General features: G+C 58.5%; 46 protein-coding genes (1 of these 46 cut by a window edge). 27 read left to right on the forward strand and 19 right to left on the reverse strand.

Going from position 1 to position 46,316, the window contains the following annotated elements; all coding sequences use genetic code 11:
• Window positions 1-511 carry the final stretch of a multidrug transporter subunit MdtD gene (gene mdtD / locus ACYF6X_RS24160; RefSeq protein ID WP_063989193.1) on the forward strand. It extends 905 nt beyond the left edge of the window, so the window shows 511 of its 1,416 coding nt (coding positions 906-1,416); its start codon lies beyond the left edge, outside the window; it ends in the stop codon at window positions 509-511.
• Here the strand turns inward: mdtD and rbsR are convergent.
• From rbsR to kup, 7 genes are all read right to left on the reverse strand, one after another.
• Entirely contained in the window at window positions 508-1,509 is a 1,002-nt protein-coding gene (gene rbsR, locus ACYF6X_RS24165; protein ID WP_130018600.1) for a ribose operon transcriptional repressor RbsR, read from the reverse strand. The genes mdtD and rbsR overlap by 4 nt on opposite strands.
• 4 nt (window positions 1,510-1,513) lie before the next feature.
• Window positions 1,514-2,440, reverse strand: coding sequence for a ribokinase (gene rbsK / locus ACYF6X_RS24170; protein WP_130018601.1), 927 nt, complete (start codon window positions 2,438-2,440; stop codon window positions 1,514-1,516).
• A 61-nt stretch (window positions 2,441-2,501) separates the two neighbouring features.
• On the reverse strand, window positions 2,502-3,389 hold the full coding sequence (rbsB, locus tag ACYF6X_RS24175) for a ribose ABC transporter substrate-binding protein RbsB (RefSeq protein WP_025160300.1): 888 nt from the start codon (window positions 3,387-3,389) through the stop codon (window positions 2,502-2,504).
• Between the two features lie 24 nt (window positions 3,390-3,413).
• A complete protein-coding gene (gene rbsC, locus ACYF6X_RS24180) occupies window positions 3,414-4,382 on the reverse strand; it encodes a ribose ABC transporter permease (protein ID WP_019455467.1) in 969 nt (322 codons plus the stop codon).
• A gap of 6 nt (window positions 4,383-4,388) precedes the next feature.
• Window positions 4,389-5,894: a ribose ABC transporter ATP-binding protein RbsA gene (gene rbsA / locus ACYF6X_RS24185; RefSeq protein WP_063989190.1), complete on the reverse strand. Its 1,506-nt coding sequence runs from the start codon at window positions 5,892-5,894 to the stop codon at window positions 4,389-4,391.
• Between the two features lie 7 nt (window positions 5,895-5,901).
• Window positions 5,902-6,321, reverse strand: a complete 420-nt coding sequence (rbsD, locus tag ACYF6X_RS24190) for a D-ribose pyranase (RefSeq protein WP_063989189.1) — start codon at window positions 6,319-6,321, stop codon at window positions 5,902-5,904.
• Window positions 6,322-6,492: 171 nt separating this feature from the next.
• Window positions 6,493-8,361: a low affinity potassium transporter Kup gene (kup, locus tag ACYF6X_RS24195; protein WP_130018602.1), complete on the reverse strand. Its 1,869-nt coding sequence runs from the start codon at window positions 8,359-8,361 to the stop codon at window positions 6,493-6,495.
• 283 nt (window positions 8,362-8,644) lie between these two features.
• Here kup and ravA point away from each other — a divergent pair, with 283 nt between their 5' ends.
• Together ravA and viaA are read left to right on the forward strand one after the other, a co-directional pair.
• Window positions 8,645-10,153, forward strand: coding sequence for an ATPase RavA (ravA, locus tag ACYF6X_RS24200; protein ID WP_130018603.1), 1,509 nt, complete (start codon window positions 8,645-8,647; stop codon window positions 10,151-10,153).
• A gap of 2 nt (window positions 10,154-10,155) precedes the next feature.
• Entirely contained in the window at window positions 10,156-11,619 is a 1,464-nt protein-coding gene (viaA, locus tag ACYF6X_RS24205; RefSeq protein ID WP_063989186.1) for an ATPase RavA stimulator ViaA, read from the forward strand.
• A gap of 4 nt (window positions 11,620-11,623) precedes the next feature.
• Here the strand turns inward: viaA and asnA are convergent, their stop codons facing one another.
• Entirely contained in the window at window positions 11,624-12,616 is a 993-nt protein-coding gene (asnA, locus tag ACYF6X_RS24210) for an aspartate--ammonia ligase (RefSeq protein WP_041037361.1), read from the reverse strand.
• A 155-nt stretch (window positions 12,617-12,771) separates the two neighbouring features.
• Here asnA and asnC point away from each other — a divergent pair, with 155 nt between their 5' ends.
• From asnC to ACYF6X_RS24325, 23 genes are all read left to right on the forward strand, one after another.
• Window positions 12,772-13,233, forward strand: a complete 462-nt coding sequence (gene asnC / locus ACYF6X_RS24215; protein ID WP_004933786.1) for a transcriptional regulator AsnC — start codon at window positions 12,772-12,774, stop codon at window positions 13,231-13,233.
• Window positions 13,234-13,333: 100 nt separating this feature from the next.
• Window positions 13,334-13,774, forward strand: a complete 441-nt coding sequence (gene mioC / locus ACYF6X_RS24220) for an FMN-binding protein MioC (protein WP_107227542.1) — start codon at window positions 13,334-13,336, stop codon at window positions 13,772-13,774.
• 380 nt (window positions 13,775-14,154) lie between these two features.
• The gene (mnmG, locus tag ACYF6X_RS24225; protein WP_033631384.1) at window positions 14,155-16,044 is read left to right on the forward strand and encodes a tRNA uridine-5-carboxymethylaminomethyl(34) synthesis enzyme MnmG; all 1,890 of its coding nucleotides are present in this window, start codon (window positions 14,155-14,157) and stop codon (window positions 16,042-16,044) included.
• 138 nt (window positions 16,045-16,182) lie between these two features.
• Window positions 16,183-16,803 carry a 16S rRNA (guanine(527)-N(7))-methyltransferase RsmG gene (gene rsmG, locus ACYF6X_RS24230; RefSeq protein WP_015379471.1) on the forward strand — a complete coding sequence of 207 codons (621 nt, stop codon included), beginning with the start codon at window positions 16,183-16,185 and terminating at the stop codon, window positions 16,801-16,803.
• A gap of 639 nt (window positions 16,804-17,442) precedes the next feature.
• Window positions 17,443-17,826 carry a F0F1 ATP synthase subunit I gene (gene atpI, locus ACYF6X_RS24235; RefSeq protein WP_004933796.1) on the forward strand — a complete coding sequence of 128 codons (384 nt, stop codon included), beginning with the start codon at window positions 17,443-17,445 and terminating at the stop codon, window positions 17,824-17,826.
• A gap of 22 nt (window positions 17,827-17,848) precedes the next feature.
• The gene (gene atpB, locus ACYF6X_RS24240) at window positions 17,849-18,628 is read left to right on the forward strand and encodes a F0F1 ATP synthase subunit A (protein ID WP_025160299.1); all 780 of its coding nucleotides are present in this window, start codon (window positions 17,849-17,851) and stop codon (window positions 18,626-18,628) included.
• Window positions 18,629-18,677: 49 nt separating this feature from the next.
• Window positions 18,678-18,917: a F0F1 ATP synthase subunit C gene (atpE, locus tag ACYF6X_RS24245; protein WP_004093904.1), complete on the forward strand. Its 240-nt coding sequence runs from the start codon at window positions 18,678-18,680 to the stop codon at window positions 18,915-18,917.
• A 57-nt stretch (window positions 18,918-18,974) separates the two neighbouring features.
• Window positions 18,975-19,445 carry a F0F1 ATP synthase subunit B gene (atpF, locus tag ACYF6X_RS24250; RefSeq protein ID WP_004933804.1) on the forward strand — a complete coding sequence of 157 codons (471 nt, stop codon included), beginning with the start codon at window positions 18,975-18,977 and terminating at the stop codon, window positions 19,443-19,445.
• A gap of 14 nt (window positions 19,446-19,459) precedes the next feature.
• Complete coding sequence (gene atpH / locus ACYF6X_RS24255) at window positions 19,460-19,993, forward strand: F0F1 ATP synthase subunit delta (RefSeq protein WP_025304741.1); 534 nt, start codon at window positions 19,460-19,462, stop codon at window positions 19,991-19,993.
• Between the two features lie 12 nt (window positions 19,994-20,005).
• Window positions 20,006-21,547, forward strand: coding sequence for a F0F1 ATP synthase subunit alpha (gene atpA, locus ACYF6X_RS24260; protein WP_004933808.1), 1,542 nt, complete (start codon window positions 20,006-20,008; stop codon window positions 21,545-21,547).
• A gap of 59 nt (window positions 21,548-21,606) precedes the next feature.
• Window positions 21,607-22,470, forward strand: coding sequence for a F0F1 ATP synthase subunit gamma (gene atpG / locus ACYF6X_RS24265; protein WP_004933811.1), 864 nt, complete (start codon window positions 21,607-21,609; stop codon window positions 22,468-22,470).
• 32 nt (window positions 22,471-22,502) lie between these two features.
• Window positions 22,503-23,885 (forward strand): F0F1 ATP synthase subunit beta, encoded by a 1,383-nt coding sequence (atpD, locus tag ACYF6X_RS24270; RefSeq protein WP_004933813.1) that lies wholly within the window; start codon window positions 22,503-22,505, stop codon window positions 23,883-23,885.
• Window positions 23,886-23,905: 20 nt separating this feature from the next.
• The gene (locus tag ACYF6X_RS24275; RefSeq protein WP_004933814.1) at window positions 23,906-24,325 is read left to right on the forward strand and encodes a F0F1 ATP synthase subunit epsilon; all 420 of its coding nucleotides are present in this window, start codon (window positions 23,906-23,908) and stop codon (window positions 24,323-24,325) included.
• A gap of 290 nt (window positions 24,326-24,615) precedes the next feature.
• Window positions 24,616-25,989 carry a bifunctional UDP-N-acetylglucosamine diphosphorylase/glucosamine-1-phosphate N-acetyltransferase GlmU gene (gene glmU / locus ACYF6X_RS24280; RefSeq protein ID WP_063989183.1) on the forward strand — a complete coding sequence of 458 codons (1,374 nt, stop codon included), beginning with the start codon at window positions 24,616-24,618 and terminating at the stop codon, window positions 25,987-25,989.
• A 151-nt stretch (window positions 25,990-26,140) separates the two neighbouring features.
• Window positions 26,141-27,970 (forward strand): glutamine--fructose-6-phosphate transaminase (isomerizing), encoded by a 1,830-nt coding sequence (gene glmS, locus ACYF6X_RS24285; protein ID WP_049200563.1) that lies wholly within the window; start codon window positions 26,141-26,143, stop codon window positions 27,968-27,970.
• Between the two features lie 336 nt (window positions 27,971-28,306).
• Window positions 28,307-29,347 (forward strand): phosphate ABC transporter substrate-binding protein PstS, encoded by a 1,041-nt coding sequence (pstS, locus tag ACYF6X_RS24290; RefSeq protein ID WP_043140725.1) that lies wholly within the window; start codon window positions 28,307-28,309, stop codon window positions 29,345-29,347.
• A 91-nt stretch (window positions 29,348-29,438) separates the two neighbouring features.
• Complete coding sequence (pstC, locus tag ACYF6X_RS24295) at window positions 29,439-30,395, forward strand: phosphate ABC transporter permease PstC (RefSeq protein ID WP_004933822.1); 957 nt, start codon at window positions 29,439-29,441, stop codon at window positions 30,393-30,395.
• 1 nt (window position 30,396) lies between these two features.
• Window positions 30,397-31,287, forward strand: a complete 891-nt coding sequence (pstA, locus tag ACYF6X_RS24300) for a phosphate ABC transporter permease PstA (protein WP_025304746.1) — start codon at window positions 30,397-30,399, stop codon at window positions 31,285-31,287.
• Window positions 31,288-31,341: 54 nt separating this feature from the next.
• Window positions 31,342-32,112, forward strand: a complete 771-nt coding sequence (gene pstB, locus ACYF6X_RS24305) for a phosphate ABC transporter ATP-binding protein PstB (protein WP_016929614.1) — start codon at window positions 31,342-31,344, stop codon at window positions 32,110-32,112.
• Window positions 32,113-32,123: 11 nt separating this feature from the next.
• On the forward strand, window positions 32,124-32,858 hold the full coding sequence (phoU, locus tag ACYF6X_RS24310; protein ID WP_063989181.1) for a phosphate signaling complex protein PhoU: 735 nt from the start codon (window positions 32,124-32,126) through the stop codon (window positions 32,856-32,858).
• 168 nt (window positions 32,859-33,026) lie between these two features.
• Window positions 33,027-33,866, forward strand: a complete 840-nt coding sequence (locus tag ACYF6X_RS24315) for an ABC transporter substrate-binding protein (RefSeq protein WP_063989180.1) — start codon at window positions 33,027-33,029, stop codon at window positions 33,864-33,866.
• Between the two features lie 81 nt (window positions 33,867-33,947).
• Window positions 33,948-34,661, forward strand: coding sequence for an amino acid ABC transporter permease (locus ACYF6X_RS24320; protein WP_025304748.1), 714 nt, complete (start codon window positions 33,948-33,950; stop codon window positions 34,659-34,661).
• A gap of 1 nt (window position 34,662) precedes the next feature.
• On the forward strand, window positions 34,663-35,403 hold the full coding sequence (locus tag ACYF6X_RS24325; RefSeq protein ID WP_049200565.1) for an amino acid ABC transporter permease: 741 nt from the start codon (window positions 34,663-34,665) through the stop codon (window positions 35,401-35,403).
• On the opposite strand, the gene yieH is transcribed toward ACYF6X_RS24325, so the two are convergent.
• Both yieH and ACYF6X_RS24335 read right to left on the reverse strand, forming a co-directional pair.
• Complete coding sequence (gene yieH, locus ACYF6X_RS24330) at window positions 35,400-36,068, reverse strand: 6-phosphogluconate phosphatase (RefSeq protein ID WP_063989178.1); 669 nt, start codon at window positions 36,066-36,068, stop codon at window positions 35,400-35,402. The genes ACYF6X_RS24325 and yieH overlap by 4 nt on opposite strands.
• Window positions 36,069-36,114: 46 nt before the next feature.
• Window positions 36,115-36,519 carry an NUDIX hydrolase gene (locus ACYF6X_RS24335; protein WP_063989177.1) on the reverse strand — a complete coding sequence of 135 codons (405 nt, stop codon included), beginning with the start codon at window positions 36,517-36,519 and terminating at the stop codon, window positions 36,115-36,117.
• A gap of 235 nt (window positions 36,520-36,754) precedes the next feature.
• Between ACYF6X_RS24335 and ACYF6X_RS24340 the strand changes: the two genes are divergently transcribed.
• Window positions 36,755-38,092: an NCS2 family permease gene (locus tag ACYF6X_RS24340; RefSeq protein WP_063989176.1), complete on the forward strand. Its 1,338-nt coding sequence runs from the start codon at window positions 36,755-36,757 to the stop codon at window positions 38,090-38,092.
• 35 nt (window positions 38,093-38,127) lie between these two features.
• On the opposite strand, the gene ACYF6X_RS24345 is transcribed toward ACYF6X_RS24340, so the two are convergent.
• From ACYF6X_RS24345 to rpmH, 9 genes are all read right to left on the reverse strand, one after another.
• A complete protein-coding gene (locus ACYF6X_RS24345) occupies window positions 38,128-39,180 on the reverse strand; it encodes an alpha/beta hydrolase (RefSeq protein ID WP_063989175.1) in 1,053 nt (350 codons plus the stop codon).
• Window positions 39,181-39,257: 77 nt separating this feature from the next.
• A complete protein-coding gene (locus ACYF6X_RS24350) occupies window positions 39,258-39,824 on the reverse strand; it encodes an NADPH-dependent FMN reductase (protein ID WP_025304752.1) in 567 nt (188 codons plus the stop codon).
• 161 nt (window positions 39,825-39,985) lie between these two features.
• The gene (locus ACYF6X_RS24355) at window positions 39,986-40,711 is read right to left on the reverse strand and encodes a 4'-phosphopantetheinyl transferase family protein (RefSeq protein WP_130018604.1); all 726 of its coding nucleotides are present in this window, start codon (window positions 40,709-40,711) and stop codon (window positions 39,986-39,988) included.
• A 133-nt stretch (window positions 40,712-40,844) separates the two neighbouring features.
• Window positions 40,845-41,645, reverse strand: a complete 801-nt coding sequence (locus ACYF6X_RS24360; protein WP_130018605.1) for an MBL fold metallo-hydrolase — start codon at window positions 41,643-41,645, stop codon at window positions 40,845-40,847.
• A 149-nt stretch (window positions 41,646-41,794) separates the two neighbouring features.
• The gene (gene mnmE / locus ACYF6X_RS24365; RefSeq protein WP_004933873.1) at window positions 41,795-43,159 is read right to left on the reverse strand and encodes a tRNA uridine-5-carboxymethylaminomethyl(34) synthesis GTPase MnmE; all 1,365 of its coding nucleotides are present in this window, start codon (window positions 43,157-43,159) and stop codon (window positions 41,795-41,797) included.
• A 96-nt stretch (window positions 43,160-43,255) separates the two neighbouring features.
• Window positions 43,256-44,893 carry a membrane protein insertase YidC gene (yidC, locus tag ACYF6X_RS24370; RefSeq protein WP_063989172.1) on the reverse strand — a complete coding sequence of 546 codons (1,638 nt, stop codon included), beginning with the start codon at window positions 44,891-44,893 and terminating at the stop codon, window positions 43,256-43,258.
• 2 nt (window positions 44,894-44,895) lie between these two features.
• A complete protein-coding gene (gene yidD / locus ACYF6X_RS24375) occupies window positions 44,896-45,153 on the reverse strand; it encodes a membrane protein insertion efficiency factor YidD (protein ID WP_074181168.1) in 258 nt (85 codons plus the stop codon).
• Window positions 45,117-45,476: a ribonuclease P protein component gene (gene rnpA, locus ACYF6X_RS24380; protein ID WP_004933883.1), complete on the reverse strand. Its 360-nt coding sequence runs from the start codon at window positions 45,474-45,476 to the stop codon at window positions 45,117-45,119. Before rnpA ends, yidD begins: the two co-directional genes overlap by 37 nt.
• 17 nt (window positions 45,477-45,493) lie before the next feature.
• Window positions 45,494-45,634: a 50S ribosomal protein L34 gene (gene rpmH / locus ACYF6X_RS24385; RefSeq protein WP_000831330.1), complete on the reverse strand. Its 141-nt coding sequence runs from the start codon at window positions 45,632-45,634 to the stop codon at window positions 45,494-45,496.
• Window positions 45,635-46,316 lie beyond the last annotated feature (682 nt).

Genomic DNA, 46,316 nt, shown 5'->3' on the forward strand with positions numbered 1-46,316 from the left:
GATGGCGCCGACCGCCATCGGTTCGCTGATGGCGAAATCCACCGTCACTCAGGTGCTGCGCTGGTTCGGCTACCGTAAAACGCTGGTCGGCATCACCGTCATCATCGGGGTTCTGATCGCCCAATTCTCCCTGCAAAGCCCGGGCATGCCGCTGTGGCTGATGATCCTGCCGCTGTTCGTGCTGGGCATGGCGATGTCCACCCAGTTCACCGCCATGAACACCATCAGCCTGGCGGATTTGAACGACGCCAACGCCAGCGCCGGCAACAGCGTCCTGGCGGTCACCCAGCAGCTGTCCATCAGCTTCGGCGTGGCAATCAGCGCGGCGGTGCTGCGTTTTTACGAATCCCTGTCGTTAGGCACCATGATCGACCACTTCCATTACACCTTTATCACCATGGGGATCGTCACCGTGGCATCGGCGCTGGTGTTTACGTTGCTGAGAAGGAAGGATGGCCGCAATTTGATCAGCGGCCAGGAAAGCAAGAAAGAAGCTAAGGCGGCGAGTTAACGGCGGCCCACCGAGGCGCGTTCCACCAGCTCGGGCGTCAGCACCAGCACCTGGGGCGCGCGCTCCGGGTTTTGCAGGCGGTTGATCAGCGCATCGATCGCCAGTTCGCCCAGCGAATCCTTCGGCTGATGAATGGTGCTCAGCGGCGGCGCCAGATAACGCGCCAGCTCAATGTCATCGTAGCCCATCACCGCCATATCCTGCGGCACGGAAAGCCCGGCCTGATACAGCGCCTGATAAACGCCCACCGCCACCGCGTCGTTACCGGCGAACACCGCATGCGGCGGCTCATCCAGCGCCAGCAGTTGGTGCATGGCGTTCACGCCGCCCTCAAACTCAAAATCGCAATGCACTTCATACCCAGGCGGAACCGGCAATCCGGCGCGACGCATCGCGTTGCGATAGCCTTCCAGTCGGTGACGAGCGGTGGTTTTATCCTGCGGGCCGGCGATGCAGGCGATCTTGCGGTAGCCGCGGGCGATCAGATGATCGGTCGCCATCTCGCCGCCCAGCAGCGAGTTATCCTGAATAATGTCGTTGGCACCCTCGAACGGCGCCCAGTCCATCATGACGATCGGCAGTGACGGGTAGCGGCTCAGGGCATCTTGCGATGGCCGGTGGTTTTCGGTGCACATCAACAGCAAACCGTCGACGCGCTTTTGCAGCAGCGTCTCCATGCTGCGGTTCATGCGCGCGGCGTCTTCTTCGGTATTGCACAGGATTAAACTGTAGCCGCGTTCATAGCAGCTGCGCTCCACGCCGCGCACCACTTCGGCATAAAACGGGTTGTTGCTGGCGGTCACCAGCATGCCGATGGTACGCGTCTGGTTGAGCTTCAGGCTGCGCGCCAGCGCGGAAGGCGCATAGTTCAGCTGTTCTACGGCCGCCATGACCTTGTCGCGCACGCTGTCGCTGACAAAGCGATTGTTGTTGACCACATGCGAAACGGTAGAGGTTGAAACGCCCGCCAGACGGGCGACATCTTTCATGGTGGCCAAAGGATCACCCCTGCTGCTGCAAGAAGGCGTCAATCTCTTCACGCCACGGCACCGAAGGCTGCGCCCCAGGGCGGGTCACGGCGATCGCCGCCGCCGCATGGGCGAAACGCACCGCGTCGGCCATGATCTTGCCTTCCAACAGGGCAGTGACCAGCGCACCGTTAAAGGTATCGCCGGCAGCGATAGTATCCACCGCTTGCACCTTGAAGCCGGGCACCCGTTTGCCGTTGCCGTTTTCGCTCAGCCACACGCCGCGGCTGCCGAGGGTGATGATCACCGTCGCGATGCCCTTGTCGTGCAGCGCCTGCGCCGCGCGCGCCGCATCGGCGTCGTTATCCACGGCGATGCCGGTCAGGCGCTCGGCTTCGGTTTCATTCGGGGTGATCATATCGATCATGCCCAGCAGCTCGTCCGGCAGCTCGCGCGCCGGGGCCGGGTTGAGGATCACCTGCGTGTGATGCTGCTTCGCCAGGCGGGCGGCGGCGATCACCGTCTCCAGCGGCGACTCCAGCTGCATCAGCAGGGCATCGGCATCGATCACTTTTTGTTGGTAGCTCGCCAGGTAATCCGGCGTCACCGCGGCGTTGGCGCCGGCATCGATGCCGATCACGTTCTCGCCTTGGGCGTTGACGAAGATCAGCGCCACGCCGGTGGTGCTGTCGGCGATGGCTTCAATCGGTTGGGTATCAATACGATCGCTCGCCAGCTGCCGGCGGACACGTTCGCCGATATCGTCGGCGCCCACACAGGCGATAAAGGCGATCTCCGCCCCACTGCGCCCGGCCGCCACCGCCTGATTCGCGCCCTTACCGCCAAACGCCACCTTATACTGCTTCCCTATCACCGTTTCGCCCGGGTGGGGGAACTGTTCAATATTGAGGATATGGTCGGCATTGATGCTGCCAAGAACCACCAGCTTACCTGTTTCCATCGCATTGATTCCTGAATTGCGCGCCATCGTAAACGCCCCGTTCCGATGGCGCTGGTATGACTTACTGAGTGACCAGTTTCAAATCGACCGGGATGGTCGCCGGCACTTTTTCGCCTTTCAGCACTTTATCGGCGGTTTCCACACCGATCACGCCGATCTGATCGGGACGCTGCGCCACGGTCGCCGCCAGCTTGCCGCCTTCGACCGCTTTCACGCCGTCGGCGGTGCCGTCGAAGCCTACCACGATCACGTCGGTTTTACCGGCGGTTTGCAGCGCGCGCAGCGCACCCAGCGCCATTTCATCGTTCTGGGCGAACACCGCCTGCACATCCGGGTGCGCGGTCAGCAGGTTCTGCATCACGTTTAGGCCCTTGGTGCGATCGAAATCGGCCGGCTGGCTGGCCAACAGTTTGAATTTATTCTGATCCAGCGACTGCTTGAAGCCTTCACCGCGTTCACGCGCGGCGGAGGTGCCGGCGATGCCTTCCAGCTGAATCACCTTGGCATCGGCGCCCACTTTCTTGGCGATGAAGTCGCCGGCCATTTTACCGCCCACGCGGTTGTCAGAAGCGATGTGGCTCACCACGTCACCCTTGCTCGCCACACGGTCCAGCGTGATGACCGGGATCTTCGCCTGGTTGGCCATCTTGATGGCGTTGCCCACCGCATCAGAGTCGGTCGGGTTGATCAGCAGCAGCTTGGGCGCGCGCACCATCAGATCCTGCACATTGGCCAGCTCTTTCGCCGGGTTGTTCTGGGAATCCAGCACCACCAGGTTGTAACCCAGCTTGTTGGCCTCTTGCTGCGCACCGTCCTTCATCGAGACGAAGAACGGGTTATTGAGGGTGGACACCACCAGCGCGATGGTGTCTTTGGCCATGGCATTGGCGCTCAGGGTGGCGCTCAGCGCGATGGCGGAGGCTAAGGTTGCCAGTTTTTTCATTTTCATCATCGTGATTCCTGTAGGGGGAGGTTACTTGTTGCTTTTGTTATCTACCAGAACCGCCAGCAGTATCACCACTGCCTTCACGATCATTTGGTAGTAGGAAGAAACACCCAGTAAATTCAGGCCGTTGTTCAGGAAGCCGAGGATCAGCGCCCCGATCAGCGTACCGACGATGCGGCCCTTGCCGCCGGCCAGGCTGGTGCCGCCCAGCACCACGGCGGCGATGGCGTCCAGCTCATAGCCGGTGCCGGCGGTCGGCTGCGCCGACGACAGGCGCGCCACTTCGATCACCCCGGCCAGCGCCGCCAGCAGGCCGCACAGCGAGTAAACGATAATCTTCACTTTATCGACGCTGATGCCGGACAGACGGGTCGCCGCTTCGTTGCCGCCCAGGGCATAAATATAGCGGCCCAGGCGCGTATGGTGCAGCATATACCAGGCGGCGATGAACACGATCGCCATGATCCAGATCGGCGTAGGCACGCCCAGCGGGCGGCCGATGCCAAACCAACCGAAGGTGTCGGCCACGTCGGTGAAACCGGTGTTGACCGGGCTGCCGTTGGTGTACACCATGGTGACGCCGCGCAGCAGCAGCATCATCACCAGCGTGGCGATAAAGGCCTGCACCTTGCCTTTGGCAACGATCACCCCGGTGCAGGCGCCAACCGCGGCGCCGAGCGCCAGTGCCGCCGCCACCGCCACCAGCGCGTTGACCTCAAAGCCGACGATCGACGCCGCCACCGCGCCGGTCAGCGCCAGCAGCGATCCCACCGACAGATCGATGCCGGAGGTGAGGATCACCAGCGTCATCCCCACCGCCATGATGGCGTTCACCGAGGTCTGCTGCAGAATATTGAACAGGTTGTTCAGGGTGAAGAAGTTCGGGCTCATGGAAGAGACCACGGCGATCAGCACCAGCAGCGCAATCAACGACTTCTGCTCTAACAGCCACTCTTTACTGAACCAGCGCTTAGCTGCGATAGTCTGGGAACTCATATCTGATTACTCCTGCTTTACGCCGTATTGCTTGCCGACGGCTGCCGCCATCAACGCTTCCTGGGTGGCCTGTTCAATCGGGAACTCGCCGCTGAGATGCCCTTCGTGCATCACCAGAATGCGATCGCTCATGCCCATCACCTCCGGCATTTCCGAAGACACCAGAATGATGCTCAGCCCTTCCTGCTTGAACTGGTTGATTAACTGATAGATCTCTTTTTTGGCGCCGACGTCGACGCCGCGCGTCGGCTCATCGAGGATCAGCACCTTCGGCCGGGTCATCAGACCGCGGGCGATCGCCACTTTTTGCTGGTTGCCGCCGGAAAGCAGGCCGATCGGCTGCTCCATCGAGGGCGTTTTGATATTGAACAGCCGGATGAAATCCCCCACCGCCTGCCGCTCGTCAGCCTGTTTCAGGCTGCCGTCGGCGCGGCTGAAGTAGCGCAGCGCAGTCAGCGACATGTTTTCCTTCACCGACATGCCCAACACCAGGCCGTCGCGCTTGCGGTCTTCCGAGATATAGACGATGCCGTTCGCCAACCCGTCCTGCGGCGAATGGGTGACCACCTCGCGGCCGTCCAGGTTGACGGCGCCAGCCTTGCGCGGGGCGGCGCCGTACAGGATCTTCATCAATTCAGTACGCCCGGCGCCCATCAGCCCGGCCACGCCGAGGATCTCGCCGCGGTACAGCGTAAAGCTGACGTCTTCAACGCCGGGACCGGAAAGGTGGCTGACTTCCAGCCGTTTTTCCCCGCGCGGCAAATCAAGGCGCGGGTACTGCTCCTCCAGCTTGCGGCCAACCATCATCTCAATCAGCGAATCTTCCTGCAGCTCGCTCACCGGCCGCTCGGCGATAAACTGCCCGTCGCGGAACACGGTCACGTCGTCGCAGATTTCAAAAATCTCTTTCAGGCGGTGCGAGATATAAACGATGCCGCGCCCTTCGGCCTTCAGCTCGTTGATCACCTTAAACAGCGAGGCGGTTTCGGTGTCGGTCAGCGCATCGGTCGGTTCGTCCATGATGATCACTTTCGATTCGAAGCTCAGTACCTTGGCGATCTCCACCATCTGCTGATCGCCAATCGACAGCTCGCCCACCAGCCGGTGGCTGCTGTAGCGCAGATTGAGACGCGCCAACAAGCGATCGGCCTCGGCATACATGCGCTTCCAGTCAATGCGGCCGAAACGGTTGACGAACTCGCGGCCGAGGAAGATGTTTTCCGCAATCGTCAACTGCGGGATCAGGTTCAGCTCCTGATGAATAATGCCGATGCCCGCTTCCTGCGAATCCTTAGGCCCGTTGAACACCACCTCGTTACCGAGAAAATACTGGCTGCCGGCATCTTTCTGGTAGATGCCGGTCAGCACTTTCATCATGGTGGACTTCCCGGCGCCGTTTTCCCCCACCAGCGCCATCACCTTGCCGGGATAGACACTGAGGGCGGCGCCGGAAAGCGCCTTCACGCCGGGAAAGGCTTTATCAATCCCTTTCAGTTGCAGTAAAGGTTGCATACGCGCCTCAGAAAGTTACGCCGGCGCACAGGATCACGTTCGCATAAGGCGAACACTCCCCACTGCGGATTACCGCCCGGCTGTACTCGGTTTGCGCTTTAAACGCCTGATGGCTGATATAGCGCACGCTGATGGTGTTACCCTGGCGTTGGCCCAGAGCGGTCAGCTCAGCCAACAGTGCCTCGTGGAGCGACGGATTCTGTTTCACGATCTCTTCTGCCAGGATGGCGCTTTCTACCTGCATCTCTTGCGTGACCGCCGCGAACACCTGCATGAAGGTCGGCACGCCCTGCGTCAGCGCCAGATCGATGCGCTGCGTCGCCGTCGGTATCGGCAGGCCCGCATCGCACAGGGTGAGCTGGTCGGTATGCCCCAGCCGGGCAATCACGGCAGACACGTCGGAATTCAGTAATACGCCTTTTTTCATCTTCTCACTCCACCAGCGAAACGTTTCGCTCTTTGAGGGAGTTTAAAAAAACGGCAGGGGAAGGCAACCGGGACAATGCAGAAGTGTGATCGCTATCGAAACGTTTCGTTCACGCACGGGCAATGCACAAACAAAAGGGGCTCAGCCATGCTGAGCCCCTTATTCGGTGGGTTAGATCTCGACCTGCGTGCCGAGCTCGATGACCCGGTTCGGCGGGATCTCAAACTGATCCGGCGCGCGCAGCGCATTGCGGCTCAGGGCGACGAACAGTTTACCGCGCAGGTAGAGGTACCACGGCCGCTTGGTGAGGATCAGCGATTCATGGGACATGAAGAAAGAGGTCTCCGACATGCGGCACGGCAACCCTTCCAGCCCGCAGCGGTGGAACACTTCCTCGACGTTCGGCGTTTCGCGCCAGCCGTAGCTGGCCACCACCCGCCAGAAGGTCGGCGACAGCTGTTCGATGGTCACCCGGCGCACGTTGTGCACGTAAGGCGCATCCTCGGTGCGCAGCGTCAGCAGCACCACGCGTTCATGCAGCACCTTGTTGTGCTTCAGGTTGTGCAGCAGCGCAAAAGGAATGACGTTGGTGGCGCGCGACAGGAACACCGCGGTACCCGGCACTCGCACCGGCGGCGATTTCTCCAGCGAGGCGATCATCGCCTCCAACGAGTTGCCGTGTTCATGCAGGCGGCGCAGCAGGCGGAAGCGCTCGCTCTTCCAGGTGGTCATAATGATGAACATCACCAGCGCCAACGTCAGCGGCAACCAGCCGCCGGAGAACAGCTTCAGGGCGTTGGCGGAGAACATCGGCACGTCGATGATCAGCAAGATGGCCACGATGCCGATCGCCAGGAAGCGATTCCAGTGCCAGTTGTTGATCGCCACCGAGGTGACCAGAATGCTGGTCAGCACCATGGTGCCGGTGACGGCGATGCCGTACGCCGCCGCCAGATTACTGGAGTGTTCGAAGCCGATAATCACCAGCACCACCGAGATATACAGCGTCCAGTTGATCACCGGAATATAGATCTGGCCGGATTCCATTTCCGAGGTGTGAATGATGCGCATCGGCGACAAATAACCCAGGCGCACCGCCTGGCGGGTCAGCGAGAAGACGCCGGAAATCACCGCCTGCGAAGCGATGACCGTCGCCAGGGTCGCCAGAATCAGCAGCGGGATCAGCGCCCAGTCGGGCGCCAGCAGGAAGAACGGGTTTTTGATCGCCTCAGGGTTTTTCAGCAGCAGCGCGCCTTGGCCGAAGTAGTTAAGTACCAGCGATGGCAACACCACGGTGAACCAGGCCAGGCGAATCGGGAACTTGCCGAAGTGCCCCATATCGGCATACAGCGCCTCGACGCCGGTGATCGACAGCACCACTGCCCCCAGCGCGAAGAACGACACCTTCTTATATTCCATGAAGAAGTTGAGCGCCCATTTGGGGTTCAGCGCCTGCAGCACTTCCGGGTTCGAAATGATGCTGCGCGCACCCAGCACGGCCAACACGATGAACCACAGCAGCATTACCGGGGCGAACAGCTTACCGACGCTGCCGGTACCGTGCTTTTGGATAACAAACAGCAGCGTCAGCACCAGAATGGAGAGCGGCACGATATAGGCGTCGAGCGCAGGCGCGGCGATTTCCAACCCCTCTATTGCCGACATCACCGAGATCGCCGGGGTGATTACCACCTCGCCATAGAAGAAGCTACCGCCGATCAGGCCCAGTATCACCAGCACCGCGGTGGTGCGCGCCGAGGTGTTGCGCCCGGCCAGCGACATCAGCGTCAGAATGCCGCCCTCGCCGGCGTTGTCCGCGCGCATCACGTAGGTGAGATATTTGAGGGAAACGATCACGATCAGCATCCAGAAAATCAGCGACAGGAAGCCGAAAACCACGTCTGGACGAACATCGAAGCCGTAATGGCCGGAGAAACACTCTCTCAGCGTATAGAGAGGGCTGGTGCCGATATCACCGTAGACCACGCCGATGGCCGCCAGGGTTACCGCCGATAAGGACTGCTTATGCTCTGCGCTCATAATTCGTTTCTTTATCAGAACATCCGTTAGCGATGCATCCGCATCAGGCAAAATACGGGCTCAAAGATCCGTCACGCCCACCAGAAAGCCGCACAGTATGCACCATTTATGCGGCTTGCCTACCCTTATATCAGAGCCGAAAAATAAACAAAATGTGAACCGGATATCCGGCACAACTTAGAAAAATATTACTAATCAATAAGCTATACCACTAAAAATAATGGTGGTTTATCATCGGATTATCGACCAAGATTGGCTAACTCTCGGACAATGCGACAATTATATGACGCCATCCTCCCTTCTGGCAGAACGAATTTCCCGCCTCAGCAGCGCGCTGGAGAGCGGTCTTTATGAGCGGCAAGAAGCGATCCGCCTGTGCCTGCTGGCGGCGCTGAGCGGCGAAAGCGTATTCCTGCTCGGCCCGCCCGGCATCGCCAAGAGCCTGATCGCGCGCCGGCTGAAGTTTGCCTTCCGCAACGCCCGCTCCTTTGAATATCTGATGACGCGTTTTTCCACGCCGGAAGAGGTCTTCGGCCCGCTCTCTATTCAGGCGCTGAAAGATGAAGGGCGCTACCAGCGCCTGACCGCCGGCTATCTGCCGGAAGCGGAGATCGTGTTTCTGGACGAAATCTGGAAGGCCGGCCCGGCGATCCTCAACACCCTGCTGACGGCGATCAACGAACGGCGCTTTCGCAACGGCAACAGCGAAGAACCGATCCCGCTGCGCTTGCTGGTTACTGCCTCCAACGAACTGCCCGAAGCGGACAACAGCCTCGAAGCCCTGTATGACCGCATGCTGATCCGCCTGTGGCTGGACAAGGTGCAGGATAAACAGAATTTCCGCTCGCTGCTGGTCAACCGCCAGAGTGAAAGCCAAAACCCGGTGCCGGCGGCGCTGAGCATCAGCGACGAAGAGTTTCTGCAGTGGCAACCGCAGATCGACAAAGTGGCGCTGCCGGAAGCCTGCTTTGAATTGATTTTCCAGCTGCGCCAGCGGCTGGACGCGCTGGAACAGGCGCCATACGTCTCCGATCGCCGCTGGAAAAAGGCCCTGCGTCTGCTGCAGGCCTGCGCCTTCTTCAGCGGGCGCGACGCCATCGCTCCGCTCGATCTGATGCTGCTGAAAGACTGCCTGTGGCACGATCTCACCTCGCTGAAGCTGCTGCAACAGCAGATCGATCAGCTGCTGACCGAATCGGCCTATCAGCAGCAGTCGATGCTGATCCAGTTGCAACAAATCCACACCCGCTGGCTACAGGACCAGCAGCAGCAAAGCGATCGACAGGCCATCAGCCTGGTGAAAAAGGGCGGCATGTTCAGCCGCAAACCGCAATACGCGCCGGCCACGCCGTTCGCCGGCGGCACTCTCAGTCTGCTGTTGCAAAAACCGCTGCAGCTGCATGACATTCAGGTCAACCATCTGAGTATCGAGAGCAGCGTGCTGGACAACTGGCTGCAAAAAGGCGGCGACGTGCGCGCCAAACTGAACGGCATCGGCTTCGCGCAGCCGATCGATTTGGAGGTCGACGACCAACTGCACCTGGCGGTGCTGGACGTCAGCCGCCAGCCTTCGCTGCTGGCGCTGCCGGGCAAACAGGCCACCGCCACGCCGCAGGCGCTGCTGGATGAAATGGAGGCGTTGGCCCAGCGCCTGGCGGAACAGCGTCGCGCCTTCAGCCAGCATCAGCCCTGTCTGTTCACGCCCGCCGCCGGCCTGGCCAAGATAGAAGCCAGTCTGCTGCAGGTGGCAGAGCAGGTTAAACAGCAACAGCAGCAAATGCGCGGCCAGTAACCATGCTCAGTCTGGAGACGCTCGATCTGCTGCTGGCGATCACCGAAGGCGAGATGATCGAGGAAATGATCGTCGGCATGCTGGCGGCGCCGCAGCTGTCGGTGTTCTTTAAAAAGTTTCCGGCCCTTCGCCGGGCACTGGATCGCGATCTGCCACGCTGGAAACTGCAGCTCAAGGAGCGTCTGCAGGAGGCTATGGTGCCACCGGCGCTGGCGCAGGAATTTTACCGCTACCAACAGTGCCAACTGGAGAACAACACCCAGTTCTATCACAACCTCAACGACACGATGGAGCTGCTGCGCCAGCTGGTCTCGCCGTTTTATGAACAGGCGCGCGCGCTGGTGGACGCAGCCGATCTGCCCAACCATCCGCTGGACGACAGCTTTCAAACCCTGTTCCTGCAGCGCTGGCGCATCAGCCTGACGCTGCAGGCCACCATGCTGCACCACCAGCTGCTGGAACAGGAGCGCGAGCAGCTGATGGCGGAACTGCAGGAGCGCCTGGCGCTGAGCGGCGCGCTGGAGCCGCTGCTGTCGGAAAATGACACCGCCGCCGGCAGGCTGTGGGACATGAGCAAAGGCCAGCTGCAGCGCGGCGATTACCAACGGCTGGTGGAGTACGGCAACTTTTTGCAGCAGCAGCCGGAGCTGAAAAAGCTGGCGCAGCAGCTTGGCCGCAGCTATCAGGCCAAGGCGGTGCAGCAACAGGACGCGCAGCCGGAACCGTTCAGGGTCATGGTGCAGGTGCCGGCCACGCTGCCGGAAGAAGTAAATGGCATTCATCAGAGCGACGACATCCTGCGCCTGCTGCCGCCGGAGCTGGCGACGCTGGGGATTGAAGAGCTGGAGTTCGAGTTTTATCGCCGCCTGTTGGAAAAGCGGCTGCTGAGCTACCGTCTGCAGGGCGACGTCTGGCAGGAGCAGATCCTGATCCGCCAGGTCACCCACCAGCAGCAGGATCAACAGCCGCGCGGGCCGTTTATCGTCTGCGTGGACACCTCAGGATCGATGGGCGGCTTCAACGAACAGTGCGCCAAGGCGTTTTGCCTGGCGCTGCTGCGCATTGCGCTGGCGGACAACCGCCGTTGCTACATCATGCTGTTCGCCAACCAGATCGTGCATTACGAGCTCACCGCCGCCAGCGGCATCGAACAGGCGGTGCGCTTTCTCGGCCAGCAGTTTCGCGGCGGCACCGATCTGGCGGCCTGCCTGAACGCCACCGTCACCAAAATGGCGGAAAGCGGCTGGTTCGACGCCGATGCGGTGATCATTTCCGATTTTATCGCCCAGCGGTTGCCGGAGGAGGTAATAAAGAAGGTGAAACAGCAGCAGCAAAGCCACCAGCAGCGTTTCCATGCGGTGGCGATGTCCGCCTACGGCAAACCCGGCATCATGCGCATCTTCGATCATATCTGGCGCTTCGATACCGGGCTGAAAAGCCGTTTGATGCGCCGCTGGCGGCGCTAGGCAGTTAAAGCAGGCCTTCGACCGCCCCGCGCACTTCCGGCGACCACACGCCGCACTGCACCTGGCCGATATGCGACAGTTGCAACAACAGCATCACCAAGCGCGACTGACCGATACCGCCGCCGATGGTCTGCGGCATATCGCCGCGCAACAGCGATTGGTGCCACTCCAGCTTCATGCGCTCTTCATCGCCGGTCAGCGCCAGCTGATGTTTCAGCGCGGCGGCGTCGACGCGGATGCCCATAGAAGACAGCTCGAAAGCGTCCTGCAGCACCGGGTTCCACACCACGATATCGCCGTTCAGGCCCGCCAGGCCATCCGCCGCCGGGGTGGTCCAGTCATCATAATCTGGCGCCCGTACATCGTGCGATTTGCCATGCGACAGCTTGCCGCCGATGCCGATCAGGAACACTGCGCCCAGCTCTTTGGCGATCGCCCGCTCGCGCCCTTTGGCATCCAGATCCGGGTAACGCTGCAGCAGGGTTTCGCTGTGCACAAAGTGGATCTGTTCCGGCAGGAACGGGGTCAGGCCATGCTCGCGGCTGACTTCCGCCTCCGTCGCCTTGATGGCGGCGTAAATGCTGCGCACGGTGCTTTTCAGGTAGTCCAGGCTGCGCTCACCGTCGCCCATCACCCGCTCCCAGTCCCACTGATCGACGTACACCGAGTGGATAGGCGTCAGGCGATCTTCATCCGGGCGCAGCGCCTTCATATGGGTGTACAGGCCTTCGCCCGCGCCGAAATCGTAGCTCCCCAGGGTTTTACGTTTCCATTTCGCCAGTGAATGCACCACTTCGAAGGTGGCGTCCGGCAGGGTTTTGACCTTAACCTGCACCGCTTTCTCGCTGCCGGAGAGGTTATCCTGCGTGCCGTCACCCAGACGGCTGAGGATCGGCGCCTGCACTTCGATCAGGCCGAGCTGTTGCTCCAGCTGGCGGGAAAAGAAGGATTTGACCTGGCTGATTTGTTGTTGTTTTTGGATAAACTGTTTTTTCATTGCCGTATCTCTTGTAAACCTGTCTCTGTTGCCATCGATTAAGCAACAAAATGATACGCCAATTCAATATCCACTAATCAATATTGCCTTTTCACTTTTAATCGTTCATTTTTACCCGGACAGAATTCAACAATCGGTAATTAATGGGGGATTAAATGGCGGAAATTTATCAGATCGATAATCTCGATCGCGGCATCCTCAACGCCCTGATGGACAACGCGCGCACGCCGTACGCCGAACTGGCGAAAAACTTCGCCGTCAGCCCCGGCACCATTCATGTGCGGGTAGAGAAGATGAAACAGGCCGGGATCATCACCGGCGCGCGCATCGACGTCAGCCCCAAACAGTTGGGCTACGACGTGTGCTGCTTTATCGGCATCATATTAAAGAGCGCCAAGGACTACCCTTCGGCGCTGAAGAAGCTGGAAAGCCTGGAAGAAGTGGTGGAAGCCTATTACACCACCGGCCACTACAGCGTCTTTATTAAGGTGATGTGCCGATCGATCGACGCGCTGCAACAGGTACTTATCAACAAGATCCAGACCATCGACGAGATCCAGTCTACCGAAACGCTGATCTCGCTGCAGAACCCCATTATGCGCACCATCGTGCCGTAACCCGTCAAATTGCATACCCACATTATCCACAGGTAGATCCCAGCCGATTCACAGCGTACAATGCAGCCACTTTGAGTGAGAAGGTTAGGATCGTTGGTTCATGGCAGACATTACTCTGATCAGTGGCAGTACGCTTGGCAGTGCCGAATACGTGGCTGAACATTTGGCTGAAAAGCTGGAAGACGCGGGTTTCTCTACCGAGATGCTGCACGGCCCTGAACTGGATGAGTTGCCGTTGACCGGCCGCTGGCTGGTGGTCTCTTCCACGCACGGCGCCGGCGAACTGCCGGATAACCTTCAGCCGTTGCTGGAGCAGATCGCCGAACAACAGCCGGATCTTTCCGAGGTGCAGTTCGGCGCCGTCGGTTTGGGCAGTTCGGAATACGACACCTTCTGCGGTGCGATCAAACAGATCGACGATCTGTTGATCACCAGAGGCGCGAAAAGGATCGGCGATCGTCTCGAGATCGACGTGACCGAACATGAAATTCCCGAGGATCCGGCCGAGGAATGGGTAAAAAACTGGATTAATTTACTCTAATTCGCCTAAAGATCGTGCGAACGATTGTGGATAACTATACTTAAAAGCAGGGTAAAAGCCGTAGTTATCCCAATAACAACCGTAGTACGCTTTTTGTCCTGTGCATAACAAGCCTTTTAGATCCCAGCTTATCTGCCTCGGGATCACCGATCATTCACAGCAAACGATCCTCCTTAATCTGCTGATCTTCATCGTGAATAGTCACTTATCCACAGAGGATCGCGATCCTAATAAGAGATCTAATAAAGAGATCTTTAAATAAAAAAGATCTTCTTTTAATTACCGACGATCCTGACCACTTGGTCGATCGTCTAAACTTGAGTAGAATCCCCCACCCCAGGGCAAATACGATCGTTCGCAATACGGCGAGGTGCAGTTCCATGTTTTATCCAGATCAATTTGACGTCATCATCATCGGTGGTGGCCATGCAGGGACCGAGGCCGCCATGGCCGCGGCACGCATGGGACGTCAGACTTTATTATTGACACACAATATCGATACGCTGGGACAGATGTCCTGCAATCCGGCGATTGGTGGTATTGGTAAAGGGCATCTGGTTAAGGAAATTGATGCACTCGGTGGCCTGATGGCGACGGCGATCGACCATGCCGGCATCCAGTTTAGGATACTAAACGCCAGCAAGGGCCCAGCCGTTCGCGCCACGCGCGCTCAGGCGGATCGCGTACTGTATCGCCAGGCGATCCGTACCGCGTTGGAGAACCAGCCCAACCTGATGATCTTCCAACAACCCGTTGAGGATCTGATCGTCGAAAACGATCGCGTAGTCGGCGCTGTCACCCAAATGGGCCTGAAATTCCGCGCCAAGGCGGTAGTATTGACCGTAGGCACCTTCCTGGACGGCAAGATCCATATCGGTCTGGAAAATTACAGCGGCGGCCGCGCCGGGGATCCTCCTTCGATCTCGCTGTCGCAGCGTTTACGAGAACTGCCGCTGCGCGTTAACCGCCTGAAAACCGGTACACCGCCGCGCATCGACGCCCGCACTATCGATTTCAGCGTACTGGCGCCACAACACGGCGATACGCCGGTGCCGGTATTCTCGTTCCTGGGCGATGCCAGCCAACACCCGGAACAAATGGCGTGCTACATCACCCATACCAACGAAAAAACCCATGACGTGATCCGCAATAACCTCGATCGCAGCCCGATGTATGCCGGGATCATCGAAGGGATCGGCCCACGTTATTGCCCGTCGATCGAAGACAAGGTCATGCGCTTTGCCGATCGCAATGCGCACCAGATCTTCCTCGAGCCGGAAGGCCTGACCAGCAACGAGATTTACCCTAACGGGATCTCCACCAGCCTGCCGTTCGACGTGCAGATGCAGATCGTCCGTTCGATGGAAGGCATGCAGAACGCGCGTATTATTCGCCCTGGCTACGCCATTGAGTACGATTTCTTCGATCCGCGCGATTTGAAGCCGACGCTGGAAAGCAAATTCATTCAGGGGCTGTTCTTCGCCGGCCAGATCAACGGCACTACCGGGTATGAAGAAGCCGCTGCGCAGGGCCTGCTGGCTGGTCTGAACGCCGGGCGCTTCGCCGACGAACAGGAAGGCTGGGCGCCACGTCGCGATCAGGCTTATCTGGGCGTGCTGGTGGACGACCTCAGCACCCTCGGTACCAAAGAGCCATACCGCATGTTTACCTCACGCGCCGAGTATCGTCTGATGCTGCGTGAAGACAACGCCGATCTCCGCCTGACGGAAAAAGGCCGTGAACTGGGCCTGGTGGACGACGTTCGTTGGGCGCGTTACAGCGAGAAGCTGGAGCGAATCGAACGCGAACGTCAGCGCCTGCGCGACATCTGGATGCACCCGCACGCCGAGAACGTCGAACAGGTCAATGCGCTGCTGAAAGCGCCGTTGTCGCGTGAAGCGAACGGCGAAGAGCTGCTGCGCCGCCCTGAGATGGATTACGCGCAGTTGACCGGCACCGACGCCTTCGCGCCGCCGCTGGACGACGTACAAGCGGCCGAACAGGTCGAGATCCAGGTCAAATACGAAGGCTACATCGCTCGCCAGCAGGAAGAGATCGAAAAACAGCAGCGCAACGAGAATACCGTGCTGCCGTTGGATCTCGATTACCGTCAGGTTTCGGGGCTGTCGAACGAAGTGATCGCCAAGCTGAACGATCACAAACCGAACTCCATCGGCCAGGCTTCGCGCATTTCCGGCATTACGCCGGCGGCGATCTCAATTTTGCTGATTTGGCTGAAAAAGCAGGGACTGCTGCGCCGCAGCGCATAAATCTCGCACCCAGGCGGCCGTTTGTTCATCCCGTAGCCAAACGGCCGCTGACATCACTTGCGCCCTGAATTATCATAGTCGCCTCATTGCGCCAGCTAACCATCCGCTGGTCGTTCAGCGCCTGCCAGAGGATCCGTTGTGCAAAAAAAATTAGACTCGCTGCTCGCTGCAGCAGGCATTGAGCTGCCCGATCAGCAGAAACAGCAGCTGCTAGGCTATGTCGGCATGCTGGATAAGTGGAACAAGGCTTATAACCTCACGTCGGTGCGCGATCCGCAACAAATGCTGGTGCGCCACATCCTCGACAGCATCGTGGTCAACCCGCATCTGCAGGGCTCGCGTTTTATTGATGTCGGCACCGGCCCCGGCTTGCCGGGCATTCCGCTGGCGATCGTGCGCCCGGACGCACATTTCACGCTGCTCGACAGCCTGGGCAAGCGTGTGCGTTTCCTGCGCCAGGTGCAGCATGAGCTGGGTCTGAACAATATCGAACCGGTGCAGAGCCGCGTCGAAGCCTTTCCGGCCGAGCCGCCGTTCGATGGCGTGATCAGCCGCGCGTTCGCTTCGCTGCAGGATATGCTGTCCTGGTGTCATCACCTGCCGGCGAAAGGGCAGGGGCGTTTTTACGCGTTGAAAGGCGTGCGCCCGGATGAAGAGCTGACGCAGCTGCCGGCAGGCGTTAGCCTGGAGTCCATCGTGCGGCTGCAGGTGCCTGAACTGGAAGGCGAACGCCATCTGGTGATTCTTAAGGCAAACTGAGTTTGCTTTTGATCAAACAAGCGTGAATTAAAGGCAGTACCAATCAGAAAGATAAGCAGGCTAATTAGTTGGTCGCTTTTTTTAGTTAATTTACTTCCTATTAACACAAAAAGCGCGGCTAATTAGCGACAATAGAGTAATTGCATTTGGAAATAGTCACGTTAGCAATCATGTGCGAAAGATTGGCGTTTGCTGCTAATGTTAATTGGCTGTTGGAATATTGCCCCGCTGCTTGTCAATAAAAGGTTTTCATCGGGTATACGGATTGTTTTTGAACAGTTAACTGATAATGTTTTGATTTATATAATCTTTTGATCGCTCAAATTGCTAAAGACGGTTTGGTTGACCATCGGCTATAAATCAGGAAGGGACATTACTGTGATCGGCTTCGCGTTTCTAAACGCAACGCTGGAATAATCAGACAATTAAATGCGCCCTATTATTCCGACCGTTTTCTTGTGAAAATAGGCTGGAATAGGGAAATTTAAATAATTGTTCACCTTTTCGCTACTTATCGATTGAATTCGTTGGTATGCCCCGTATAATTTGCTCGTTTTTTGCTGCTTGACTCAGGACAGCAAAAACAGTTGTATACGTCACTCAGCATACCCCCTCAGGGGTACGGAGAGAACAAACGTCATGTCTGTGTCCCTTTACAGCGGGAAAGTCGCACGCAAACTGCTGTTTTTGCAGTTAATGACTTTTGTTCTGATCAGCGTTGCTTTCTGGCTGAAAAGCCCGGAATGGAGCGCTTCGGCGCTGGCAGGCGGTCTCGCCGCCTGGTTGCCGAGTGCAATGTTTATGCTGTTTGCCTTGCGCCACCAGGCGCAAACGCCGGCGCCCGGTAGGGTTGCCTGGTCGTTCGCCATCGGCGAGGGGCTAAAGGTCGTGATCACCATCGTTTTGCTGATCGTGGCGCTGGGGGTGTTCAAGGCGGAGTTTATACCGCTTGGCCTGACCTATTTAGCGGTGTTAGTGGTGCAGATAGTGGCACCAGCCGTGATTAACAGTTACCGAACTTAACTAAATAAGGGTAAGAGGCATCATGTCTGCAGGAGAAGTCTTGACTCCACAGGAGTATATCGGTCACCACCTGACGCAGCTTCAGGTCGGGACTGGGTTTTGGTCGATTAACCTCGACTCGATGTTTTTCTCCGTCGTCCTCGGGGCGCTCTTCCTGGTGATCTTCCGTAAAGTGGCCAAAAACGCCACCAGCGGCGTGCCGGGTAAACTGCAAACCGCCGTGGAGCTGGTGGTCGGTTTCGTCGACAGCAGCGTGCGCGACATGTACCACGGCAAGAGCAAGGTGATTGCGCCGTTGGCACTGACCGTGTTCGTCTGGGTGTTCCTGATGAACCTGATGGACCTTATCCCGGTTGACTTCCTGCCTTATCTCGGCACCCACGTTCTCGGTCTGCCTGCGCTGCGCGTCGTGCCTACCGCTGACGTGAACGTCACGCTGTCTATGGCGCTGGGCGTGTTTATCCTGATTCTGTTCTATAGCATCAAAATGAAAGGCGTTGGCGGGTTCGTTAAAGAGTTGACCATGCAGCCGTTCAACCACCCTGTATTCATTCCTATCAACCTGATTCTTGAAGGTGTCAGCCTGCTGTCCAAACCTGTTTCACTGGGTCTGCGACTGTTCGGCAACATGTATGCGGGTGAGTTGATCTTCATCCTGATTGCCGGCCTGTTGCCGTGGTGGTCACAGTGGGTCCTGAGCTTGCCTTGGGCTATCTTCCACATCCTGATCATTACGCTTCAAGCCTTTATTTTCATGGTTCTGACGATCGTCTATCTGTCGATGGCGTCTGAAGAGCACTGATTTTCTTAAAACACTTGCACTTTTAAACTGAAACAAACTGGAGACTGTCATGGAAAACCTGAGTATGGATCTGCTGTACATGGCTGCCGCTGTGATGATGGGTTTAGCGGCAATCGGTGCTGCGATCGGTATCGGCATCCTGGGTGGTAAATTCTTGGAAGGCGCTGCTCGTCAGCCTGACCTGATTCCTCTGCTGCGTACACAGTTCTTTATCGTTATGGGTCTGGTCGACGCCATCCCGATGATCGCTGTAGGTCTGGGTCTGTACGTGATGTTCGCCGTCGCGTAAGTAGAGCAACCCTCTACGACGTAACCAAACTATTAACTTTTAAAGAGGCATTGTGCTGTGAATCTTAACGCAACAATCCTCGGCCAGGCCATCGCGTTCGTTCTGTTTGTCTGGTTCTGCATGAAGTACGTATGGCCGCCGATCATGGCTGCCATCGAGAAACGTCAGAAAGAAATCGCTGACGGCCTCGCTTCTGCAGAGCGTGCCAAAAAAGATCTGGACTTAGCGCAAGCCAATGCGACCGACCAGCTGAAAACTGCTAAAGCAGAAGCTCAGGTGATCATCGAGCAAGCGAACAAACGCAAAGCTCAGATCATGGATGAAGCGAAAGCCGAAGCCGAGCAGGAACGTAACAAAATCGTGGCGCAGGCTCAGGCTGAGATCGAAGCCGAACGTAAGCGCGCTCGTGAAGAGTTGCGTAAGCAAGTCGCGATGCTGGCAATTGCCGGCGCCGAGAAGATCATCGAACGTTCCGTGGATGAAGCTGCTAACAGCGACATCGTTGATAAACTGGTCGCTGAACTGTAAGGAGGGAGGGGCTGATGTCTGAATTTGTAACTGTAGCTCGCCCCTACGCCAAAGCAGCTTTTGACTTTGCCGTTGAGCACCAAAGCGTAGAGCGCTGGCAGGAAATGCTGGCGTTTACTGCTGAAGTCACTCGCAATGAACAGATTTCTGAACTGCTGTCTGGCGCAGTTGCGCCAGAAACGCTGTCCAAGACGTTCATCGCGGTTTGTGGCGATCGGCTCGACGAACATGGCCAGAACTTTATCCGTGTAATGGCCGAAAATGGACGTTTACTGGTTCTTCCTGCCGTGCTGCAGCAGTTCATCGAACTGCGCGCCTCGCTGGAATCCACCGTCGAAGTCGAAGTGCTCTCTGCGAGCGCGCTGAGCGACGAACAGCAGGCGAAAATCGCCGCTGCGATGGAAAAACGTCTGTCACGCAAAGTTAAGCTGAATTGCAAAATTGACAAGTCTGTACTGGCCGGCATCGTTGTTCGCGCCGGCGATATGGTGATTGATGGCAGCGTTCGCGGTCGTCTTGAACGCCTGACAGACGTCTTGCAGTCTTAAGGGGACTGGAGCATGCAACTGAATTCCACCGAAATCAGCGAACTGATCAAGCAGCGCATTGCTCAGTTCAATGTAGTGAGCGAAGCTCACAATGAAGGTACTATCGTTTCCGTCAGCGACGGGATCATCCGCGTACACGGCTTGGCCGAAGTTATGCAGGGCGAAATGATCGCGCTGCCAGGCAACCGTTACGCAATCGCATTGAACCTGGAGCGCGACTCCGTCGGTGCCGTGGTTATGGGTCCGTACGCGGATCTGGCCGAAGGCATGAAGGTTAAATGTACCGGCCGTATCCTGGAAGTTCCAGTCGGTCGTGGTCTGCTGGGCCGCGTAGTTAACACCCTGGGCGCGCCAATCGACGGCAAAGGCCCGATTGAGAACGACGGTTTCTCTCCGGTAGAAGCTATCGCGCCAGGCGTTATCGAGCGTCAGTCCGTTGATCAGCCGGTTCAGACTGGCTACAAATCCGTTGACGCCATGATTCCAATCGGCCGTGGCCAGCGTGAGCTGGTGATCGGTGACCGTCAGACCGGTAAAACCGCGCTGGCGATCGATGCGATCATCAACCAACGCGACTCCGGCATCAAATGCGTTTACGTGGCTATCGGCCAGAAAGCGTCCACCATCGCTAACGTGGTACGCAAACTGGAAGAGCACGGCGCACTGGCCAACACCATCGTGGTGGTGGCGACCGCTTCCGAATCCGCTGCACTGCAATACCTGGCACCATACGCCGGTTGCGCAATGGGCGAATACTTCCGTGACCGCGGTGAAGATGCGCTGATCGTGTACGATGACTTGTCCAAACAGGCCGTTGCTTACCGCCAGATTTCCCTGCTGCTTCGTCGTCCGCCAGGTCGTGAAGCTTACCCAGGCGACGTATTCTACCTGCACTCCCGTTTGCTGGAGCGTGCAGCGCGCGTTAACGCCGAATACGTTGAAGCCTTCACCAAAGGTGAAGTTAAAGGCCAAACTGGTTCACTGACCGCACTGCCGATCATTGAAACCCAGGCGGGTGACGTTTCCGCGTTCGTTCCGACCAACGTAATCTCGATTACCGATGGTCAGATCTTCCTGGAATCCAACCTGTTCAACTCCGGTATTCGTCCGGCAGTTAACCCGGGTATCTCCGTATCCCGTGTTGGTGGCGCCGCGCAGACCAAGATCATGAAGAAACTGTCCGGTGGTATCCGTACCGCGCTGGCGCAGTATCGTGAATTGGCTGCGTTCTCTCAGTTCGCCTCCGATCTGGACGACGCGACCCGCAAACAGCTGAGCCACGGTCAGAAAGTGACCGAGCTGCTGAAACAGAAACAGTATGCGCCGATGTCGGTCGCACAACAGTCTCTGGTGCTGTTTGCCGCAGAACGCGGTTACCTGAACGACGTCGAAGTCGCCAAAGTGGTGAGCTTCGAAGCCGCGCTGGTCGCCTATGCGGACCGCGAGCACGCCGAGCTGCTGAACCACATCAACCAAACTGGCAACTTCAATGACGAGATCGAGGGCAAGTTGAAAGACATCCTCGAGACCTTCAAGAAAACCCAGTCCTGGTAACGCCGAACGGTCCTGCTGTTGAAAGACAGCAGGCCGTCTGGCACTGAGGAGAAGCAGAGATGGCCGGCGCAAAAGAGATACGTAGTAAGATCGCTAGCGTGCAAAACACGCAAAAGATCACTAAAGCGATGGAAATGGTCGCCGCCTCCAAAATGCGTAAATCGCAGGATCGCATGGCGGCCAGCCGTCCTTATGCAGAGACCATGCGCAAAGTGATTGGTCACCTTGCGTTAGGGAATCTGGAGTACAAGCACCCGTACCTGGATGAGCGTGACGTTAAGCGCGTCGGGTATCTGGTGGTGTCTACTGACCGTGGTCTCTGCGGCGGCTTGAACATCAACCTGTTCAAAAAGCTGCTGGCGGAGATGAAAGCCTGGTCCGAAAAAGGCGTCGAAACCGATTTGGCGCTGATTGGCTCTAAAGCGGCCTCTTTCTTTGGCTCCGTGGGCGGCAACGTGGTTGCCCAAGTGACCGGCATGGGGGACAAACCTTCCCTGTCGGATCTTATCGGGCCGGTGAAAGTGATGCTGCAGGCCTACGACGAAGGTCGTTTGGACAAGCTGTACATTGTCAGCAACAAATTTGTTAATACGATGTCCCAAGAGCCGCAGGTGCTTCAGCTGCTGCCGTTACCGCCAGCCGATGACGAAGAGCTGAAGAAAACGCCTTGGGATTACCTGTATGAACCCGATCCAAAAGTGCTGCTTGATACCTTGCTGCGCCGCTATGTGGAGTCGCAGGTTTATCAGGGCGTCGTGGAAAACCTGGCCAGCGAGCAGGCCGCACGAATGGTCGCGATGAAAGCCGCAACCGATAACGGCGGTAGCCTGATCAAAGAGCTGCAGTTGGTATACAACAAGGCGCGTCAGGCCAGCATCACTCAGGAACTCACCGAGATCGTTTCGGGAGCCTCCGCGGTTTAAGCTAGGTTTACGAATTACGTAGAGGATTCAAGATGGCTACTGGAAAGATTATCCAGGTAATCGGCGCCGTGGTGGACGTCGAGTTCCCTCAGGATGCCGTACCAAAAGTGTACGACGCCCTTGAGGTAGAAAACGGCACCGAAAAACTGGTGTTGGAAGTTCAGCAACAGCTGGGCGGTGGCGTGGTTCGCTGTATCGCAATGGGGACCTCCGACGGTCTGCGTCGCGGTCTGAAAGTGAACAACCTGGACCACCCGATTGAAGTGCCGGTGGGTAAAGCTACCCTGGGCCGTATCATGAACGTATTGGGTCAACCGATCGACATGAAAGGCGACATCGGCGAAGAAGAGCGTTGGGCGATTCACCGCGCGGCGCCGAGCTACGAAGAGCTGTCCAGCTCCCAGGAACTGCTGGAAACCGGTATCAAGGTAATGGACCTGATTTGTCCGTTCGCCAAGGGCGGTAAAGTCGGTCTGTTCGGTGGTGCGGGCGTAGGTAAAACCGTAAACATGATGGAGCTGATCCGTAACATCGCGATCGAGCACTCCGGTTATTCCGTGTTTGCGGGTGTGGGCGAGCGTACTCGTGAGGGTAACGACTTCTACCACGAAATGACCGACTCCAACGTTCTGGACAAAGTATCCCTGGTTTACGGCCAGATGAACGAGCCACCAGGTAACCGTCTGCGCGTTGCGCTGACCGGTCTGACCATGGCGGAGAAATTCCGTGACGAAGGCCGTGACGTTCTGCTGTTCGTTGACAACATCTACCGTTACACCCTGGCCGGTACCGAAGTGTCCGCACTTCTGGGCCGTATGCCATCCGCGGTAGGTTATCAGCCAACGCTGGCGGAAGAGATGGGCGTTCTGCAAGAACGTATCACCTCGACCAAGACCGGTTCCATCACTTCCGTACAGGCCGTTTACGTTCCTGCGGATGACTTGACTGACCCGTCACCAGCCACCACCTTTGCGCACTTGGACGCAACCGTGGTACTGAGCCGTAACATCGCTTCTCTGGGTATCTACCCGGCCGTTGACCCGCTGGATTCCACCAGCCGTCAGCTGGATCCGCTGGTTGTTGGCCAGGAGCACTACGACGTAGCGCGTGGCGTGCAGTCCATTCTGCAACGCTACCAGGAACTGAAAGATATCATCGCGATCCTGGGTATGGACGAGCTGTCTGAAGAAGACAAACTGGTCGTATCCCGTGCGCGTAAGATCCAACGTTTCCTGTCTCAGCCGTTCTTCGTGGCAGAAGTCTTCACCGGTTCTCCGGGCAAGTTCGTATCGCTGAAAGACACCATCCGTGGTTTCAAAGGCATTATGGACGGCGACTATGACCACCTGCCGGAGCAGGCGTTCTACATGGTTGGCACCATTGAAGAAGCAGTGGAAAAAGCCAAGAAACTGTAACGCCTTGAGAGGAGGGTGATATGGCTATGACTTACCATCTGGATGTAGTCAGCGCGGAAAAACAGATGTTTTCCGGCCTGGTGCAGAAGATCCAGGTGACAGGCAGCGAAGGTGAACTGGGGATCTTCCCTGGCCATGCGCCGCTGCTGACTGCCATCAAGCCTGGCATGGTGCGTATTGTTAAGCAGCACGGTGAAGAAGAGTTCATCTACCTGTCCGGCGGCATCCTTGAGGTGCAACCGAGCGTGGTTACCGTGCTGGCGGACACTGCTATCCGTGGTACTGACCTCGACGAAGCGAGAGCGTTGGAAGCTAAGCGTAAAGCTGAAGAACACATTCGCAGCTCTCATGGCGATGTCGACTATGCTCAGGCATCCGCTGAACTGGCGAAAGCGATCGCAAAACTGCGCGTTATCGAGCTCACCAGAAAAGCGATGTAATGTTTGGGTGTTCTGCACCCAACTTTAAGAAAGCGGCCTATAGGGTCGCTTTTTTTTTGCTTTAAAATAAGCATTTCATCCCGGCGGACAGTGTGGTGTATAACCCCTGATATCGGGAAATAAACGTCGCCGATCGCCGACAGTTTTTTCGTCCCGACGCCGAATTGGCCGCGATAGCGGCAGGCCAAGACCCACGCGGTCTGCGCCGGGTTCGTGATGAGAAATATGTAGTAATATCGTCGCTAAACGGTTTTACTTTCGTCTATCAAAATGGAGTTATCAGGTTGCTTATGTCGAACAGCGCAATGAGCGTGGTCATCCTCGCCGCAGGCAAGGGTACGCGCATGTATTCCGATCTTCCCAAAGTGTTGCATCCTTTGGCCGGCAAGCCGATGGTGCAGCACGTCATTGATGCCGCGATGAAACTGGGCGCGCAACATGTTCACCTGGTATACGGCCACGGCGGCGATTTGTTGAAAAGCACGCTGACTGACGGCGCGCTGAACTGGGTGCTGCAGGCCGAGCAACTGGGTACCGGTCATGCAATGCAGCAGGCTGCGCCGCACTTTGCCGACGATGAAGACGTGCTGATGTTATACGGCGACGTGCCGTTGATCTCCGTAGATACGTTGCAACGCCTGCTGGCGGCCAAGCCGCAGGGTGGCATTGGTCTGCTGACGGTCAAGTTGGACGATCCGAGCGGTTACGGCCGTATCGTGCGCGAGCAGGGCAACGTGGTGGGCATCGTCGAACACAAGGATGCCAGCGAGGCGCAGCGCCAGATTAACGAAATCAATACCGGCATCCTGGTGGCGAACGGACGCGATCTGAAGCGCTGGCTGGGGATGTTGAATAACGACAACGCACAGGGCGAGTTTTACATCACCGATATCATTGCGTTGGCCCATGCCGACGGCAAAAAAATCGAGGCTGTGCACCCGTCGCGCCTGAGTGAAGTGGAAGGCGTAAACAACCGCCTGCAGCTGGCGACCCTGGAGCGCGTCTTCCAGTCGGAACAGTCTGAAAAGCTGTTGTTGGCCGGCGTGATGTTGCTGGATCCGGCGCGTTTCGATCTGCGCGGGGAACTTGTTCACGGCCGCGACATCACTATTGATGCTAATGTGATTATCGAAGGTCACGTCAAGCTGGGCGACCGAGTGAAAATCGGCGCCGGCTGCGTGCTGAAAAACTGCGTGATTGGCGATGACTGCGAGATCAGCCCTTACAGCGTGCTGGAAGACAGCGTGCTGGAGGCCGACTGCACCGTGGGGCCGTTCGCCCGCCTGCGCCCAGGCGCGGAGCTGGCGGCAGGGGCCCACGTCGGCAACTTCGTAGAAATGAAAAAAGCACGTCTGGGCAAAGGCTCCAAGGCCGGCCACCTCAGCTACCTGGGCGATGCCGAAATCGGCGATGACGTGAATATCGGCGCCGGCACCATCACCTGCAACTACGATGGCGCCAACAAGCACAAGACGCTGATCGGCGACGGCGTATTCGTCGGTTCCGATACTCAGCTGGTGGCGCCGGTGTCAGTCGGCAAAGGCTCCACCATCGCCGCCGGCACCACGGTGACGCGCGATATCGCCGAGAACGAATTGGTGCTGAGCCGCGTCAAGCAGGTGCACATTCAGGGCTGGCAACGTCCGGTGAAGAAGAAGTCATAGTGTGTTTTGCGTTGGGCTCCGTTCACGAGCCCAATACAAAACATAATAACCCCACCATCTACAGGCTCGGGGGACGCACGGTAAAAACCGGCAAAAATCAGGTCAAGGCATCGAAAGCGCCCATGAAGGGCGTTCATTAGGAATATAACTGATGTGTGGAATTGTAGGCGCAGTAGCGCAACGTGATATCGCAGAAATCCTGTTGGAAGGTTTACGTCGTCTCGAGTACCGCGGTTATGACTCCGCCGGTCTGGCAGTGGTCGACGAGAAAGGCAACGTCAGCCGCCTGCGCCGCGTAGGCAAGGTACAAAAACTGGCCGAAGCGGCGGAGCAGACCGATCTGCACGGCGGTACCGGCATCGCTCACACCCGTTGGGCAACGCACGGTGAACCGACCGAGGCGAACGCGCACCCGCATGTTTCCGACTACATTACCGTAGTGCATAACGGCATCATCGAAAACCACGAACCGCTGCGCGAACTGCTGATCGAACGCGGTTATCGCTTCAGCTCCGAAACCGACACCGAAGTGATTGCGCACCTGGTGCACTGGGAACAACTGCAAGGCGGTACGCTGCTGGAAGTGGTTCAGCGCGTGATCCCACAGCTGCGCGGCGCCTACGGCACCGTGGTGATGGACAGCCGCGATCCGAGCGTATTGGTCGCTGCGCGCTCCGGCAGCCCGTTGGTTATCGGCCGCGGCGTCGGGGAAAACTTCATCGCTTCCGATCAGCTGGCGCTGCTGCCGGTCACCCGCCGCTTCATCTTCCTGGAAGAAGGCGACGTGGTGGAAGTGACTCGCCGCACCGTCAACATCTTCGACAAGCAGGGCAACGCCATCGAGCGCCCTGAGATCGAATCCCAGGTGCAGTATGACGCCGGCGACAAGGGCGCTTACCGTCACTACATGCAAAAAGAGATCTACGAACAGCCGCTGGCGCTGAAAAACACCCTGGAAGGGCGTTTCAGCCATGGCCAAATCAACCTGAGCGAGCTGGGCCCGCGTGCCGATGAGCTGTTGGCCAAGGTGCAGCACGTGCAGATTATCGCCTGTGGCACTTCTTACCACTCAGGTATGGTGGCGCGCTACTGGTTTGAAGCGTTGGCCGGCGTGCCATGCGATGTCGAGATCGCGTCCGAATTCCGTTACCGCAAATCGGCGGTGCGTCCAGGCAGCCTGATCATCACCTTGTCGCAATCCGGCGAAACCGCCGACACATTAGCGGCGCTGCGCCTGTCCAAAGAGCTGGGTTATCTCGGTTCGCTGGCCGTTTGTAACGTGGCGGGTTCTTCGCTGGTGCGCGAATCCGATCTGGCGTTGATGACCAAGGCCGGCACGGAAATCGGCGTAGCTTCGACCAAAGCCTTCACCACGCAGCTCACCGTGCTGTTGATGCTGGTGGCACGTCTGGGCCGTCTGAAAGGCATGGCGGAAAGCGTGGAGCAGGAGATCGTGCACGGCCTGCAGGCGCTGCCGGCGCGCATCGAGCAGATGCTGTCGATGGATAAAGAGATCGAAGCGCTGGCGGAAGGGTTCTCCGACAAGCACCATGCGCTGTTCCTCGGCCGCGGCGATCAGTATCCGATCGCCATGGAAGGGGCGCTGAAGCTGAAAGAGATCTCCTATATTCACGCCGAAGCTTATGCGGCGGGCGAGCTGAAACACGGCCCGCTGGCGCTGATCGACGCCGATATGCCGGTGATCGTGGTGGCGCCGAACAATGAACTGCTGGAAAAGCTGAAGTCCAACATTGAAGAAGTGCGCGCGCGCGGCGGCCAGCTGTACGTGTTCGCCGATCAGGACGCCGGTTTCGTCAGCAGCGAAGGCATGACCATCATTCCTCTGCCACACGTCGAGGAAATCGTGGCGCCGATCTTCTACACCGTGCCGTTGCAGCTGCTGTCTTACCACGTGGCGCTGATCAAAGGCACCGACGTTGACCAGCCGCGCAACCTGGCGAAGTCTGTCACCGTAGAGTAATCTGCCGCAGGTAAACTGCAAAAGCCGGCCTTAGCGCCGGCTTTTTTCATGAGCAACGCGAAAGATGACTGCGGCGCCTATTCAGGGATAAACGTTGTCATATTCAAGCGGATAGGCCGCGCCAAAACGGTTTTTTTATTGCTTGGCAATTGCGCTGTTTTTGATTTAACGAATTGATTTTTATATAAATCATTACTCCTCAAATACACTGTAATATAACTGTCATATTGCGTACATTTTTCTGTCACCAAACTGTCCTATTTTCCCTCCTGCAGCAATACTTACTCTGATTAAAACGACTCGAAGTCGATTTTAAGTATCCCATTAGGAGGGATTATGAAACTGATGCGTACCACCGTCGCCAGTATTGTGGCAGCGACCTTCTCCCTGACCGCCGTGTCCGCGTTCGCTGCTGCCAGCCTGACCGGTGCAGGTGCGACATTCCCCGCTCCGGTTTACGCCAAGTGGGCAGATTCTTATCAGAAAGAAACCGGCAACAAAGTTAACTATCAGGGCATCGGCTCCTCTGGCGGCGTGAAGCAAATCGTGGCCAACACCGTTGACTTTGGCGCCTCCGATGCCCCGCTGTCTGACGACAAGCTGGCGGCCGACGGCCTGTTCCAGTTCCCGACCGTGATCGGCGGCGTGGTGCTGGCCGTGAATATCCCGGGCATCAAATCCGGCGAACTGACTCTGGACGGTAAAACCCTGGGCGATATCTACCTGGGCAACGTCAAAAAATGGAACGACCCGGCTATCACCAAGCTGAACCCAGGCGTGAAACTGCCTGACCAGAACATCGCCGTGGTGCGCCGCGCCGACGGTTCCGGCACCTCGTTCGTGTTCACCAGCTACCTGTCCAAGGCCAACGCGCAGTGGAAAGAGAAGATTGGCGCCGGTTCTACCGTTAACTGGCCGACCGGTCTGGGCGGCAAAGGCAACGACGGCATCGCCGCCTTCGTTCAGCGTCTGCCAGGCTCTATCGGCTACGTAGAATACGCTTACGCCAAGCAGAACAACCTGGCTTACACCAAGCTGGTTTCCGCCGACGGCAAACCGGTCAGCCCGACCGAAGAGAGCTTCAGCAACGCGGCCAAAGGCGTGGATTGGAGCAAGACCTTCGCTCAGGATCTGACTGACCAGAAAGGCGACAACGTGTGGCCAATCACCTCCACCACCTTCATCCTGGTGCACAAAGAGCAGAAAAACCCTGCTCAGGGCGCCGAAGTGCTGAAGTTCTTCGACTGGGCTTACAAAACCGGCGCCAAGCAGGCGAACGAGCTGGATTACGCCACCCTGCCGACAGAAGTGGTTGAGCAGGTGCGCGCGGCCTGGAAAACCAACGTAAAAGACAGTTCAGGTAAAGCGCTGTACTAACAACGCAGGGGCGCGGGTTCGCCGCGCCCCACACAGTTATTCAGGCTCCGATCCCGGTTGGGGCTGCCAGGGTTCAAACAGAGAGTAATCTATGGCTGAGTACAAGCCGACCATCAAAGCACCGGGCAAAAACGGTGACATCATTTTCAGCGCGCTGGTGAGACTGGCTGCGCTGATTACCCTATTGTTGCTGGGCGGCATCATCGTTTCGCTGATCTTCGCCTCCTGGCCAAGCATGCAGAAATTCGGCTTCGCCTTCCTGTGGACCAAAGAGTGGGATGCGCCGGCGGAGCAGTTCGGCGCGCTGGTGCCGATCTACGGCACCGTGGTCACCTCGCTTATCGCGCTGATCATCGCCGTGCCGGTGAGTTTCGGCATCGCGCTGTTCCTGACCGAACTGGCGCCGAACTGGTTGAAGCGGCCGCTGGGCATCGCCATTGAACTGCTGGCGGCCATCCCGAGCATCGTCTACGGCATGTGGGGCCTGTTCGTGTTCGCTCCACTGTTCGCCGAATACTTCCAGACGCCGGTGGGCGAAGTGCTGTCGGGCATTCCGATCGTCGGCGAGCTGTTCTCCGGCCCCGCCTTCGGCATCGGCATCCTGGCCGCCGGGGTGATCCTGGCGATCATGATCATTCCTTACATCGCTGCGGTCATGCGCGACGTGTTCGAACAGACCCCGGTAATGATGAAAGAGTCGGCCTACGGCATCGGCTGCACCACCTGGGAAGTCATCTGGCGCATCGTGCTGCCGTTCACCAAAAACGGCGTCATCGGCGGCGTGATGTTGGGCCTGGGCCGTGCGCTGGGGGAAACCATGGCGGTGACCTTTATCATCGGCAACACCTACCAGCTCGACAGCGCTTCGCTGTACATGCCGGGCAACAGCATCACCTCGGCGCTGGCCAACGAATTCGCCGAAGCCGAGTCCGGCGTGCACACCGCCGCGTTGATGGAGCTGGGCCTGATTCTGTTTGTTATCACCTTTATCGTGCTGGCGCTGTCGAAACTGATGATCATGCGTCTGGCCAAGAATGAGGGGCGTTAACATGGCGACGATGGATATGCAAAACGCAGTCGTTCTGGCGGAAAGCCGCCGCAAAATGCAGGCCTGGCGCCGGCAAAAAAACCGCCTCGCGCTGTTCCTGTCGATGGCGACCATGGCGTTCGGGCTGTTCTGGTTGATCTGGATCCTGATCGCCACCGTCACCAAAGGCTTCGACGGTATGTCGCTGGCGCTGTTCACCGAAATGACCCCGCCGCCGAATACCGCGGGCGGCGGCTTGGCCAACGCCATCGCCGGCAGCGGCCTGTTGATCCTGTGGGCGACCCTCTTCGGTACACCGCTGGGCATCATGGCCGGCATCTACCTGGCGGAATACGGCCGTAAATCCTGGCTGGCGGAAGTGATCCGCTTTATCAACGATATCCTGCTGTCCGCACCGTCGATCGTGGTGGGCCTGTTCGTTTACACCATCGTGGTGGCGAAGATGGAACACTTCTCCGGTTGGGCCGGTATCGTGGCGCTGGCGCTGCTGCAGGTGCCGATCGTCATTCGCACCACCGAAAACATGCTGAAGCTGGTGCCGGATACGCTGCGCGAGGCCGCCTACGCCCTGGGCACGCCGAAATGGCGCATGATTTCCGCCATCACGCTGAAGGCGTCGGTGTCCGGCATCATCACCGGCGTGCTGCTGGCGATTGCGCGCATCGCGGGGGAAACCGCACCGCTGCTGTTCACCTCGCTGTCGAACCAGTTCTGGAGCACCGACCTGATGCAGCCGATCGCCAACCTGCCGGTGACCATCTTCAAATTCGCCATGAGCCCGTTCGCCGAATGGCAACAGCTGGCCTGGGCCGGGGTGCTGTTGATCACCCTGTGCGTACTGTTACTGAATATCCTGGCGCGCGTGGTTTTCGCCAAGAAAAAGCATTCATAAAATTTTGAGCGCCGTTTTGGCGGCGCTGATGAAAAGAGAGAAGTCTTGATGAGTATGGTTACTGACGCTTCCAGCAGCAAAATTCAGGTACGCGATCTGAACTTCTACTATGGCAAATTCCATGCGCTGAAGAACATCACGCTGGATATCGCCAAGAACAAGGTCACCGCGTTTATCGGCCCGTCCGGCTGCGGCAAATCCACCCTGCTGCGCACCTTCAACAAGATGTACCAGCTGTACCCGGAACAGCGCGCGGAAGGCGGCATCCTGCTGGACGGCCAGAACATCCTGACCGACAACTCGGATATCGCGCTGCTGCGCGCCAAGGTAGGCATGGTGTTCCAGAAGCCGACGCCGTTCCCGATGTCGATTTACGACAACATCGCTTTCGGCGTTCGCCTGTTTGAAAAGCTGTCGCGCGCCGATATGGACGAACGCGTGCAGTGGGCGCTGACCAAGGCGGCGCTGTGGAACGAAACCAAGGACAAGCTGCACCAGAGCGGCTACAGCCTCTCCGGCGGCCAGCAGCAGCGTCTGTGCATCGCCCGCGGCATCGCCATTCGTCCGGAAGTGCTGTTGCTGGATGAACCTTGCTCGGCGCTGGATCCGATCTCCACCGGCAAGATTGAAGAGTTGATCAGCGAGCTGAAGGCCGATTACACCGTGGTGATCGTAACGCACAACATGCAGCAGGCGGCGCGCTGCTCCGACTCTACCGCATTTATGTATCTGGGCGAGCTGATCGAGTTCAGTGATACTGATAACCTGTTCACTGCGCCGCAGAAAAAGCAGACTGAAGACTACATCACTGGCCGTTATGGTTGATAGGAAGCATCATGGATAACCTGAATTTAAACAAACACATTTCCGGCCAGTTCAACGCAGAGCTCGAGCATATCCGCACCCAGGTGCTGACTATGGGCGGGCTGGTGGAGCAACAGCTGACCGACGCCATCACCGCGATGCATAATCAGGATGGCGAGTTGGCCAAGCGCGTGATCGAAGGCGACGCCAAGGTCAACATGATGGAAGTGGCGATCGACGAAGCCTGCGTGCGCATCATCGCCAAGCGTCAGCCGACCGCCAGCGATCTGCGCCTGGTCATGGCGATCATCAAAACCATTTCCGAGTTGGAGCGTATCGGCGACGTGGCGGACAAAATCTGCCGCACCGCGCTGGAGAAGTTCTCGCACCAGCACCAGCCGCTGCTGGTCAGCCTGGAATCGCTGGGGCGCCACACTGTGCAGATGCTGCACGACGTGCTGGACGCGTTTGCGCGCATGGATCTGGACGAGGCGATCCGTATTTACCGCGAAGATAAAAAGGTCGACCAGGAATACGAAGGCATCGTGCGTCAGCTGATGACCTACATGATGGAAGACTCACGCACCATCCCGAGCGTGCTGACCGCGTTGTTCTGCGCCCGTTCTATCGAGCGCATCGGCGACCGCTGCCAGAACATCTGCGAATTTATCTTCTATTTTGTCAAAGGGCAGGACTTCCGTCATTTGGGTGGCGACGCCCTGGAAAAGCTGCTCTCTCCGGGCGCTAAAGACGAAAAAGCCGACTAACTCTTTCCGGGTAATATCCTTCAAAGGCGCGGTTTCCCGCGCCTTTATTCCATCTTAAGCGCGTAAAGATAAAAAGGTTATAAATATAGCTTTTTATATTATTTCCTGACCTATGTGGCGCTTGCTAGCTTATCCGCCAGCAGGACATCAACCACTTAGGAGCTTTCTATGAAACATCGCGCTTTGGCCTTAACGTTGTTAGCCAGTCTGACCGGCCTCGCCGCCGGCGCCGCGCACGCGGACAAACTTGACGATATCAAGCAAGCCGGCGTGGTGCGCATCGCGGTGTTCGACAGCAACCCGCCGTTCGGCTACATCGATCCGCAGAGCAAGAAGCTGGTGGGCTACGATGTGGATGTCGCCGACGCGATCGGCAAAGCGCTGGGGGTAAAAGTGGAGCTGCGCGCCACCAACCCGGCCAACCGCATTCCGCTGCTGGTGTCGAAGAAGGTTGACCTGATCGCCGCCAACTTCACCATTACCGACGAGCGCGCCAAGGAAGTGAACTTCAGCGTGCCGTACTTTGCCACCGGCCAGAAATTCATCGCCCGCAAAGGCGTGCTGAAAACCCCGGAAGACATCAAGAAGCTGCGCATCGGCGCGGACAAGGGCACGGTGCAGGAAATCACCCTGCGCGAGCGTTTCCCGACGGCGAAAGTGATCTCCTACGATGACACCCCGCTGGCGTTCGTGGCGCTGCGCAACGGCAACGTGCAGGCGATCACTCAGGATGACGCCAAGCTGGTCGGCCTGCTCGGCAACCTGCCGGCGGCACAGAAGGCGGAATTTGAAATTTCGCCGTTCAGTCTCACCAAAGAATACCAGGGCGTCGGCATTCCCAAGGGCGAAGATCGCCTGACCGCCGCGGTGAACGAGACGCTGATCACGCTGGAAAAAGACGGCGAAGCGGTTAAGATTTACGATCGCTGGTTCGGGCCGGAAACCCAATCCGCCCAACCGCGCGGCGATTTCAAAATCGCGCCTTTGGATCAGCAACCGAAAGCCTGATTTAACCGCTCGCGCTGAGATCGGCACGGAGGGGCGCAGCTTGCTGCGCCCCTGATGCATTCTGCAAAACAAGGATTGAACATGAACCTGGACTGGCTGCTGGCGCCGCAATACCTGAGCTGGCTGTGGCACGGCTTTCTGCTGACGCTGTGGCTTTCCGCCTGCGCGGGCCTGGCGGCCACGCTGCTGGGCTTTGTGCTGGCGGCGATGCGCGACAGCAGCCTGCGGCCGTTGCGCTGGCTGGCGATGGGGTACAGCTCGCTGTTTCGCAATACGCCGCTGCTGGTGCAGCTGTTCTTCTGGTACTTCGCCGCCGGGCAGATCCTGCCGTCCGCCGCCATGCAATGGCTGAACAGTTCACATCAGGTTGGCCCGCTTGAGTGGCCGTCGTTCGAGTTTCTCGCCGGTTTCTTCGGCCTGACGCTCTACTCCACCGCCTTTATCGCCGAAGAGATCCGTTCCGGTATTCGCGGCGTCGCCGGCGGGCAGAAATATGCCGCGCAGGCGCTGGGGCTGACCGGCTGGCAGGCGATGCGCTACGTGGTACTGCCACAGGCGCTGAAAATCGCGCTGCCGCCGCTGCTGGGCCAATACATGAACGTGATCAAGAACTCGTCGCTGACCATGGCAATCGGCGTTGCCGAACTCTCTTACGCCTCGCGCCAGGTCGAAACCGAAACGTTGCGCACCTTCCAGGCGTTCGGCGTGGCGACGGTGCTGTATATCGCCATCATCGCGCTGTTGGAAGGCTGGGGCATGTGGCGCCAACAGCGTAAACCCCTGGGAGGACATTGAGATGGATTTCAGCGTAATTCACGATAACCTGGGCTACCTGCTGTGGGGCACCTGGCCGGATGGCCCATTAGGCGGCGCCGCGCTGACGTTGGCGATCAGCCTGATGGCTGGCGTAGCCTCGGCGGTGCTCGGCACGTTATTCGGCGTGGCGCTGGCGATGTCGCGCGGCGTCGCCGCCGGGCTGCTGGCGGCGGTGCTGGGCTTTTTCCGCGCCATTCCGGTCATCATGCTGATCTTTTGGACCTATTTCCTGCTGCCGATGGTGTTTGGCGTCGAGATCCCGGAAATCACTACCGTGGTGTGCGCGCTGGCGCTGATCGCTTCGGCCTATCTGGCCCATGCGGTGAAGGCCGGCATCGCCGCGATCGGTCCCGGCCAGTGGCAGGCCGGGCTTTCTCTGGGGCTGACCCGTTGGCAGACGCTGCGCATGATCGTGCTGCCGCAGGCGCTGCGCATGATGGTGCCGTCGTTCATCAACCAGTGGATCTCCCTGATCAAAGACACCTCGCTGGCTTATATCGTCGGCGTTGGCGAACTGACCTTTCTGGCGACCCAGGTCAACAACCGCAGCATGGTCTACCCGATGGAAGTGTTCCTGTTCGTGGCGCTGGTCTATTTCGTGTTCTGTCTGGCGCTCGATCTGCTGGCCAACGCGGTCAACCGCCGCTTCGGCGCGCAAACCCGCGCGCTAAAACGGTCCTGGCGCTGGTGGCGCAACAAGCCGCCGTTGCCGGCCAGTTAATCGGCCGTCAGCCGCCAGCCGCGTTCGCGCCACAGCGCGGGCAGCTGAGCCAGGTTGTCAAAGGTCGTTACCAATGGGTGATCGATCGGCGGGTTATGCGGATCGGCGCAGAAGTAAAAGACCGGAATGCCGGCGTTGATGCCGGCCTGGGCGCCGGCGGGCGAGTCGTCCACCAGGATGCAGCGCGTCACCGGCACCTGCATCTGTTCGGCGGCGTGAAACACGATCGCCGGATCCGGCTTCCAGCGCTGAATGTCATAGCCGCTGAACAACCGGTCATCAAAATAAGGCAGCATGCCGGTCAGGCCGAGCGAGTGCTGCATCTTGCTGACCGGCCCGTTGGAGACGGTGCAGACAGGTACCGTCACCTGCGCCAGCAGCTCGCGGGCGCCGGCAATCTGCTGTAATTCGCTGTCGAACAGCCGCGCGACTTCCTGCCGATACAGTGGCTCCAGTGTCTCTTTTGCCAGGTCAGTGCCCTGCTCGGCGTTGACCCGATCGATGATCTCGTACAGCTTCACCCCTTTGTATTTCTTGAATACCTCTTCCAGCGACAGGTGAATACCGTAGTGGGCGAACATGTGTACATAGGCTTTGCTGCACAGCACTTCGCTGTCCACCAGCGTGCCGTCGCAGTCGAACAAAATGCAGTCAATCTGATTCATGCGGGACAGGTTCCTTCGGGTTAACGCCGCTGAGGCCGCTCAGCGATCACTTGATCAGGCTACGCGCCTTAAGATCGTGCAAAATCAGTGCGGCGACGTGCGAGCAGTGCGGCAAGTCGCGGCTGTCGCACCATCTCAGCTCGGCGATTTCGGCGGCCGGCTGCAACTGCCCGGTAAAGTCGGCCTGGTAGCAGCGAATGCGCACCTGGGTGCCGTCCTGTTTGCCGTCCGCCGGGCCGGCGAACTCGCCGTAAAATGCGATGGAGTTCGGCAGCAGCGCAACGGTCAGCTCTTCGTCGATTTCGCGGCACAGCGCCTGTTCGTCGGTTTCACCCGCTTCGCGTTTTCCGCCCGGCATATAAAACAGCGTCTTATTATGTGAGCGCACCAGCGCCACTTTGTCATCTTTCAGCGCGATCAACGCGAGCTTATCGATAAAGGTCGAAGACATGCGGATTCCTGTTTTTTTAGCGGGTAGGGTAAGAGATGCGATAGGCCATTTTATCGGCCGTGCCGGCAAACGGCAACGCAGCGGGCGGCAACGGGGGATGAATGCCTGTAAATACAAGCCGTTGAGGCGTTTAGCCGTAAAGACGGCGAAAAAAACCTGTGACCGGCGTCAAAAGCCCCACTTTTTGTTATAGGATAGCCGGCGACTGTCCATTCCCATTTTCGGAATTCTGATAATGACCAAACCAGTATCTGGCCTTGACGCTGAGCAAGGCTTGCTTGGGCGCGTGTTTAAACTCAAGCAACATGGCACGACGGCGCGTACGGAAACGATTGCCGGTATCACCACCTTCCTCACCATGGTGTATATCGTGTTCGTTAACCCGCAAATTTTGGGCGCGGCGGGCATGGATACCCAGGCGGTATTTGTCACCACCTGTCTTATCGCCGCCTTTGGCAGCATCTTTATGGGCCTGCTGGCGAACCTGCCGGTGGCGCTGGCGCCGGCGATGGGCCTGAACGCCTTCTTCGCCTTCGTGGTAGTCGGGGCGATGGGCATCTCCTGGCAGGTGGGCATGGGCGCCATCTTCTGGGGGGCGGTCGGCCTGCTGCTGCTGACCATTTTCCGCATCCGCTACTGGATGATCGCCAACATACCGGTCAGCCTGCGGGTCGGCATCACCAGCGGCATCGGTCTGTTCATCGGCATGATGGGGCTGAAAAACGCCGGCATCGTGGTGGCCAACCCGGACACGCTGGTGACCATCGGTAGCCTGACCTCGCACAATGTGCTGCTGGGGGCACTCGGCTTCTTCATCATCGCCGTGCTCTCTTCGCGCAACTTCCATGCGGCGGTGCTGGTGTCAATCGTGGTCACCACCCTGATCGGCTGGATGCTGGGCGACGTGAAATACGGCGGCCTGTTCTCCCTGCCGCCGAGCATCACCTCGGTGGTGGGCCAAGTCGACGTGGCCGGCGCGCTGAACATCGGGCTGGCCGGGATCATCTTCTCGTTTATGCTGGTGAACCTGTTCGACTCCTCCGGCACCCTGATCGGCGTCACCGATAAAGCCGGCCTGACCGACAGCCAGGGCAAATTCCCGCGCATGAAGCAGGCGCTGTACGTAGACAGCATCAGCTCGGTGGCTGGTTCGCTGGCGGGCACCTCTTCCGTGACCGCTTACATCGAAAGTTCGTCCGGCGTCGCCGTCGGCGGCCGCACCGGTTTAACGGCGGTGGTCACCGGCCTGCTGTTCCTGCTGGTGATCTTCCTGTCGCCGTTGGCGGGCATGGTGCCGGCCTACGCCGCCGCCGGCGCGTTGATCTACGTCGGCGTGCTGATGACCTCCAGCCTGGCGCGGGTGAAGTGGGACGATCTGACCGAAGCGGTACCGGCGTTTGTCACCGCGGTGATGATGCCGTTCAGCTTCTCGATCACCGAAGGCATTGCGCTCGGCTTTATCTCCTACTGCGTGATGAAGCTCGGCACCGGCCGCTGGCGTGAAATCAGCCCGTGCGTGGTGGTGGTGGCGCTGCTGTTCGTGCTGAAGATCGTCTTCGTCGACGGTCATTGACCGCCAAAGGGCCGACGCCTGTCGGCCCTGAACCCCTAGACGCCCGGCGTCGCATCCGGCGCCCGATCCAACACCCACTGCAACGGTCGCCTGAAGCGCGCCTGCCAACTGCCGGCGGCATCCTCGCCCTGGGCGAAGTGCAGCGTCTGCACCTGATTATCCTCCCCGAACAGATTGGCGAAGTGTAATGCCAGCGCCTGCTCGCTGAAGTTCTGCCGATCGTAATACGCCATCACGATTTTCTTTTGCGCCGCCAGCGACTGCTGGGCCGGCTTGATCTCGCCGTTGGGGGCGATCAGGAGCGCGCCGGCATAAAACTGCGGGTACTTCGCGATCAGGTTGGCGGCGTGCAGTGCGCCCTGGCCGCGGGCGCTGAGGTAAATCCGTTGGGTATTCAGCTTTAGCTGCGGAGCCAGCTGTTGCAGCGTACGCTGAATGGCGGAGTGGGTGCTCTCATCGCTGTAATTCGACCAGCGGAAGCTGTTTTCCGACAGCATTTGCGTGCCGTTGATCTCGATGTAGGCCACGCCCATTTCGCCGAACAGCAGCCGTTCTTCCGGGCTGATGGCGGCGGCTTTGCCGTAGGTATGCAGGAAGATCACCGTTGGCCAGCCTTCTGGCGGCGCTTCGCCGTCCGGCATCGCGTAGCTGGCCTTGCCTTCATAGTGGCGGGCGTGCTGCAGATAGCGCGCTTTGGTGGCGGCCAGGATCGATTGGTAGGTGGCGGAGTGTTGGATGCTGTTGAAGGCGTCGTCCTCCAGCAGGTTGTAGTAGTACCACAGGCCGCGGTCGGCGCTCAGCTGCAGGTAGCGCTCCGCCAGCTCGGTTTGGCCTTTCTCCGCCGACGATACCGCCAGCTGGTAGGGCGCCCAGACGTTGCGGCCGTCTTCGCGCATCAGCGTCAGGTACAGCGACATGGCGCCCAGCTTTTTGTCTTCCTGGTTTTGCGCGGATCGCGACAGCTGAGCGTTGAGCGCACTGTGTGCCGGCAGCTCCAGCGGCTCTTCACCGGCGGGATAACGCATGTCTGCGGCGAAAGCGGGACTGGTGATGGAAACAAAAAATAACGCTAAAATGAAAAAATACATGATGCTATGGCTTTAATTTTCAATGAATTGACGGACTTCATGTCCTGTTGCGGCGCCCCGCGGGCGCCGCGAGACGGTCACTCCACGCGGCGAATAAAATCGCTGAACGCGGACAGCTGGCCGGTCAGGAAATCCAGCGTTCCCTGATCGCTCAGTTCACCGGCCTGTTCATCGACCTTGCTCTGGATCACGCCGCCCATAAACTCAGGCTTGTTCATTACCATCGCATCGAGGAACACCAGGATCTGGCGCAGATGGTATTGGCAGCGCGCGCCGCCGATCGGCCCCATCGAGCTGGTTTGAATGGCGACCGGCTTGCCGGCCAGCGGCTGATTCGGCAAACGCGACAGCCAGTCGATGGCGTTCTTTAACCCGCCGGGCACGGAATAGTTATATTCAGGGGTGACGATGATCACGCCGTCGGCCTGGCGGATCTGTTCGGCGATCGCCTCGACCGCGGCAGGGAAGCCTTCACCCTGTTGCATGTCGGCGTCATACAGCGGGATATCGCGGATGGAAGGCAGCGCTTCAATGGTGACGCCTTGTGGAGCCAGGCCAGGCAGGGCGCGGGCCACCATGGCGTTGTAGGAGCCTTTGCGCAGGCTGCCGAGCAGAGTGACGATTTTCAAGGCTTGGTCTGACATGGTGATTCTCCCTTTCGAATGAGCAGATTCAGCGTACAACATGGGCGAATAGTAGGCTAAAGCGCGGGGCGAGAATAGGCGATTGCTCAACATTTAGCTGTCTTTACAATTTAATCCAGCAACTCGTGCGATAAAGACAGCGTTATCCGCTTTGCGCTGCGTTAACCGGGCGTCTTCAGGCCCGTCAGTTTGACGAAGCGCGAGGACGCCGCCGGGCTGCGCGGCGAGATTTCCCCGTCTTTGCGCAGTCCGCCGCGCTCTTCGTAGCGCCAGCACAGCAGGCGGTCCAGGCCGGGGCTGCCGGCGCAGGCCCAGCTCAGGTATTCGTCGGCGTCGCTCATCACCTGAACGTCCGGCGTGGCGCTGGAGCGCAGGTGGCCGGAGAAGGGATGCAGACGCAGCGTAGCCTGGCCGCTGTTGCCGAGGCCGGAAATTTTCAGCACGCTTTGCCGGATGCTCCACAGCTGTGTCTCTGCCTCTAGCCGATCGTCCTGCGCGGCGATCCAGGCACTTTCTGCCGGCGTCTGATGCGCGTGTTGCAGCGCGGTTTGCCGGGTGCCGCGCGCCCGCATCACTTCGATATCCAGTCCGACTTTGCCCTCGTCGCTGAGCAGCACGCCCACGGTGTTGCTGGCGTAAGCGAGGCTGAAATCGGGCAGCTGATGATCGGCGAAACAGGGGCGGCCGGTCGGCGTGGTGGCGATGGGGGGCAGCGTCGGCAGGCCGTACAGGTAGAACATCATTTCGGCGAGCAGAATACGCCCTTGCAGAAAGCGCGTGCGGCGTTTAACGGAAAAGGTGCGGGTGGCGGCTATCACTTCGTCGGAGAGTCTCTGGGTATCCAGGACAGCGGAGGCCGGGGTCCATCGGGCAAAATGACACGCCATTGTTCACTCCATGACAGAGGGTCGCTAAGAACGCAGGGGTGTTAGATTAAGACTAAGTTGAGGATTTATCATCAAAAAACACTATGCGTTTTATCCGATTTGTTGCCGATTTCAATCATGAGCGGCGCAGGCGTTATTCCAGGATCCAGCTATCGCCAGTGGCCGGCGCGATCGCTTCCGGTAACCATAGCCGGCCCCAGGCGCCGGTACAGTGGCAGCCCATGATCTTTTCCGGTTGATGCTGCCGCAAAAAACGGCGGACGTGCCAGAGCGTGCGCGGGGAAGCGCAGCGCAGATGAAAACCGCCGATCAGGGCGTGGATCCGACCGATCCCGGTGATTTTCTGGCAATGGCGCACGATATTGATGATCCCGCGGTGCCCGCAGCCGGTCACGATCACCAGACCGCGATCCGATTTGTAAATCAGCACCCCTTCGTCGATCACGTAGTCCACCGCCGCATTTTCCCCGGCGATCACCCCGTAGGCGCGCGGGGCGGGCACCGCGATCTCGCCTGACCACATAAAGCGATCGCCGATCGCCAGCGGTTCACGGCTGTAGTGCATGCGGTGGCGCGCGTAGTCGATATCCAAAGAGAGCTTTTTGATCTTCTGGCTGTAGCCCAGCACCTTAAGTGCCGCATAGCGCTCATCGCCGACCTGCGGGTGGCAGATGATGCGGCTGTTGTCCGGCAGCCAAGCGACGCCGCCGCAGTGATCATAGTGGCCGTGGGAGAGCACCGTTGCGGTGATACGGGAGAGATCGACGCCCATCAGCGCCGCATTGCGCAGAAAGCTGTCGTCGGGGCTGGTATCGAACAGTATGGACGTCGTCTCATCCTCAATCAGCAGGCTTAGCCCGGCCTTGGCCTGCAATCGTGGGTCGGCACCGGCGGCGCGCCGGTTTTCCAGCAGGACCTTGAGGGTTAATGCCATGTTGACTCGTTCCTGAGTGAGATTCCTGACTTTCCAGTATAGCGCGGGGCGCTGCGGCGGCTCTGTGAGCCGGCGCGCAGAGCGAGCGCGGGAAAGAAAAACGGCCGGAACAAGGGTTTTGTCCCGGCCGTGAAAGCGTTATGGCGGTGTTATTTACCGATACAGAAGCTGGAGAAGATGCGGCCCAGCAGGTCGTCGGAGGTGAATTCGCCGGTGATTTCGCTCAAGGCCAGCTGCGCCTGGCGCAATTCCTCGGCCAACAGCTCGCCCGCGTAAGCGCTCACTAACTGTTCTTTGCCCTGCACCAGGTGCTGTGCCGCCAGTTCCAGCGCCTGCAGGTGGCGACGGCGCGCCAGGAAGCCGCCTTCCATGTTGCTGGTGAAGCCCATGCTCTGTTTGAGATGATCGCGCAGCACATCGACACCCTCGCCGGTGCGGGCCGACAGGCGAATGAGTGAGTGGTTGTTCACTTCCGTCAGACCCAGCGTTTCACCGGTGATGTCGGCCTTGTTGCGCACCACGGTGATCGGCAGCGTGCCTGGCAGGCGCGCCATAAACTCCGGCCAGATCTCCGCCGGCTCGGTGGCGGCGGTGGTGGTGCCGTCAACCATAAACAGCACTCTGTCGGCCTGTTCGATCTCGTTCCACGCACGTTCGATGCCGATACGCTCAACTTCGTCGCTGGCGTCGCGCAGGCCGGCGGTGTCGATGATGTGCAGCGGCATGCCGTCGATATGGATATGTTCGCGCAAGACGTCGCGGGTGGTGCCGGCGATATCGGTGACAATCGCCGCCTCGCGCCCGGCCAACGCATTGAGCAGGCTCGATTTACCGGCGTTGGGGCGCCCGGCGATCACTACCTTCATTCCTTCGCGCAGCAGGCTGCCCTGGCGCGCTTCACCACGCACGTTATCCAGATCCGCCATCACGTCGTTGAGCTGCGCCTCGATTTTACCGTCGGACAGGAAGTCGATTTCCTCGTCCGGGAAGTCGATCGCCGCTTCCACGTAGATTCGCAGGTGAGTGAGCGCTTCCACGAGCTGGTGGATACGGGTGGAAAACGCCCCCTGCAGCGAGTTCATCGCTGAACGCGCCGCCTGCTCGGAGCTGGCGTCGATCAGATCGGCGATCGCTTCGGCCTGCGCCAGATCGAGCTTGTCGTTGAGAAATGCGCGCTCGGAGAACTCGCCGGGCCGTGCGATGCGCACGTCAGGCAGCGCCAGCACGCGCTTGAGCAGCAGATCGAGGATCACCGGCCCGCCGTGGCCCTGCAGCTCCAGCACGTCTTCGCCGGTGAAGGAGTTCGGCCCCGGGAACCACAGCGCGATGCCCTGATCGAGGGTGGCACCCGTGGCGTCGCGGAACGGCAGATAGTCAGCGTAGCGCGGCTTCGGCAGCTTGCCGAGCAACGCCTGGGCGACGTCTTTGGCCTTGCTTCCGGAAATGCGCAGAATGCCGACGCCGCCGCGTCCCGGCGGGGTGGCTTGGGCTACGATGGTATCGGTGGTGCTCATAACGGTTCTCTCTGACGATTAAGATGCAAAAAGGCGGTCTAATGACCGCCTTTGGGGTGACTGCAAGGGTCGGCGCGCCGAACCCCTACAATACGCTTAGCTTTTTTTCTTGTCGCGGCTGTGCAGACCGCGTTTTTCCAGACCACGGTAAATCAGCTGCTGCTGCAGGATGGTCACCAGGTTACTGACGATGTAGTACAGCACCAGACCGGACGGGAACCACAGGAAGAACACTGTGAAGATCACCGGCATGAAGGTCATGATTTTCTGCTGCATCGGGTCAGTCACGGTGGTCGGCGACATCTTCTGAATGAAGAACATCGTCACGCCCATCAGGATTGGCAGGATGTAGTACGGGTCTTGCGCCGACAGGTCATGGATCCACAGGGCGAACGGCGCGTGGCGCAGCTCAACCGAGCCCATCAGCATGTAGTACAGCGCCAGGAAGATCGGCATCTGAATGATCAGCGGCAGGCAGCCGCCGAGCGGGTTCACTTTCTCCGACTTGTACAGCGCCATCATCTCTTGGCTCATGCGCTGTTTGTCGTCACCGATACGCTCGCGCATCGCCTGCAGCTTCGGCTGCAGCATGCGCATTTTCGCCATCGAGGTGTACTGCGCTTTGGTCAGCGGGTACATGATGCCGCGCACGATGAAGGTGATGATGATGATGGAGAAGCCCCAGTTACCGATAAAGCCGTGGATGAACTTCAGCAGTTTGAACAGCGGCTGGGAGATGAACCACAGCCAGCCGTAATCCACGGTCAGGTCCAGATGCGGCGCCAGCTGGGCCATCTGATCCTGCAGCTCCGGGCCGACCCACAGGGTCGCGTTCAGCTGCTGCTGAGCGCCCGGCTGCACCACGACCGGCGTAGATTTAAAGCCGATGGTGGACAGGTTGTCACCCGGTTTGGCGGTGTAGAAGGTGTTGTCACCCTTGGTCGCCGGTACCCACGCGGTGGCGAAGTACTGTTGCAGCATGGCGACCCAACCGTCTTTGGTGGTGACGCTCAGGTTTTCGTCTTTGTCGAACGCGTATTTCTGGTACTTGTCCTCGCTGGACGAGTACGCCGCGCCGCGGAAGGTGTGCAGCGCGAAGTTGCTGCTGCCGGTATCGCGGTGCTTAGGCAATTCGGTGGTCTGCTTCAGCTGGCCGAACAGGGTCAGCTCCAGCGGCGTCGCGCCTTTGTTGTCGATGCTGTAATCCACGCCGACCGCATAGTGATTGCGTTTGAGCACGAAGGTTTTGGTGTAGATCGCGCCGTCTTTATCGGTGTAGCTCAGCGGGATGCGCAGCTCGTCCTGGCCTTCCGGCAGGGTGTAGCTGTCCTGCGCCGCCTGATACAGCGGGCGCTCGCCGTTGGCCGGGTTGTCCGGGCCGTTTTTACCGGTCAGGCCGCTTTGCGCCTGATAGACGAACGACGGAGTGGTTTCCAGCAGTTGGAACGGAGTCGATGAACCCAGAGTATCCGGGTAGGCCAACAGTTTAGCCTGCTCGATATCGCCACCACGGGTGTTGATGGTCAGTGACAGCACGTCGGTGTTCACGGTAATCAGCTTACCCTGACCACTGGCTGGCACGGCCTGGCTGGCGGCATCACCGGCTACTGCGTTCGAAGTCTGTTGCGTGGTCTGTGCGGCCGGCTGCGGAGCGTTGTCCGTTTGCCATGCCTGCCAGATCATGAAAGACACGAACAGCAGAGCGATGAGGAGAAGATTGCGTTGCGAATCCATCGTTAGAGTTCTCTGTTATCGTCGGTTTTTGGCGGCACCGGATCATCGCCACCTGGGTTCAAAGGGTGGCATTTTAATACGCGTTTCAATGCTAACCAACTGCCTTTTATCATGCCAAACCTGCTTAATGCCTCAATTGCGTAATGAGAGCATGTCGGCTGGAAGCGACAACGAGGCCCTAGCAGCGGACTGATGACGAGCTGATAGGCCCGCACCAGCCCGATCAGGATGCGGGAGCCTGGCGACAGTGGCGACGCCATAATTTATCCAAAGCTTCCGTCAGCGCGCGGTTATCCAAATCCGCTATCCCCTTTTTGGCCACCACGACAAAATCCATCGCCGGTAATTCGTGCTGGCGCAGGCGGAAACTTTCGCGGGTTAGGCGTTTGATCCGATTACGCTCGTGCGCGCGTTTGACGTGTTTTTTGGCGACGGTAAGACCGATGCGGGGATGCCCCAGCTGGTTCAGGCGGCCGAGGATGGTGATTTGCGGCGTGCCAGCCCGTTGTGGCTGCTGGAAGACGAAAGTGAAATGAGTGGGAGTTAACAAACGTAACTCCCTGGGAAAAGCGAGCTTAACCACTCAGCGGGTTAGCTTTATTACTTAGAAACAGTCAGACGAGCACGGCCTTTCGCACGACGGCGGGCCAGAACTTGACGACCATTTTTGGTGGCCATACGAGCACGGAAACCGTGGCTACGGTTGCGCTTCAATACGGACGGTTGGAAAGTGCGTTTCATAGCGATTTCTACCTAAACTTAAAATAATTACTGATCAGTAAACGCGTTTGGCTACTCGGCGTGAAGATGACCGACGCCTCAATCGCAATACATAAAGAAGCGGGATTGTAATAATTGTACAGTCCTGAGTCAATTCGCATCGCGCCAGCCTACCTGGTTGTCTGCCAATAACGGAACAAAATCCGGTCTTGGCCCGTGGTCACCGCAGAATCCTGTCTGGCTAATGACGCACCATAAGGAACCAGGTATCACACGTAGGGCGAAGATTATACGGACTCGGGGTGAAATCGCAAGGATCCCCGTGAGATCCTTTGCGCGCGATCGCAGGATCCGGCGTGGATAACAGGGTATAACCGGTTGACAATGTAAAAAACGCGGCGCAGCGGCCGGGATCTGCGCGGTCATTCGGCGCCGGCGGTGAAAAGATCGCCGCTGGCCGCGGCCTGTGGATAAAATGGATCTAATCTGTGAGGAAGGGGAGGATCTCTTGCTCGGATTGCGCTATGATCCGTCATTCCGATCGCGATCCCCCATACCGGGATCGTGAGGGACACAAACCGTGAAAGGCGGTTCGCATCCCCCACAGGCAAACCGCCGATGCCGGGTATGTGTCAAAAATCATGAGTTATAAAAAAGTTGCCCGTTTCTTTTCTTTATTGATCTTGTTCGAGTGGAGTCCGCC

The organism is Serratia sp. ID 25-353, from assembly GCF_054792795.1.

Excerpts from the sequence above, each read along its gene's own strand:
- rbsK (WP_130018601.1), bottom strand. The coding sequence starts at position 2,440 with ATGGAAACAGGTAAGCTGGTGGTTCTTGGCAGCATCAATGCCGACCAT.
- rbsB (WP_025160300.1), bottom strand. The coding sequence starts at position 3,389 with ATGAAAATGAAAAAACTGGCAACCTTAGCCTCCGCCATCGCGCTGAGC.
- rbsC (WP_019455467.1), bottom strand. The coding sequence starts at position 4,382 with ATGAGTTCCCAGACTATCGCAGCTAAGCGCTGGTTCAGTAAAGAGTGG.
- rbsA (WP_063989190.1), bottom strand. The coding sequence starts at position 5,894 with ATGCAACCTTTACTGCAACTGAAAGGGATTGATAAAGCCTTTCCCGGC.
- rbsD (WP_063989189.1), bottom strand. The coding sequence starts at position 6,321 with ATGAAAAAAGGCGTATTACTGAATTCCGACGTGTCTGCCGTGATTGCC.
- kup (WP_130018602.1), bottom strand. The coding sequence starts at position 8,361 with ATGAGCGCAGAGCATAAGCAGTCCTTATCGGCGGTAACCCTGGCGGCC.
- ravA (WP_130018603.1), top strand. The coding sequence starts at position 8,645 with ATGACGCCATCCTCCCTTCTGGCAGAACGAATTTCCCGCCTCAGCAGC.
- viaA (WP_063989186.1), top strand. The coding sequence starts at position 10,156 with ATGCTCAGTCTGGAGACGCTCGATCTGCTGCTGGCGATCACCGAAGGC.
- asnA (WP_041037361.1), bottom strand. The coding sequence starts at position 12,616 with ATGAAAAAACAGTTTATCCAAAAACAACAACAAATCAGCCAGGTCAAA.
- asnC (WP_004933786.1), top strand. The coding sequence starts at position 12,772 with ATGGCGGAAATTTATCAGATCGATAATCTCGATCGCGGCATCCTCAAC.
- mioC (WP_107227542.1), top strand. The coding sequence starts at position 13,334 with ATGGCAGACATTACTCTGATCAGTGGCAGTACGCTTGGCAGTGCCGAA.
- mnmG (WP_033631384.1), top strand. The coding sequence starts at position 14,155 with ATGTTTTATCCAGATCAATTTGACGTCATCATCATCGGTGGTGGCCAT.
- atpI (WP_004933796.1), top strand. The coding sequence starts at position 17,443 with ATGTCTGTGTCCCTTTACAGCGGGAAAGTCGCACGCAAACTGCTGTTT.
- atpB (WP_025160299.1), top strand. The coding sequence starts at position 17,849 with ATGTCTGCAGGAGAAGTCTTGACTCCACAGGAGTATATCGGTCACCAC.
- atpE (WP_004093904.1), top strand. The coding sequence starts at position 18,678 with ATGGAAAACCTGAGTATGGATCTGCTGTACATGGCTGCCGCTGTGATG.
- atpH (WP_025304741.1), top strand. The coding sequence starts at position 19,460 with ATGTCTGAATTTGTAACTGTAGCTCGCCCCTACGCCAAAGCAGCTTTT.
- atpA (WP_004933808.1), top strand. The coding sequence starts at position 20,006 with ATGCAACTGAATTCCACCGAAATCAGCGAACTGATCAAGCAGCGCATT.
- atpG (WP_004933811.1), top strand. The coding sequence starts at position 21,607 with ATGGCCGGCGCAAAAGAGATACGTAGTAAGATCGCTAGCGTGCAAAAC.
- atpD (WP_004933813.1), top strand. The coding sequence starts at position 22,503 with ATGGCTACTGGAAAGATTATCCAGGTAATCGGCGCCGTGGTGGACGTC.
- ACYF6X_RS24275 (WP_004933814.1), top strand. The coding sequence starts at position 23,906 with ATGGCTATGACTTACCATCTGGATGTAGTCAGCGCGGAAAAACAGATG.
- glmU (WP_063989183.1), top strand. The coding sequence starts at position 24,616 with ATGTCGAACAGCGCAATGAGCGTGGTCATCCTCGCCGCAGGCAAGGGT.
- glmS (WP_049200563.1), top strand. The coding sequence starts at position 26,141 with ATGTGTGGAATTGTAGGCGCAGTAGCGCAACGTGATATCGCAGAAATC.
- pstS (WP_043140725.1), top strand. The coding sequence starts at position 28,307 with ATGAAACTGATGCGTACCACCGTCGCCAGTATTGTGGCAGCGACCTTC.
- pstC (WP_004933822.1), top strand. The coding sequence starts at position 29,439 with ATGGCTGAGTACAAGCCGACCATCAAAGCACCGGGCAAAAACGGTGAC.
- pstA (WP_025304746.1), top strand. The coding sequence starts at position 30,397 with ATGGCGACGATGGATATGCAAAACGCAGTCGTTCTGGCGGAAAGCCGC.
- pstB (WP_016929614.1), top strand. The coding sequence starts at position 31,342 with ATGGTTACTGACGCTTCCAGCAGCAAAATTCAGGTACGCGATCTGAAC.
- phoU (WP_063989181.1), top strand. The coding sequence starts at position 32,124 with ATGGATAACCTGAATTTAAACAAACACATTTCCGGCCAGTTCAACGCA.
- ACYF6X_RS24315 (WP_063989180.1), top strand. The coding sequence starts at position 33,027 with ATGAAACATCGCGCTTTGGCCTTAACGTTGTTAGCCAGTCTGACCGGC.
- ACYF6X_RS24320 (WP_025304748.1), top strand. The coding sequence starts at position 33,948 with ATGAACCTGGACTGGCTGCTGGCGCCGCAATACCTGAGCTGGCTGTGG.
- ACYF6X_RS24325 (WP_049200565.1), top strand. The coding sequence starts at position 34,663 with ATGGATTTCAGCGTAATTCACGATAACCTGGGCTACCTGCTGTGGGGC.
- yieH (WP_063989178.1), bottom strand. The coding sequence starts at position 36,068 with ATGAATCAGATTGACTGCATTTTGTTCGACTGCGACGGCACGCTGGTG.
- ACYF6X_RS24335 (WP_063989177.1), bottom strand. The coding sequence starts at position 36,519 with ATGTCTTCGACCTTTATCGATAAGCTCGCGTTGATCGCGCTGAAAGAT.
- ACYF6X_RS24340 (WP_063989176.1), top strand. The coding sequence starts at position 36,755 with ATGACCAAACCAGTATCTGGCCTTGACGCTGAGCAAGGCTTGCTTGGG.
- ACYF6X_RS24345 (WP_063989175.1), bottom strand. The coding sequence starts at position 39,180 with ATGTATTTTTTCATTTTAGCGTTATTTTTTGTTTCCATCACCAGTCCC.
- ACYF6X_RS24350 (WP_025304752.1), bottom strand. The coding sequence starts at position 39,824 with ATGTCAGACCAAGCCTTGAAAATCGTCACTCTGCTCGGCAGCCTGCGC.
- ACYF6X_RS24355 (WP_130018604.1), bottom strand. The coding sequence starts at position 40,711 with ATGGCGTGTCATTTTGCCCGATGGACCCCGGCCTCCGCTGTCCTGGAT.
- ACYF6X_RS24360 (WP_130018605.1), bottom strand. The coding sequence starts at position 41,645 with ATGGCATTAACCCTCAAGGTCCTGCTGGAAAACCGGCGCGCCGCCGGT.
- mnmE (WP_004933873.1), bottom strand. The coding sequence starts at position 43,159 with ATGAGCACCACCGATACCATCGTAGCCCAAGCCACCCCGCCGGGACGC.
- yidC (WP_063989172.1), bottom strand. The coding sequence starts at position 44,893 with ATGGATTCGCAACGCAATCTTCTCCTCATCGCTCTGCTGTTCGTGTCT.
- yidD (WP_074181168.1), bottom strand. The coding sequence starts at position 45,153 with ATGGCGTCGCCACTGTCGCCAGGCTCCCGCATCCTGATCGGGCTGGTG.
- rpmH (WP_000831330.1), bottom strand. The coding sequence starts at position 45,634 with ATGAAACGCACTTTCCAACCGTCCGTATTGAAGCGCAACCGTAGCCAC.